This is a genomic window from Wenyingzhuangia aestuarii (genome assembly GCF_011927765.1).
Lineage (GTDB): Bacteria > Bacteroidota > Bacteroidia > Flavobacteriales > Flavobacteriaceae > Wenyingzhuangia > Wenyingzhuangia aestuarii.
The window spans coordinates 115343-173013 of sequence record NZ_JAATJG010000006.1 but is presented as its reverse complement, the minus strand read 5'-3'; the positions used below and the strand labels follow the sequence as shown (position 1 = coordinate 173013).

The following is a 57671-nucleotide window of genomic DNA, read 5'->3' as shown; positions in this document are numbered from 1 at the left end:
AACAAAAAGAATAATAAAGTAATAGAGCTTTGTAAATGTCATTATTTGGTAATTCCTAAATGTAATTTGATAGCTGAATTTTGTTTTTCAAATTCTTTCACATCTTCGTTTGTTACGTTTGTTTTCCAAACATAAACGTTTTGCAAATTCTTAAAATTAACTAAAGAAGCAAAAGATTCCTTACTAACCTCTGTACCATAAAGGTTTAAACTTTTTAATGTTTCAATTGCTTTTAACTCAGCAATCCCTTTGTCTGTAATTGCATTTTTGTTTAAATACAACTGTTTTAAGTTTTTAAACTGTGCGATGGTTTTTAAATGCGTATCGGTTACTTGATTGTCTTGTAGAGACAACCATAAAACATTGTTTTTTATCGCTGCTAATTGTTCTAGTAACTTTGTGGTTTCTTCAGAACTTTTAGCTGTTTTGCTAGGTAATACAACATCATAAATACCAGAATTGTAAACGAGCTCTCTTAGTGTAAAACCAGCATTTGCTAACTTAGCTACAGCAATACTATCTGCAGGCTGCACCTCTGGAAGTGTTTCTTTAGCATGTTCTCCCATGTTTAAATAAGCCAAGGCTGTTTTTAGAATTTCTTCTTTTTCTTCTGCAGCAACTAATTTAATGCTAAAATCTGCTTTGGCACTTTTGATCCAGAAACTTAGCAAGCTAATTTCTTCTTCTGTTAAAGGAGTTTTACCATCTGGTGGCATAAATTCTTTATCGTCGTGATTTAAAGTAACTCTATGAAATACTCCTGATTTTTCTATATCTCCAGGAACAATAGCCAAGCCTTTTTTACCTCCTTTTAAAATATTCTCAGCGTTGTCTAATGCCAAACCACCTTTCTTTTTGGATGGATTGTGACAGCTCATACATTTTTCCTCTAAAATAGGGTAGATAACGTGGTCAAACAAAACCACATCATTCACATCTTTAGGAGGTGCAATTTTTTGAGGCTTTTCTCCAAAAGGAGCATATTTGGTTAAGTAATCAGCACCATGAGTTAGATTTCCTCCATAGTGACCTGTAATACTAATTAACACTACTAAAAAAGTAAGTGTTGCAATGTTAGCTTTAAAACTAGCCAATTTAATGAACTTAATTTTATCGATACTAATTAGCCAAGCAAGTAGGGTAAACGCAGTGGTAGCAATTCCAAACCAAAAGTGACCATCTAACATAGGACCGTCATATTCTCCGCTAGAGGCTAACATGTATCCTAGTAAGCAGGCTTTGGCAGCTGTAATAGCTCCAAATAATAAAGCATAAGGAATGGCCGCTCTTAGTTCTTTTAGATTTTTCCATTTGCTTAGAATTTCTAGTAGAAAAGCAAACATGATAAATCCGATAGGTAAGTGGACGATTAAGGGGTGAAATCTCCCCAAAAAGATTACGATATCTGAAACTTCGTTCATTGTTTTAGTTCTTTAGTTTTAGTAGGTGTTTAGATTCTTTCTAGTTTTAATGGAGGTGTTTGATTTGCTTTCCATTGACAGATGTATAAATTTTTATCATTATCTACACATACATCATGACCATGGGAAATAGGTCTATCTGCCAATTGATACGCTTTTTGTAGTTCACCACCCACATAAAGTGGAGCAGTTGCTCCTGGGTTAGAAACTACGGTATCTCCTTCTAGAATAGTTACAAATCCTGTTGGGTCTAGCCAGTTTGTTTTTCCAACTTCGGGTTGAGACCAACAAACTCCTGCATATAGATTTTGATCATCAAAAACAGGTCTACACACTTGCATATTAGGTAGGTGTAAAGTTTTAATATAGGTACCGTCTAAAGTAAACCACTTAAAAGAAGCTTGGTTTCTAGAAGTAACAACTACCATTGGATTGTTTTTATTTCTATAATCGATAGCAATTCCGTGGGCACTTTTAATTTGATAGTTTTTATCAGGATTGTCACTACCTCCCCAATGTCTAATATACCTTCCGTTGTAATCGTACTGAATAATTCTACTCATTCCGTATCCATCGGCTACATAAATATCTCCGTTAGGACCTACAGCAGTTTCTGTAGGACAAAAAGATTCTCCAGGTTTGTAAACTCCAATGGTTTGTGGGTGTCCTATATCAAAAATCACACGACCATCCATGGTTGTTTTGGTAATTCTACCATTGTGTTTGATCCATTTTCCTACTTTGTTTAAAAACCAACCTGAATCTGCTAAGAATAAAAATTCCTCTCCACCTTCGTCAGAAATTGTTAAACCGTGACCTCCAGGGTAGGCAGTACCCCAGCTATCTAATACATTACCAGATTTATCAAAAATAATAATGTTGTTTTGTGGATGATCACCAATCATAATTAATCTCCCTTTGCTGTCCATTTGCATTTCGTGACAGTTTAGTAAAGGGGTTTCTATAGAACTCATTTTAGCCCAATCTCTCACTAATTTGTATTGATAATCTCCATGACCTAAAATGATATCATTTTTAGTGGATTTTTTCATCATATGAAATCCAAAGTTTGGAGTAACTGCTAATGCTGCACCTGCTAAGGTTGTTTTTTTGATAAAGCTTCTACGTGATTCTGACATTGTATTCTTTTTAGGTTAAAATATCTTTGACAACATGACCGTGTACATCGGTTAATCGATATCGTCTTCCTTGATGTTTAAAAGTTAATTTTTCGTGATCTACACCAAATAAATGGAGTAGGGTAGCGTGAAAATCGTGTACATGTACAGGATCTTTTACTACGTTGTAACTAAAGTCATCTGTTTCTCCGTAGCTAAATCCAGGTTTTACACCCGCACCTGCCATCCACATGGTAAATGCTTTTGGGTGATGATCTCTACCATAGTTAGTTTCTGTTAATTGTCCTTGAGAATAGATGGTTCTACCAAACTCTCCACCCCAAACTACTAAAGTATCTTCTAACATACCACGTTGCTTTAAATCTTTAATTAAAGCAGCTGTTGCTTGATCTGTTTTTTTAGATTGATTTTTTACACCTCCAGGACAATGAGTGTGTTGATCCCAACCTTGGTGATACAATTGTACAAATTTTACTCCTTTTTCTAATAGCTTTCTTGCCATTAAACAGTTAGCTGCATAAGTTCCAGGATCTCTACTGTCTTTACCATACATATCAAAAATATGTTCTGGTTCGTCACTAATATCTGTTACTTCGGGTACAGAAGTTTGCATTTTAAAGGCCATTTCGTACTGAGCCATTCTTGCTTGAATTTCTGGATCTCCGTAAGAATCGGTTTGTAAATCATTTAAATGACTTAAATAATCTAGCATATGTCTTCTGTCGTGTCCATCATAATTTTCAGGATCACTTAAGTACAATACAGGATCTTTTCCAGATCTAAATTGAACTCCTTGGTGTTCTGTAGGTAAAAATCCATTCCCCCATAAACTTGCTTTTAAAGGCTGACCTTTTCCGTTTTTAGAAACTAAAGTAATAAAGGTGGGTAGATTTTCATTGTCAGATCCTAATCCATAGCTTAACCAAGAACCAATAGAAGGTCTACCCGGTAATTGATTTCCTGTTTGCATAAATGTAATGGCAGGAGTGTGGTTAATTTGATCTGTTTGCATTCCTTTGATAAAACACAACTCATCTACAACTTCCGATAAATAAGGCATAGCATCACTAACCCAAGCTCTAGATTCTCCGTACTGTTGAAATTTAAAGGTAGAAGGAGCAATCGGTAGTGTACTTTGCGCACCACTCATTCCTGTTAATTTTTGACCTCCAATTACAGACTCTGGTAATTCTTTTCCAAACATGTCTGTTAATTTAGGCTTGTAATCAAACAAGTCCATTTGCGAAGGACCTCCACTTTGGAACAAGTAGATAATTCTTTTTGCTTTAGGTAAATGATGTGGTAAACCTAATCTATTTTTATTGTAAGCGTTTAATATTTCTTCGGGACTACTTTCTGCATTAATGTTTGCCCATAGTTTTTCGGTACCCAAAAGACTACTAAAAGCCAAGGCACCTAAACCTAAAGAGGTTTTTTTCAAAAAGTGTCTTCTATCAATTTGTTTTTCAATTTCTTGTAAATCTCTATTGTTAGACCTTAATTTTTTATGTTCATGATTATCACACATACTGATTTTTATTTTGAGGTTTTACAATTATCTTTTGGTAATAGTAGCATCAGAATTCATAATGGTACTTGCAACTACCGCATTTGATGCTACCAATGCTTTGTCTTTAATATCTTTAATTTTAAACTCCCCTGTGTTTAGCCAACCTTTCGCTTTTTCAGGATTTTTTTGGAATTTTGCATACTCTGATTCTTGTAACTTACTTAGTAAGGTTAACTCTTGTTGGGTAATGGTTCTACCTGTTAACTTTCTAAATGCTTTGCTAATTCCTTCGGTTGCATTAGATGCATCACTCATTTGTTTACCAATTAATCTAGAAGCTTCTACATAAGTAGGATCGTTTAGCATGACTAAAGCTTGTAAAGGTGTGTTGGTTTTTTGTCTTCTAGAAGAACATAAATCTCTAGTTGGAGCATCAAAAGTAGCAATGGTAGGGTTAGGAACACTACGTTTCCAAATGGTATACATACTTCTTCTGAATAAACCTTCCATACCATCTTGTACATAAGTATCTCCGTTTACTTTCCATAAACCAGCAGGTTGATAAGGTCTTACACTTTCTCCACCAATTTTTTTGTTTAACAAACCAGCAGCAAATAAAGCGTTGTCTCTTAACATTTCTCCAGACAATCTTACCGATGGTCCTCTTGCAATCCATTTGTTTTCCATATCTACAGCTGCTAATTCTTTTGTAATGGCAGAGCTTTGCTGATATGTGCGAGACATCATAATGGTTTTGTGTAAAGCTTTTACATCCCAGTTAGATTCCATAAAAGTAGTTGCCAACCAGTCTAATAATTTTGGATGTGTAGGAATGTCTCCTTGGTTTCCAAAATCTTCAGAAGAAACAACAATACCTCTACCAAATAGGTTTTGCCAATATCTGTTAACAGCTACTCTGGCTGTTAAAGGATTCTTTTTATCTGTAATCCATTGCGCTAAACCTAATCTGTTTTTAGGCAGGCTTTCATCCATTGGGAAAATTAAATCAGGAACTCCTGGATATACTTTTTCTTTGTATTGATCGTAAACTCCTCTGTCAAAAATATAAGCTTGTCTTGGTGTTTTACGTTCTTTCATCACCATAATTTGTTTGACCTTTTCTACACTATCTACCAATACTTTTCTTTTGTTTTCTAATTCTTTGTTAACAGTTTTGTATTTAGAAGAATTTGCAGATAAATAATAATTGGTAAATAATTGTTTTTCTGAATCGTTTAGAGCAGTATATGCTTTTGTTTTTAATTGCTCTACCAGTTTTGGATTGGCAATTTGCATTACTTCAATTTCACTTAATTCTTTGTTAAAGACTAATAAATCATCTACAACAGAACCTCCAATACCTTTACCTCTCCAAACAGCACCAATACGTAAACCTGGTTCTAAACGTTTGCTTTTAGGTCCGTATAATCTTAAGCCATTAAAAACAATGTCTTTGTATAGGTTGTCAAAAACAGTTTGAGTTGCTAGTTTTTCTCCATCCATATAGATAGAAACTCCATTTGCTTTACTAGAACCGTTATAGGTCATGGTTAAATGTACCCATTTGTTCTTTGGCATGTCTTTTACAGACTGAACCACAATAGCGTTGTCTGGGTATACGTGAGCTAATAAAGCTTCAATTTTATTGTCTTTTACTTTTAAATGATATCCTCTAAAACTATGTAGCTCTGGACTGTTCATTTTATGGAAAATAACACCATCGGTTAATTCTTCTGGAATAAACACGCTAATTCCAATACTAAAAGGTTGATTACGTTTAAAAATTCCAATATGATCTAGGTCTAACCAAGTATCTCCATTCATAGCCAATCCGTGTCCGTTGGCTCCTTTTTTATAGATAGCAGGCTCGTTTTGTACAAACTGCTGTCTCATTTGAATTTTGTTTTTACCGTTTCCACCAACAGCATTTACTAGCTTCTTTTGGTCAAAATTAAATTCAGCGACTAAGCCTTTTGGTTTGGTTTTGCTAGGAATACTTTTGTATCCTTTAGCACTAATCCATTGTTCTACCTTAAGGCTTTCTTCGTTGATTGTTTTTTCAAGTTTTTCTTCAGTATCGTTTACAATTCCTTTTAAGTAAGCCAATACATCTTCTTGTTGTTTGGTAGGTAGTAACATGGCAGGTACAGGGGTTGCTAAATCCCAGGGAATTAAACCTGTTTCATCAATATTATTAAAGAAACTGTACATTTCGTAATAATCTTTTTGAGAAATAGGGTCGTATTTATGATCGTGACACTTTGCACAAGCATAAGACAAACCTAATATTCCCTGACTTACGGTAGCTGTTCTATCGGCCACATATTCAGTTCTAAATTCTTCATCAATAATTCCACCTTCTAAGTTTTGAGGGTGTAATCTATTAAATGTAGTTGCTAATTTTTGCTCACGAGTTGCGTTAGGAAGCATGTCTCCTGCAATTTGCCAAGTTAAAAACTGATTGTAAGGAATGTTGTTGTTAAAAGATTTAATCACCCAGTCTCTCCATGGAGATGTGTCTCTATATCTATCGTTACTATATCCGTGCGTATCTGCATAACGTGCTACATCCATCCAATCCAAGGTCATACGCTCTCCATAATGAGGAGAAGCCAATAATCTATCAATTTGTTTTTCAAAAGCATTTTCAGAAGTATCTTTTACAAAAGCATCTAACTCTTCTTCGGTAGGAGGTAGTCCTGTTAAATCTAAAGAAGCTCTTCTTAATAAAACTTCTTTATCAGCAATTTTAGAAGGAGTTAACTTTTTTTGTTCCAATTTGGCTAATACAAAATTGTCGATGTCATTATGAACCAACTCTTTGTTTTTAACTTTAGGAATTTCTGGTTTTGTTGGAGCCTCAAAAGCCCAATGTTCTTTGTATTCAGCCCCTTGCTCAATCCACTTTACCAATACGGCTTTTTCGTAGTTGGTTAAGTTTAAGTGAGATTCTGGAGTAGGCATGATTATTTTTTTATCCTCAGATAAAATTCTGTAAACCAACTCTGAATCACCAATATCTCCTGGCTTGATAGCTACTTTTCCAGGATTCTTTTCCAATTCTGCATAGGCAGTTTCGGCGGTGTGTAATTGCAAACCACCGTAAATTTTAGCTTTATCAGGACCGTGACATAAAAAACACTTGTCTGATAAAATAGGTTTTACATCCTGATTAAAATCTAATTTTTCAGGTAAATTCTGATAAGCCATTTCCACTTCTTTGGGGATAGAAGGTCCACAGGAGATGACTAAAAACGTACTAATAGCGTATAGTATATGTTTCATTTGTAATTTGTTGTTTCAGTATTTACAAAAATAACAGATACAACAAGTAGGAATATTACACATAGAAGACTATAAATAGTACAAATCCGATTTTTAGTTTTAGTTTTGTATGAATTAAATAGAATTGTATGTATAAGATTGTAGAAAATTTATCATTATCGCTTTTAAACACAGGATATGTTAATTTAGATAAGAGGTGGAATTACGAAAATGTAATGAGTCCGTTTTTTAGAATGTATTATGTAACCGATGGAGAAGCCAAGGTGTTTCATCAGAATAAAGAATATGTTTTAAAACAAGGGTATATGTATTTAATTCCCAGTTTTACATATAGTCATTACAAATGTGATGAACATATGACTCAATATTACATTAGTGCGATTGAGATTTCTGAAACAGGACATTCTGTGTTTTCATCGTTAAACTTTATTTATGAGGTAAAAGCCGATCATATTAGTTTAGTGTATTTTAAAAGGTTGCTAGAATTAAACCCTAATAGAAGTATTGTTAGAGATGATCCTAAGGTATATGATAATGAAGAAGGATTAACTTCTTTTAAAACAGAAAACAAAAAACTATCAGAAGGTGCTTACTTAGAAACATCGGGCTTGTTAAAAAGTATACTATCCAAGTTTGTCGTTACCTATAAAAAGGAAAATACACTTAAAGATGACAAGTCTAAGCTAAGAGATGTGGTAAATTTCATCGAAATAAACCTACATACAAACATTACAGTTAAACAGTTAGCCGATACTCAAAATTTAAATGTAGATTATTTTTCAAGACTTTTTAAGAGTATTTATCACATAAGACCTAATGAATATATACAGAAAAAAAGGGTAGAAAGAGCTCAGTTATTGTTAATAGCCTCTTCTAATTCTTTACAGCAAGTGTCTGATACTGTAGGGTTTTCTAATGTTTCTTACTTTTCTAGAGTGTTTAAGAAGTATACAAACAGTAGTCCTTTACAGTATAGAAAAGAAGGATGGAAGATGTAAACTGCGTTAAGAAACTCAAAACTGTGTCTTAACGCAGTTTTTGAATATTTATCGGTGAAATGTTTTTTAGTATCGATGAAATGTCGTTAATTTGAGGTAAGAGAACAAGATGTTATTAACCCTGTTGTTTTTATAAGGTCTCTTTTTAAAATTTAGATGTTGTGGTTTAAAGTTTAAAAATAAAGAGATTGTTACCTTAAAAATGACAAAAATACCCTTAATGCTATGAAAAATTTAAAAACATTAATAATTACTGGAATGGTTGTGGTTCTAGGATTATGCAGTACAGCAGTTGCTCAAAACGGAATTATCCAATTTTCTTTAGACCCTACAATGTTAGCAAACGGACCCTATGCCGATAGCGAACACGGAGAATTAGACTTTATGATTAAAGGAGCTAAGATATTTAACGAAAAAAATGAAATAGGAGTATTTGTTGAACAGTTTTCAGCAATGAATTATACAAGTGCAGGTTTCTTATACAATAGAAAAGCAAACATTTTTCCAGAATCATCAGCTATGTGTGAAAGCGTTGAGACCCTATTTGGATTTGATGCAGGAGCTATTAAAAGAAAGGCAGATGGAGAAGAAGGAACTTATTTAACAGCAGGATTAAATGCAGAATTTAGATTTTTATTATCTGACAAGTTTGGATTTAACCTTACCTCTAACTATAGATATAGAGGAGATTTAGCAAAAATTTACAATGATAATTCACCATTTGTTTTCAGCGGATACGTTGGGGTGTTTTATAAGCTATAACTCATAGCGTTAATTAATTATTAGGGTTAATTAGTTAATTTAGTTCCCGTTTAGGTAAAGGGTTACCTAGGCGGGACTTGCTATTTTAAAATATACACTTTTATATATCTATATATTTATTGGGTAAGATTATCTTTGTAGCTTAAACATACTTTATGTCTGTAAACACCCTATTAATTACTCCTCCTTTTACCCAATTAAACACGGCTTATCCGGCTACAGCTTACCTTAAAGGTTTTTTAGAATCTAAAGACCTATCTGTATCTCAAATGGATTTAAGTATTGAGTTGTTTACTGCTATTTTTACCAAAGAATTTATTGATGCTATTTTTAAGCAAGCAGAAATGCTTGAGAATAATGACTATCCCTTGGTATGGAAACAAAAGGAAGCGTACATTGATAAAGTAGATACGGTTATGAATTATTTAAGACAGCAAGAAGTAACGGCTGCTTACCAAATAGTTCATAAAGATTTTTTACCCCATGGACATAGAAGAGTCAAACTTCAAAAAGACTTAAGTACAGAGTTTGGAAAGCTTGGAATTTTAGACAAAGCCAAGCATATAGCCACCTTGTTTGTAGAAGAGTTAGGAGATTTTATCAATGCAAATGTAGATGAATTCTTTTCTTTTACTAGGTATGCAGAACATATAGCCCGAGCAGCTTCTAGCTTTGATACCATTGATGAGTTTTTACAATACGAAACAACTTTGATAGAAGATGAAATGTTGTATTTGTTAAATGAAAAATTACAAGAACAAGAATTTCACTTGATCTGTTTAACCGTACCGTTTCCAGGGAATTTATTTTCTGCCTTGCGATGTGCTCAGTTTATCAAGACAGAATATCCACACATACAAATTGCTATGGGAGGTGGATATTGCAATACAGAACTAAGACGTTTGTCTGATCCTAGAATTTTTGAATTTGTTGATTTTATTACTCTAGACGATGGGGAAGGCCCTTTGTTAAAAGTGATAGAATTCATTGATGGATTGATTACATCAGATCAGTTGGAAAGAACCTATGTATTAGATAATCATAAAGTTGTTTATTTAAACAAAACCCCCAATACTATATTTCATCATAAAAACTTACCGGCACCTAGTTATGTGGGTTTGCCTAATGCTAAATATTTGTCTTTTTTAGATGTAATGAATCCAATGCACCGAATGTGGTCGGATGGAAAATGGAATAAATTAACCATTTCTCATGGTTGCTATTGGAAACAATGTTCTTTTTGTGATGTTACTTTAGACTATATAGGAAATTACGAAAACACCACAGCTGATGATTTGGTGAATAAAATTGAAAAAATTATTTCGGAAACAGGAGTTACCGGTTTTCATTTTGTTGATGAAGCAGCTCCTCCAAAAATGTTAAGAGCTTTGGCAAACAAATTGTTAGAGCGTAAAGTATACATTACTTGGTGGACCAATATTCGATTTGAAAAAACTTTTACGGCTGAATTATGTTCTTTACTATCTAAATCGGGTTGTATAGCTGTTACAGGAGGTTTGGAAGTAGCATCGGATAGATTGTTGGCTAAAATGAAAAAAGGAGTAGATATCAAACAAGTAGCAAGAGTAACCAAAGCTTTTTCTAACGAAAACATCATGGTACATGCTTATTTAATGTTTGGTTTTCCTACAGAAACGGCTCAAGAAACTATAGATTCTTTAGAAGTTGTTCGTCAGTTGTTTTACCACAATTGTATTCAATCTGCTTTTTGGCATCAGTTTGCTTGTACGGCTCATAGTCCTGTAGGTAAAAATCCAGATGCGTTTGAAATTAAGATTATAGGCCCTAAGTTTGAAGGTTTTGCAGAAAATGATTTGTACCACGAAGATCCAAGTGGTGCAGAACATCATTTGTTTAGTGAAGGATTGAACCGAGGTTTGAATAATTATTTGAATCACAAAGGTTTTGAGATTCCATTACACAAATACTTTGATTTTAAAGTGCCTAAAACCACCTTGCCTAAAAATATGATAGAAGATTATTTAGCCGAGTAATATTTTAAGATAGGTAAGGAGCAAAACATTTTAAGGCCTCTTGGTAACCTTTGTAAATTAAACGTTCTGTTTGTGAGGTATTAATTCTGTCAAAAGCAGATAAGTCAGGTGTAATTAAGATATCCGCTCTTTGTGTTTGAGCTTTGGCTGCTGCTTCTAAAGTAAAATGAAAACTGTTTTGTAAGACCTCAATCATGTTTTGAGGTTTGCCATACATGTGTTTAGCATTTAAATCTATGGCTACAATTTTAGTGGCTTTCATTTCTTCTAAAGCAGAAATGGGTACGTTTTCAGAAACAGCACCATCTACCAACATTACATCATCAATAGTAACGGGTTTAAAAATTCCAGGAATGCAAGAACTTGCCATAACTGCTTTAGCCACGCTTCCTTTTCTTAAAGTAACACGGTTTCCGTTAGCAATGTCTGTGGCATTGATAGCTAAAGGAATTCTAGCATCTTCTATGTTTACTTTTCCAATATTACTTTCTATAAATTCTGCAATTTTGGTATTGCTAAGTAATCCGTACTTAGAAATAGATAAAGCTGTAATGTCTCTCCAGCTTATTTCCAAAGCAATATCTTTTACTCTATCACAATTATTGTCAAAAGCATACAAACCTGCAACCATGGCTCCAATACTGGTTCCAGCTATGCATTGAATGTCTAAACCAATTTCTTCAATGGCTTTTAAAACACCAACATGGGCAGCACCTAAAACAGCACCCCCACCTAAAGCCAAACCTATTTTATCGCCTTTTTTTAGTGTCATCATTGTTTTTATAAAGTTTATTTTTCGAAAAAACTAAACATACAGCCACCGTATCTTTTGGCTTGTGTAAAATATTTAGAACTACTTAAGTCTGTTTGTTGAGAATGCTCTATAACTAAAGTTCCACGTTCACTAAGTAAGTCATTTTCATAAACTAAATCTGCTATTTTAAAAAATTGTTCCTCACTAAAATCATAAGGAGGATCTGCAAAAATAACATCATAAGTCCCTTTGTGTTTTTCTAAGAAAGTAAACACATCGGCTTTAATGGTGTTAAGGTTTAATTCTAATTCCTTTGATATTTTATTGATGTAGTGAATACATCCGCTGTGTTGATCTACAGATAAAATAGAGGTTGTACCTCTAGAAGCAAACTCAAAACTAATATTTCCGGTACCCGAAAATAGGTCAAGTACTTCAATATCATCAAAGTCGTACCAATTGTTAATCATGTTAAACAGCCCTTCTTTGGCCATATCGGTAGTAGGTCTAACAGGTAAGTTGTTAGGAGCTGTTAATCTTCTAGATTTATATTTTCCTGAGATAATTCTCATAAGTGTAGTAGGTTGAAGTGTTCTTGTGGTAAAGCCTTTATTTGTGGGCTAAGGTTTGTGTTTAACGTAGCGTAAACGGATAGATTACGGACGTAATTATATAGGAGTTTAAAAACTTCTGTTTGTTCGTTAATAGCTCCAAAAAGGGTGATTTCAAATTGATTGCTGTCCATTTTTAATTGTTCTGCCACAAATAGAACGTAATAAGCAAAATCTTCTTTGGTGGTGTAGTTAAAATGATTGGCTAATACTAGTTGATTATTTTCTACAACTAGTATTTGAAAATCGTTTTTAAATACGTTTACAAACATTTGTTTTTGAGCAACCTTAAAATTCTTTAAAATGTTCGTTAAAAATACGGTGGAGGAGTGTAGGTAAATAAATTCTCCAAAAGAATCAAAAATAAAGTTGTTAATGTTTACATAAGGAATGTATACATTGTTTGTTTTAAGAGTATCTAATTCATCAAAACTCACAAAGTCGTTTTCAAAAGTTTTAACGGTGTTTTCTAAATAATTGTGTAACAAAGATTCGTCAAAATATACTTGAGGAACAAAGGTGTTTAAATTATTATGGTGTATTAAGGTTACTTCTTTGTAGGAGTGATGTAGTATTTCTTCTTTTTCAAAAATGGCTTTTACCTCTTGTAAAAGCGCGTTAGGTGTATTTGTTAAACCAGAAAAATCAATATGTTTAAATAGCTCATATTGATTGTTTTCTAAGTTATAAGTACAAAAAGAAAATCCATCCGAACTTAATTGGATGGATAATCTTTTGTTATTCTGTAAATAGGTATCCTTATTCATTTCTTACCAATGCATCATATAATGGAGGCCAGTTACCACTAATACTAACTTCGTTTAAAGAACCAATGCTAATGTATCCACCAGGAATATCATCACCACCTAAAGCTTCTTTTTCTTGTTTGATTAAAGAAGTACTCATTCCTTTTAATACATCTGCTTTGTCAATTTTTACTTCAAATACAGAAGCTAAAATTTTATTAGCTCTTAAGATCGCTGAAGTTTCAATTTTAAATTCTTGATCAGTACCAGGAATTTTTAACATGTTTTTATAATCACGACCTTCAAAAATTTTGTCTTTTACAGGTTCGTATCCTATTGTATCAGTTACTTTCTTTTCTACTTCTACCCATAATGGAGACCAAGAAGTACCTCTGTTTTCTTTTACAATTTCTGTATGTGTGTCTGTTACAGGAAATTTAGCTGAATCAATAAACTTAATTAAACCTTCACCACTACTTGTAAATTTTCCTAAAATAGTGTTGTGAGCATCTTGTGCATCAGCAATTAATTTTAGTTGCTTAATAACCGCTGTATAACGTACTTTCTTTTCTTCATGGAACTTAATGGGTTCCATAATTCCGTCATAAATTAAGTAAGACAGGTAACCTGCAGCTCCTAATAATACAATTGATATAATTGGAGTTAATTTAATAGGTAAATACTTTACTATAAGTAATGCTAAAGCAAAAGCCACTACTACACCTAAAAGAATAAATAAAATCATTGTTTTTTGTTAATTTTATAATGAACGAAGACAAATCTACAATTTTTTTTTATTCATAAAAATTTTTAAGAGGTTTTCAATCTTTATATTTGTGTAAACTTTTTTCATGATAAAATCAGCACCAGAATTTTATAAAAGATTACATCAAAAATTTCCCTTTGATCCTACCAAAATTCAAGAGGAATTATTAAACCAATTAGCCGAGTTTTCTTTTGACACAGATGATGATGCTATCTTTATTTTAAAAGGATATGCAGGTACAGGTAAAACTACCTCTATAAGTACGTTTGTAAACCATTTATGGGAAGTAGGTAAAAAAGCCGTTTTGCTAGCACCTACTGGTAGAGCCGCCAAAGTAATTTCTAATTACTCTAAGAAAAAAGCTTACACAATTCACAAAAAAATATACCATCCTAAAAAGCAATCTAACGGAAATGTTGCCTTTGTAAAACAGCCTAATAAGCATACCAATACGTTTTTTATTGTAGATGAATCTTCTATGATTGCCGACAGTTCTGGAGAGGTAAGTTTGTTTGATAACAACTCTTTGTTAGATGATTTGATGGATTATGTGTACAATGGTTTTAACTGTAAATTGATTTTTATTGGAGATACTGCACAGTTACCACCCGTAAAATCGGAGTTAAGTCCTGCATTATCGGAAGATACATTGGCAATAAATTACCATAAAAACCCTTATTTGTTAGAATTAGATCAAGTGATGAGACAAAATGAAGGGTCTGGAATTCTAACCAATGCAACCACTTTAAGAGGTCAGTTAGAAAGAGATGGTTTTTATGATTTTCAGTTTGATTTAGGTTTTCCAGACATTGTTCGTTTAGAAGATGGTTATGATATAGAAGAAGCCATTACCAATGCTTATGACAAGGCAGGAGTAGAAGATACGGCCTTTATTGTACGTTCTAACAAGCGTGCCAATCAATACAATCAGCAAATAAGAACCAAAATACGTGGTCAAGAAAGCGAAATTTCTGCGGGTGACTATGTAATGATTGTCAAGAATAATTATTTCTGGTTAAAAGATACCACAGAGGCTGATTTTATTGCCAATGGTGATATTGCCGAAGTACAACAAATCTATAATATTAAAGAATTGTACGGTTTTAGATTTGCCGAAGTTAAATTAAGGTTAATTGATTATGCGGATTTACAACCTATAGACACCGTTTTGTTGCTAGACACGGTTACTTCGGAAAGTCCATCGCTAACCTATGAGCAATCTAATAGGTTGTATCAGGAAGTTTTGCAAGATTATGCCGATGAAAAATCCAAATACAAACAAATGTTAGCGGTTAAAAACAATCATTATTTTAACGCTTTACAGATTAAGTTTGCTTATGCCATGACTTGTCACAAATCTCAAGGGGGGCAATGGAACACTATTTTTATAGAACAACCTTATTTGCCCGATGGATTAACCAAAGATAGTATGCGTTGGTTGTATACAGCCATTACCAGAGCCAAAGAAAAAGTCTATTTAATAGGTTTTGGCAAGGAGTTTTTTGAAGATCAGCCTTAAAAAATAAACCAATTGTTACAGCATCAGGAACATACGTAGTGTATTATTAGGTTTTAAACATATACTTTGTGCAGGTAAATACTAATCAAATAATTATGTGTAAAAAACTTACTTTTCTTTTTTTAGCAGTGCTATCTATGGTTTCCTGTAAAAAGGACAAAGAGCCAAATTTAAGCAGTCTTAAAGAGACCAAAGAAATTTATACTCCAGATTGGGAGTCTCTAGCCAAACATAAAACAGCACCAGATTGGTTGAGTGATGCTAAATTTGGAATTTATTTTCATTGGGGAGTTTATACCGTACCTGCTTATGAAAACGAATGGTATCCTAGTAAAATGTATATTAAGGATCATCCTGTTTATAAGCATCATTTAAAAACCTATGGTTCTCAAAAAGAATTTGGGTATCATCATTTTGTGCCCGATTTTAAGGCAGAGCATTTTGATGCCGAAGAATGGGTTTCTTTGTTTAAAAAAGCGGGAGCTAAGTTTGCTGGACCTGTAGCGCAACATCACGATGGTTTTGCTATGTGGAAGAGTGAGGTCAATCCTTGGAATTCTTTTGACAAAGGCCCTAAAAAAGATATTACAGGAGAGATAGCCAAAGCGATTCGTAAAAACGACATGAAGTTGATTACCACCTTTCATCATGCAAGAAATTTACAGAGAAATACCCATCAACCTGAAAATTGGGGAGACTTTAACAGTCATTACACCTACAATCCAGACTGGCATACATCATCTAAAGATCCAGAGTTAAGTATTTTATATGGAAACATACCTAAAGAAAAATTTCATCAAAATTGGGCTCGTCAAATTAACGAAGTTGTAGATCAATACCATCCAGATGCAATATGGTTTGACTCTTGGTTGGATTTTATTCCTGAAAAGATAAGACAACAAATGTGTGCCGATTACTTTAATGAAGCTGCTAAAAATGATCAAGAGGTTTTTATAGGTTACAAACAACGAGATTTACCTAAAGAAATTGGAGTATTGGATATAGAGCAAGGAGGTAAAAAAGATATTACAGAAAAGTTATGGATGACAGATATTACCTTGAGTTACAAATCTTGGAGTTATGTTGAGGGACAAACCTACAAGGATACACACATGGTAATGAGTAATTTGATTGATGTGGTGAGTAAAAATGGAGTTGTTTTATTAAATGTATCTCCTAAGGCTGACGGAACCATTCCACAAGAACAACGCAAGATTTTATTAGAAATGGGAGATTGGTTTTCTAAGTATGGAGAGGCTATTTACAATACCAAGCCGTGGGATGTATTTGGTTTTGGAAATGCTCAAAGTGAAGAGGGAGTTCACGGAGGTCAGTCGGCTACAATTAAATACACCGCAGACGATATTCGTATTACCCAATCTAAGGATGAAAAAAGTATGTATTTAATTTTCTTAGGAAAACCCAAAGTAGGCAAAGAGGTTTCTCTTCGTTTATTGGCAAAGCATAGATTGCCTCCGCGTTCTAACATAAAACGTATTGTGGTTTTAGGTTCTGAAACTGAAGTAGCTTATGATTGGGGACATTCAGGTTTTAAACTAACCATTCCCGATGCTCCTATGAGTGATATTGCCACGGTATTAAAATTTGAATTGGAATAGTACAAAAAACCACTTACTAAATAAGTGGTTTTTTTATGCGTTATACCTTTTCAATTCTTTCAAAATATTTAACAGTATATAGTTCTCTTTTGTTTTTTATTATTTCTAAATTCACTTTTAATAATCAACAAAATAAGAAATGGATATTAATGCAGATTTAGGAGAAGGTTTTTTGTTTGATGAGGAGTTAATGCAAAAAATTTCTTCTTGTAATATTGCTTGTGGAGGCCATGCAGGTACAGAGAACTCTATGAGAGCTACTATACGTTTGGCTAAAAAATATGGAGTAACTATTGGAGCGCATCCTTCGTATCCAGATCCAGAGCATTTTGGACGTAAAGAAATGGAGATTGCCCCAGAATTGCTGAAAAATAATATCCAACATCAAATATTAACACTAATTAACATTGCCAGAGAAGAAGGGGCTGTAGTTCGGTATGTAAAACCTCATGGAGCTTTATATAACAAAGCCGCTGTAGATGAATTTACAGCAAATTTATTGGTAGATGTAGTTAAAAATATAGAGCCTAGTGTAGCTTTAATGGGGTTGTCGGGTTCTGTGTTAGAGCCTATCGCTAAAAAGAATTACGTATTGTTTTTAAAAGAAAGTTTTGCAGACAGACGTTATAATAGTGATGGTAGTTTGGTAAACAGATCCGAAGAATTAGCGGTAATTCACGATAAAAAAGAAGTTTGGCAACAAATAGAAAAACTTTTAACCACTAAAGAAATAATAAGTGTGCAAGGGGAACCGTTAGTAGTAAATGTAGACAGTATTTGTTTTCATGGAGACACTCCTGAGGCAGTAGACTTAGTATCATACGTTTGTCAGCAGTTAAAGGAAAATAATATAGAGATTAAAAATGCAATATGACGTAATTACATACGGTGAAAAAGCCTTGTTGTTAAGGTTTAAAAATGAAATTTCATTAGAAGTTCATCACCAAGTAAAATCATGTTATCACTATTTAAAAAACAATCACATTAAGGGAGTAGTGTCTTTAATTCCCGCATACAACTCCCTTACAGTACTTTTTGATCCTGATAAAATAGAAGGTAAAACTTTAAAAGTTTTCTTAGAGAACACCCCTTTTCAAGTATCTGATGAAGTTGTTCAAGCTCAAAAAACGGTAGAGATTCCAGTTTGTTATGAGGAAGCATTTGCTTTAGATTTACAAGAGGTGTCAGAAAAACTGAATGTATCAATTCAAGAAATTATAGACATTCATACCGCACAACCTTATCTAGTTTATATGTTGGGTTTTGCTCCAGGTTTTATGTATTTAGGCGGTTTGGATCAGCGTTTGCACATGCCTAGAAAAGCCACTCCAAGATTAAGGATTCCTGCAGGAGCTGTAGGTTTGGCCGACCAGCAAACGGGAGTTTATCCTTTAGAAACTCCAGGGGGATGGCAAATTATTGGGCAAACTCCTTTAGAACTATTTTCTAAAGAACAACCTGCGTTGGTCGCTATGGGAGATTTAGTGCAATTTGTTCCTATTACAGAAAAAGAATTTTATAAAATAAAAAAGTCATGAACATAGAAATTATTTCTTCAGGACTTTCTGCTACGCTTCAAGACGATGGCCGAATGGCTTTTTTGGACAAAGGAATTCCTGCCTGTGGTTTTATGGATGCAAATGCAGCTCATTTGGCTAATGGTTTGTTAAATAATGCTCCTAATACAGTGTTGATTGAAATGATGCTATTAGGAATTAAATTTAGAACAAACGATGCCATAGCAATTGCCATTACCGGTGCAAATATGCACCCTAAAGTAAATGGAAAAGAAGTGGCTATGAATAAGGTGCTTCAAATTCCTAAAGATGGAATTGTTTCTTTGTCCGGAGCCAGTACTGGAATGTATGGCTATATTGCTTTTGCGGGTGAAATAGAGGTAGCTCCTGTTTTTGGAAGTAAATCTACTTATGTGCCTGCGGCTATTGGTGGTGTTAATGGTAAGGCTTTAGAAAAAGGAATGGTACTTTCTATATCTAATCCTAAACCAATAAATGTACATGCCAAGGTTAAAACAAATACCTATTTAAATAGTATTGAGGTAGCTTGTTTAAAAGGACCGGAATGGGAATTGTTTTCTTTGGAAAGTCAAACCCAATTTTTAAACTCTACCTATACCGTTAGTAAAAATAGCAACAGAATAGGAATTCGTTTAGAGGGAACTCTCATAAGCATGCCTGTAGTTGATGAAATTATTTCATCGGGAATAGTAAAAGGGACAGTGCAAATTACCAAAGCAGGAAATCCTATTGTAATGATGGCAGATGCACCTACTACTGGTGGTTATTTACGAATGGTAAATTTAACCGAAAAAGCCATCAATCAATTGGCACAGCTCCCCATAGGAGGAACGGTTACTTTTAAAATAAGAACATAACAAGCTTAGCATTTTAAAACACTAAGCTTGTTAGTTAAGTTTAGAAAGCCATTTGTACATAATTGTTTGTGGTTTGTAGGGTTGAAAAATAACACTCAAATTGAGTTTCTTTTTCTTCTAATTTTTCATTTTCAGAAATCCACAAACGCATCAATTCATCAAATTCTTGCTCAGGTAATTCTCTCTGATTAATGATGTTGTCGTAAATGCTGTTTAATTTTTTTCTTTGTTGATGTAAGGATAGTTGAGTATACATAATTTATCTTTTTTTATTTATGACAAATATGAGTGTTATGTGTGCTTTCTTTGTGCACAATTGATTATTTTCGTTTTTAGAGAGCAGTAAAACTTTAATAGAGCAACTCATCAACTTGAAAACTTTAGAAAATGGCAACTAATAAAAATGCAATTATCCGTTACCAAGCATTAGACAAATGTTTTAGAAACACAGGAAAAAGTTATTCCATACTAGATTTAATTGAAGCCTGTAATCAGGCTTTGTACGATTTTAATGGGAGTAGTACCGGTATTAAACGTAGGCAGGTGTATGAGGATATTAACTTTATGAAAAGTGAACAAGGTTATGGAGTAGATTTGGAAGTAACCAAGCAGGGGAGAACGGCTTATTACAGATATGCAGATCCAAATTTTTCTATCAACAATCAACCCATGAATGAGACAGAGGCTCAACAATTAAAAGAGGCTTTGTTAACGTTAAACAGAATTAAAGGAATGCCTCAATTTGGATGGGTAGAAGAATTGACTTTAAAGCTAGAAAAAGATTTAGATATCCACGAAACTCCCAGAGAAATTCTAGGTTTTGAAAGCAATCCTTATTTAAAAGGATTGGAGCATTTAAATACGTTGTTTCATGCCATTTTGTACGAAAAAGTATTGATTGTAGGGTATCAAACATTTCAGAAAAACGAAGTCGAAGAAATTTCTATGCATCCACAGTATTTAAAACAATACAATAATAGATGGTTTTTGTTGGGAACAAACTCTAAATATAAGCCTGTAACCACTTTGGCTATTGATAGAATTGCTTTTATAAAAGAAACCAAAGATGTGTACGAAGTCTCTGATATAGATTTTACCGAACGATACGAAGATATTATAGGAGTTACCAGAGGTTTAGATACCGAAATTACAAAGGTTACTTTGCACGCAAATCCAGGTTTATCTGCCTATATGGTGACTAAGCCTTTACATGGGAGTCAGAAAAAAGTAAGTTTAGATGATCATGGATTTACGTTTACCATAGAAGTAATTCCAAATTACGAATTGGAACAACAAATTCTGTCTTACGGAGAAGCTATTAAAGTGCTTTCGCCTTCTTGGTTTGTAGATAAAATAAAAGGAAGAATAAAAACCAGTTTGGCTAATTATTAAAAAAAATCCCGAGCATTAGTGCTCGGGATTTTTAGTTCTTATTTTTTATTTTTTTTTGCCCAAGCAGTTCTTAAGGCTTTGTTTTGTTCAGTAGATAAAATTTCTTTTATCTTTTGATTTTTTACTTTTAATTCTGGACTAAGAGATTTCCATAATTCATTTTTGTTTTTAATAGTTTTTGCTTTTTCATCTCTAAGTAGAAAAAACTCTCTGTTAAGTGTTCTTAACGTTTTTTCTTGTTCTTCTGTAAGTACCAAAGCTTTGTCTGTTTCTGCTAACATATTATTTGTTTTCTCTACTTCTTTGTTAACTTGGTTGTCAATCCATTTTTGAGAAAATACGCTAGTTGATACAATTAAAGAGATTCCTAGTAAAATACTTTTTAAATTCATTTGTTAATATGTTATTGGTTAATAACACCAAAACTAACTTAGTAAGCGTAAATTTTTAGTTCTAAGCGTACATAAAAAGTGTTTCTCTATGAATTTAAGATAGAATTTTGAAAAGTATCTTTATAAGCTCTACCAATAGGTATTATTTGTTCTAAATGCAGATGAATTTGCGTTCTAGTTACTTTTTCAATTTTGGTGGTATTGATTAAATAAGATTTGTGAACCCTAATAAAATTGTGTTTGTTTAAATAGGTTTCCCAGTAACGTAAAGGTTCTGTAGATAGAATTTTACGATTGGCTAATATTAGTTCTGTATAATCGGTATCTGATTTTATGTAAAGAATTTCATCAATTTTTACCTTAATGTGTTCGTAACCCGATTTGATGAAGAGCTCTTTAACTAGAGTAGTGCTTGTATCAGTATGGGGATTTGTTTTTACTTTGTGCACTGCTTGTACAAAACGCTGAAACGAAAAAGGTTTTAATAAATAATCAACCACATTTAAATCATAACTTTCCAAAGCGTAATCAGAAAAAGCAGTTGTTAAAATAACTTGTGGCGGATTTTTATAGGTTTTTAAAAAATCTATTCCAGATAATTTAGGCAAGTGAATGTCTAAAAAAATGAATTCTATTTCTTCTGTTTGTAAAAACTGTATCGCTTCCAAAGCATTGGTAAAGGTGGCTTTTAAAGTAAGCGTACCTATGTCTTGAATGTATTTTTTTAGAATACGTTGTGCGGGTAATTGATCTTCAATAATAATACAGTTCATACAATACGTATTAGTTTAAATGCAGTTCTAAATATACGTTATACAAGTTGTCTTTGGTATTAATTTCTAAGGTATGTGCGTTGGGATACAACATTTCTAATCGTTTTTTTACGTTTTCCAGACCAATTCCCTTAGATAAGTTTTGGGTGTTAGACTGCTGTAAATAATTGTTGCTACAACTAAATTGCAACACACCATTTTCTAAGACTTTTAAATCTATGGTAATTTTAATCTGATGGGTTAAACTAGAGCTACTGTGTTTAAAAGCATTTTCTATAAATACCATAAAAATAAGTGGAGCAATGTTAAAATGCGTTTTTTGAATGTGGCTATTAAAGGTAACCAAACCACGTCCGTCAATTTGCAATTCGTTTAGTTTGATAAAGTTTTCTAATTGTTCAATTTCTTTAGATAATTGTACAAACTGAGATTTACATTCGTACAACATATAGCGCAACATGGCAGAAAGCTCCAAAATAAAATCGGGAGTTTTAGGAGATTGTTCTATAGCTAAAGCGTACAAATTGTTTAGGTTGTTAAATAAAAAGTGGGGATTGATTTGTGTTTTTAAAAACTGCAATTCACTTTCTTTGGCCAATAATTCTAATTGTTTGGCACGTTTGCGTTCTGTAATTGCATCCCAAGCAAATTTGGCACCTAGTAAAATTAAAATAGTAGGAAGTACATCTAATAAATCAAAAATTTGAGCTGCCAAGTTTCTACCTCGGGTGTACGGAAAATAAATACGTTCTAAAACTCCTTCTTCGGTAAAAATAACGACTGTAATTACCACAATGGAATAAATAGCAAAATGCCAATATTTGCTTTTGTAAAAGAAACGAGGGAGTAGAAAATACCCAATAATATAAGCTCCTAAAGATTGATTGCTAAAGAATAAAAGTTCTTGAAAAGTAATAATTCTATCACGTCTTCCGTATGAGTACATAATAAAAACCAATCCAGCCAATAGTAGCTGAAACATTAGTTCTTTAAAAATTAAGTAATAGTTTGGTTTTGTACGCATACAAACAAAACTATAAAATAGGAATGTTTTAGAAGCTAAAAAATCTGTAAACATCAAAAAAGGAAGGGTTAACAACAAAATCAACTATAAAATGTTGTTGGCAAGGTGTTTTTTGTTGTTTACAGAATAGATTTTTTAAAAGGGGGAATTCTTAATTTCTTTGTTTTAAAAGATAAAGACCCACATAAATGAGAAATGTATTTGTAAAAATAAGTTTGGGAATTCTACTAGTTTTAGGAAGTCATTCAATGATAGCCCAGCAAAAGAATTCACATATTATTATAGGAGAAATTAAAGATGCAGCCACAAAAACAGCTGTTCCCTATGCAACTATTGTTGTAACAGATTCCCATACTAAAAAAGTATTGTTAGGAACCACTTCTAATGATAACGGAACTTTTAGCGTAAAAACCAATGCAACGGATTTTTATGTAGAGATTAGTTTTATGGGGTTTAAAACCAAAACAATTAAAGATTTAAATGTAGCCAATAGCCGTATTAACTTAGGTACTATTTTATTGGAAGAAGACAGTCAAATGTTGAATGCTGTAGAGGTAAGAGCAGAAATTTCTAAAACACAATTTAAGTTAGATAGAAAAGTGTTTAATGTAGGAAAAGACATTGCAAGTACAGGAGTTAGTGCTTTGGAAGTTTTAAATAATGTTCCCTCTGTAAACGTTAATATAGAAGGAGAAGTAAGTTTAAGAGGAAGTTCTGGTGTACAAATTTTAATAGATGGAAAACCTTCTGTTTTGGCAGAATCTGGAAGTAATGCTTTAGGTACAATTACTGCTGATATGATAGAAAGTATTGAGGTAATTACTAATCCTTCTGCTAAATACGATGCTGAAGGAACGGCTGGTGTTTTAAATATTATTCTTAAAAAAGAAGAGAAAAGAGGCTTAAACGGGTCTATTTCTTTAAATACCGGAATTCCAGATAATCATAGTGTTGGAGTAAGTTTAAATAGAAGAACAGAAAAATTTAACTTGTTTACACAATTAGGAGCAGGGTATAGATCTATGCCTAGAGATAATGAAAACATCAACACCAATAAAAACAACAATACTACGGTAAACAGTGAAGGAACAGAATATAGGAATGAAACGTTTTTTAACCTGATATTGGGAACGGATTATCATATAGATGATTACAATGTACTAACGCTTTCTGGTAATTTTGCTTACGAACTAGAAGATCAACCGTCTAGAACCAATTATAGTTTGTTTGAAAACAATGTGTTGCAAAGTGAATGGTATAGAACTGAAACTACAGAAGCAACCAATCCTAAGTGGCAATATGAATTGAATTATAAAAAAGAATTTAAAAATAACAAAGAACATATTTTGTTATTCAGTGCTTTGGGACGTTTTTTTGGAAAAGATCTTTCATCAGCTTTTGCAAATACTCCAACTTTTGGAACCACAAGTCAAGTCAATCAACAAACAGATACCGATTTTCAACAAGCAGATTATACGTTTAAGTTAGATTATACCAACCCATTAACAGAGCAAGTAACGATAGAAACTGGGGCCCAATATTTAATTAACGATGTGGCAAATGATTACGAAGTCAGAAACTTACAAGGGGCAGATTATGTTGCAGATCCTAATTTGACCAACAATTTTGAATACAATCAAAAAGTATTGGGAGTATACGGAACCAGTTCTTACGAAAGTGATGATTGGGGGGTAAAAATAGGCTTGCGTGTAGAAAATACAGATTTAGCTACCGTATTAACCAATACAAATCAAACAAACCATCAAAAATATACCAATTGGTTTCCAAGCATGCATACTTCTTATAAGTTTACAGAAGATTTTTCTGTACAAGCAGGATACTCTAAACGTATTTACAGACCGCGTTTGTGGGATTTAAATCCATTTTTTAGCATTAGCGATAATTTTAACATTCGTGCAGGAAATCCTAATTTGTTACCAGAATTTACAGATTCATATGAACTTACGGGGATTTATAAGCTAGGAAAAGCAAGTTTAAACACTTCTGTTTATCATCGTTTTACAACAGAGGTAATGGAGCGTATTTCTATTTTTGAAGACAATGTAGCTACTGTTACCCCTTTTAATATTGGAAACAGAAGAACTACAGGGCTAGAGGTAAACGGAAAATACACTCCTTTAAAGTGGTTAACCTTAAATGGTGATTTTAACTGGAATTATTTTGAAAGAAATGGAACGTACAATACTCAGGTGTTTGATTTTACAGGAGACAATTGGAGCACACGTTTGTCTTCTAAAATAGGATTGCCACAAGATATTGATATTGAGCTGACAGGAAACTACAGATCTTCTTATCAAACCGTACAAAGTGAAGTATCTGGTTATGCTTTTGCAGATTTTGGTGTCCGTAAAAAAATATTTAAAGGAAAAGCTGTGGTTAATATTGCAGTAAGAGATATTTTTGCTTCAAGAATAAGTGAAAGTGTAATTGATAATGACGATGTGTATAAATATAGTTTTGGACAAAGAGGACGTTTTTTTACCTTAGGATTTAGTTATGGATTTGGTAAAGGAGAAGCAATGACTTATTCAGGTAAAAGAAGATAATTTAAATAAAAAACAGAATGAAAAAACTAGTATTAGGGAATAAATCGTTAGGAGTTAATTTTGCTATTTTAGTATTGCGTGTCACATTTGGTATTACCATGTTGTATGGTCACGGATTGGGAAAATGGAATACCTTATTTGGTGGTGGAGAAATTAAATTTTTAGACCCTATTGGAATAGGAGCAACAGCTTCTTTAGGCTTGGCTGTTTTTGCAGAAGTAATATGTTCTGTATTGTTAATTTTTGGACTGTTAACCCGTTTGGCTTTAATACCTCTATTAATAACTATGATGGTAGCTTTAAACCTTCACATGGCAGATAGTTTTGGTACACAAGAAAAAGCCATTTTGTATTTAGCTGTTTATGCTGTATTGTTTATAAACGGTTCTGGTAAATATTCTTTAGATGCTTTGTTAAAAAGATAACTATCACTGTTTAAACCATAAAAAAAAGGGGGCTAAAATTTAGCTCCCTTTTTCTTTACAAATTCTTTTTCTTATTTCTGTAAACTAGCGTTAAATGCTTGTTTTTGTGCTACAGATAAAATTTCTCTAATTTTTTGGTTTGCAGCTTTTTGTTGTGGGAAGGTAGCTTTCCAAAAAGCTTGTTTGTTAAATGTCCCTTCTTTTTTCATTTGTACATTTACTTTAGATTTTTCTACCATCAAGTTTGTGTAAACATCTTTAATTTTAGAAGCTTGTTCTATTGTCAGTTTTAAATCATCATTAGTAGAAACCAATGTTGTATTTAATTTATCTGTTAATTTCTGACCTTGATCTTCTGCCCATTTTTGAGAAAATGCAGTTGTAGAAATAATAAAAGCGAATACGAATAAGATTTTTTTGAAATTCATGGTATAGTTTGTTTTTTAAATAATTGAATCAAATATATCTTTTTTAGGATTTTGATAATAGTTTGTGTCAAAATAGGACTGTAGTAAGTCAAAAAGAACAATTCTGTGTTGATGGTTCTATGAAATGGTTGTCTTTTTATTAAAAAAAACGATAGTGTTCTTTTAATAAACCATTTGTTTTCTCCATTTATAGGAATCCTAGGTAGTTTTAGAGTTCTTAAACCAATTAAAAATGAAAAAACTAATAGTTGCCCTTTTGGTTGTAGCTCAGTCTACAACCTTTGCGCAAAACACTGCGTATTTTAAAAAGCTTCAAACAGAAAAAGTGAGTAGCGATGAGCGTTTAAAATGGACACTTATAGGACCCGGAAATTCTGGATACAGCGAAGATTTGTTCATTCATCCTACAGATCCAGATGTGATGTTTTTAAATTATGACATGGGAAATGCTTATAGAACAGAAAATAAAAGTAAGTCTTGGGTAACCCTAAATGATTTTGATGGAAGAGGCAGTGATGTTCGTCCTAATTGGATCGCTTTTTCTGTACAAGATGCTGATTATGGTATTATGTTAGAAAAAAGCGAAGTAAAAATAACTAAAGATAGGGGAGTGTCTTGGACTCCCGTTCCTAATTTTCCTGGAGAAAAAAAGTTTTCTGTAGCCACTATAGATCCCAACAATAAAAAAACTTGGTATGTAGGTGGTGGACAATATTGGAAAGTAAAAAATGTACACCGAAGTTTAAAAAATCCACACGGAACCAAAGTAAATTATACAGAATATGGTTATATTTTAAAAACAACTAACGAAGGGAGAACTTGGCAAAAAATAATGACCAATGTATCTAAAGATTTAGATGTAGGTAGAATTGTTATAGACCCTAATAACTCTAAAAATATTTATGTATTGTCTAATGTAGGTTTGTATAAATCTAGCAATGCAGGTAAGTCTTGGCAAGAAATCAAAACAGGTTTACCTTATAATGATGTTAGAGATTTAACGTCTTACTACAATAAAAGAACAAAGGAGTTTAGTTTGTATTGTGTGCTACAAACACGTTATGAGCTTAAAAACAACACAACCGTTGCTACTGGAGGTGTTTATAAAAGTACCGATGGGGGTGCTCAGTGGACAAATATTACAGGAAATTTAAGTGAGAATTACAACTTGCAAAAAATAAATATCAAAACTAAAAACTGGACATATTACAAAGCAATTAGTTACTGGTTTGGAAAATCTTTAGGAGATATGCGCAAAGCAGCTCCAGAATATCCTGCAAAAACATTACCTGTGTTTAATAGAATTGCCATCAACCCTAAAAACCCTAATGAAATTTATGTATCTAATAACTTAAAACACGATTTTAGTTTTGGACCTGGTGAATTGATGAGAACTTTAGATGGTGGAAAAACGTGGACCGTAGCTTTAAGAGCTGGTAAATATTGGGCAGACAAACAAGATAAAGCATATTGGGAGTCTTTAAACAATCCGTTAGGTTTAAACGCAACATTTGCCCATTTAAGTGAAGTAAATGAGAATGATGGAACTATTGGAGTGCGATTGATGCAGACTAATGCCGATGGTGAAGTGATTATTTGTTACGAGCAACAACATTTAATTTCTAAAGATCATGGAGAAACTTGGAATCAAATAGATGATGATGAAACAAGTCCTGGAAGCGGGAATTGGGTAGGACGTGGAGCCAGTAATTTGCCAGGTTTTGGATTGAATTTAGATACCAAAGAAAAAGGACAATACTTGTTTTATACAGAAGAACATGGAATTTGGAAAAGTACTTTGGACGGAGATAAAGTATACAAAGGTGCTACGGCTTTAAAGCAAATAGAAGGACAATCAGTAGACTATTCCAAAAACTCAGTAAGTATTACGGCTTTAACGGTAGATCCTAACGATTCTCAAACCTATTATACTTTAACCAACAGACAAAGAAATGCAGGAACGTTTAGAAAATCTGTAGATGGAGGTAAGACATGGAAAACACTGTCTAAGCCTATTAAAGATATGAAATCTAATAATTTGTTGTATTTGTTTAGCATTGCGGTAGATAAAGATACTCCAAACAATATTTTGTTTTGTGTTCCTTCTCAAACAGAAAGAGGATGGCATCCATCTATGTGGGTAAAAAACAATAGAAAATATGATGCGTTTGATGCACATGGAGTTTATCAAAGTAAAGATGGAGGTAAAACATGGGAAAATAACAATAACGGTTTGCCAAACAATCCTAATGTAACCAACTTATCTTATGATGAAGATTATAAGAATGTTTATGCGGCTTTGGCTACATCAACTAACAATACTCCTGGAGGTTTGTTTAAAAGTGCTAATAACGGTGATTCTTGGGAGCAAGTAAAACTACCTAAAGGAGCAACGAGTGTAAAATTTGTAAAGTTTGATAAAAAAGGAACGCTTTACATTGCCACTGGAGATGGGAATACAAAACCAGGTGATGGTGGAGTGTTTAGAAGTTATAATAAAGGAAAATCTTGGGAGAAAATTTTTGACATGCCTAACACCAATAGAATCGCCGTTTCAGATTTAGATACAGATTATATTGGAGTAGTAGTAGCTCCTAATAAAAAGACAAAGTATTTAAATGCGGGGATTTATATTTCTAGAGACAATGGTAAAACTTGGAACAAAAGCAATTACGGTTTAGGTCAAGCAGATAAAATAGAAGGTTTAGGTTTTGATCCTTTTGATAAAGATATTTTATGGTCTGCAAGTCACGGTAGTGGTTTTGCTAAAGGAGTGTTTAAAAAATAACTAAGTACGCTATAGAAATAAAAAAGCGATGAATGTAAAATTCATCGCTTTTTTTATATAGATATCTAATCTGTCATAAAAGTAAAATCTAAATACTCCAAAAATTATAAGACTGATTTGGTGTTCTATTTCTAAACATCTTCTTGTTGATAGGGGACTAATGTGGAGTTTCTTGTACTTAATGGTCTATGTATGGTATAAGAAACGGTTCTAAAATCTTCTAGAAGGTTTAGTTTTATTTCTGAAGTTGTTTCTTGGCGGTTTGTTAATTAGTTATTATAAAAAAACCAGAACAATAATTGTTCTGGTTTTTGATTAAATAATGATTATTGATTTACAAGTTCATATTGTGTTTCTAATGGAACTCCATACAAACCTTCTATTTCTTCTTTGTTTTTTAAGTAAAACTTAGTGTCTGGTGGCATGTTTAAAGATTTCCAAAATTCAGGATGATAAGGTAAATCTAGAGATCCCATATCTTTATCGATACCATATTCTTGAATACGAGTTTTCTTTTTATCGGTTACTACATTTAGAACAAAAGCTTCCATTCTATAATTTAAAGTTTCTGCAGGTGTTCCTATTAATTCTCTTGGAACCATGTGTTTTGGAAAACTCCACTCATTTTTAAAGTAACTTAAATGTACTTTTCCGCTTTTATGTTTTTTATATATATACAATGTTTTACCTCGTTCTATTTTGTAAACTTTGTAGCTGTCAATACCTATGTACAAAGTTAATTTTTCCCATTTTTTATCTGGGTTTGTTCCTTCTAAAATTAAGACATCTTCTCCTTCGTAAGATGAATTTCCTGTTTTTTTCCAAGTAAACTTTTTTAAGTTTCTAGAGTGTTCAGAGTCACTTGGCGTAAAAGGGTTTACTTCGTGCATACTTGCAATAGAGTGTCTCCATTGGGTACGCTTCCAATATCTGTAGTCTGCAGATTTTCTTGCTTCGGTTACTTGAATAGTTCCCATCCAATTAGCAGGACCTCTGTCTTTTAAAAGAATGTAATTTTCTACCCAAAATTTTGCTTTTCCATCTTCCGAAGCCGCTCTTCTATATAAAATTTCTTTTACGTGAGTTTTGCTAAGTGTGTTCTTTTTAAGAAATTTTATTGCATTTACAACATACTCTTTTGGAGTTAATAATTTTAGAGTAGTAAGGTTCACTACATTGTCTATTAAAACAATATATTTGTCTTTTTTAGCTAAAAATTCATCTACTTTAATTTTATATGTATCAAATCCTAAAGAAGAAACATATAAGGTATCTTGTAATTCATTGTTAGAGACTAATAATGAGAATTCACCATCCTCGGTACTTGCCGTACCAATACTTTTGTTTACAATTCCAACAGTAACAAAAGGAACTGTTTCATTTGTTTGATCCAAAATAAGTCCGGTAATTTTTATTTTTTTGTCTTGAGCATTACTAAATAGTACCATCAACAGTGATAGTATAAATAAATATTTGCTCTTTTTTTGTAAAAAGTATAGCATAAATGTTGTTTTTAGTTTGTACACAAAACTATTAATTAAAGGTGTAAACAAGGATGTCTAATGTTGAATTCAATAGAATATAAGTTTTTTTTAGTGAATTTGTTAATATAACAATGATATATGTTTGTTTTATTAAGGTGTGTGCGCTAACGAAAAATGATAACGGAAAAATAGAAAAGTTAGTAATTCCTATCTTTGAAATGAAATTTCATCTTTTCCTTTCTGAATCAATTCATCTACATGTTCTTTGGTTTCTAAAGAAATTTTAGACGATGTTGTCGTTTTAGGATTAGACTTTAAAGAACATTCTATATATAGTGGAAAATGATCTGAATCTATAGATGCTAGTGTTGTTAAGGTGTGAGTTTTAAAGTGAGCAGTGTGAAATAATAGATCTATAGGAACTCTAAACAACGGATATTTTACAGGAAAAGTAGCAATAAATCCTTTTCCTTTTCGGGCATCTTTAAGACCAGAAACTTTGGTGAATATTTTAGTAATTCTAGACCAAGCTACACTGTTAAAATCTCCTGTAATAAGCACTGGTAATGTTTCTTGTTTTATTCTTTTAGCTAAAGCAGCAAGTTCTCCATCTTTTTCTTTGGAGTTAGGTTCTTCTGTGGGCGATGCTGGTGGAGGATGCACTCCATAAAACACAAAAAGAGTTCCGTTTTTATCTTTTAAATGAACCTCTATAGAGGGAATATCATCAGCAACAAAATAATGGGTTTCTATTTTTTCTACCTCTAAATCTGTATAGAAATGCATTCCATAAGTATTTTCTAAGGCTATTTTATGCTGATAAGGATAGTCTGTATCTAAAATAGTTAAAGCATCTTCCCATTTCTGATTACTTTCTAAGGTTAAAAGAATATTGGGTTTTTGTGCACGGACAAGGTTAATTAATTTATCATAATTCTGATTGTATTGATAAACGTTTGCCGATATAATTGAAATAGTATTGTTTTGTTGGGTTTCTTTTTTGGGAGAAGAAAAATTAATATAAGGGGCTAAAATAATTAACTGATGCAACAAAGAAACACCTAAAAGTAGTTGAATACAAGAAACAAGATACCAAGGTGTTGTATGTATGTAAAAACCTAAGCCCAAAATAGGCACCAATAAAATAGCTATTTGGATTCTAGCAAAACTGGCAATTCTAAAGATCCAGTATTGATGTTTTACCAAAGGTAAAAATGTACATAGCATTAAAATAAAAGATAAGGTGTAATACAGAATATGCATAGTGTTTTCTTTTAATTCTAACGTGTAACTATTAATACCAACGTTTCTTTTTGGCTTTTGAGCCTACAGATTTACGTCCTTTTTTGTATTTACTTCCTTGTTTTTTATGTACTTCTGGTTTGGCAGCAGGATCTAAAGGATAAGGATGATTTTCTTCTATAGGAATTAATTTTCCTAACAATTGCTGAATTTCTTTTACATATGTTTTTTCATCTGCAGAACAGAAAGACAAAGCTCTACCTTCTTTACCCGCTCTACCTGTACGACCAATTCTGTGTACATAAGCTTCTGGAATGTTTGGCAAATCAAAGTTGATCACAATGTCTAAATCTGGAATGTCAATACCACGAGCAGCCACATCGGTGGCAATTAAAATATTTACATCGTTGTTTTTAAACTTGTTTAGGGCTTTGGTTCTAGCTACCTGAGTTTTATCACCGTGAATGGTGTCTACTTTGTATTTGTTCTTTAGTAAAGTTTCTTCTAGTTTGTCTACACCAAATTTAGTACGTCTAAAAATAATCATGTTTCCACGTAAATCGTTACGTAATAAATGCAAACACAATTCTATTTTTTGAGGTTTTGGCACCATATACAGTTCCTGACTAATCGTTTTTGCTGCTGATGACAGAACAGATACGGATACCTTTTCAGGTTCTGTTAACAATTCGTTTGCCAAAGCATCAATTTTAGGAGGCATGGTTGCAGAAAACAATAAAGTTTGTTTTTTAGGAGGACACAAACGTGCTATTTTTTTAACATCATCAATAAATCCCATATCCAACATCATGTCTGCTTCATCTAACACCAATGTTTGTATGTAATCTAAATTTAAAATGTCTCTCTTGTGTAAATCTAGCAAACGACCTGGAGTAGCAATTAAAATATCAACTCCTTTTTTTAGCAACTCTATTTGAGGCTCTATAGAAATTCCTCCATAAACAGAAGCGGTTCTAAGGTTGGTATAAGTACTATACATTTTAAAGTTCTCCTCTATTTGAATGGTTAATTCGCGAGTTGGAGTTACAATTAAAGCTTTAATTTGTTTTTCTCCTTTTTTAGCATCGGCAAGATTGAATAATCTTTCTAAAATAGGTAAGGCAAAAGCAGCCGTTTTTCCTGTTCCTGTTTGTGCACAACCTATTACGTCTATTCCATCTAAAACCAAAGGAATGGTTTTTTCTTGAATAGGAGTAGGAGTAGAGTAGTTTTGTTCAGAAACTGCTTTTAAAATTTTAGCGTTAAGCTGTAGGTCTTTAAATGTCATATATAGATGTTACTAGTGCTGCAAAGATACGCAAAGTTGTGAGGAATGTGTGCATAAGTATTTATATATGATGATGTGTAAAAACAGAACATCTATTATCTTTAGGTATTGACAAAATTGCATAAATGAAAAACATATTTATTATAGGGAACGGATTTGATTTAGCTCACGGATATAATACAGATTATACATCTTTTGTAGAATGGTTGATTGAAAGTAGTAGTAAATTGATAACAGTTGTTAATATTAGAGATGCTAAAGGAAAAATTCTTTGGATGAATAGTTCTGTAGAGGTTACTGCTAAAGGAAATAATACTTCTTATCAAATGACTAAAAATAAGGTGCTTTTAAAATATGATATTTTTGTTGAAAATAAATTTTTAAAAGAAATTATATCTCAAACGAATATTAATAAATGGTGTGATATAGAAGTATTGTACTTTGAATTGCTAAATAAAACGCTAGACCCTACGCTTAGAGAAAGTCCAATAAAATTGAATACAGAATTAACTCAAGTTAAAAAAGAGTTAGAAACATATTTAGGTCTCTTTAATAAAGAAGATAATGCCATTTCCGAATTCTCTTCTTTCTTTGAAAGAGTAGGGAAGGATAGAGATAATTTAATACTCAACTTTAATTATACCAATACGTTTGAACGTTTGTATAAAGATAAAATAGAGCATGTAGAGGTCTTAAATTTCCATGGACAATTAAGTTGTACAGTGAATCCTATTATTTTCGGTTATGCACCTACAGAAGAGGAAACCAAACTTTTAATTGATAGAAATAATAATGAATTTTTGAAAAACATCAAACGATATTATTATAAGCAAACCAATTGTGAGAATAAGTTGTTTGAGTTTATGGAGGCTTTAAGAGGAAGAAGTGATTTAGTAAATAAAATTAATGTATTTGTAATAGGTCATTCTTGTGGAGTATCGGATAGAAAAATATTAAATGAAGTGTTTACAAACAAAAATGTGGTAAATATAAATATTATGTACTATAAAGATTATCAAGGTTATTTTGATACGTTGGTAAATATAGATAGGGTCATAGGAAAAGAAAGTCATTATGGAGTAATAAGGAATTACAAACTATCGTTAAAATGTCCTCAAGTTAATGAAGAAGGTGATTATATTTTTAATGATTATCTTTCATTATTAGTTGATGATATAATAAAGACCAAGAGTGATAAAGAACATAATTTTAGATAAAAAAGGAGCAGTAATTTCTTACTGCTCCTTTTACATACTCTCTCTTTTTCTTAAAACTTAAATGCCTAATATTTTTCTAAGAGCAGCAGGATCTTCTGCACCTCCAGCAAAATCATCAAAGCCTTTTTCGGTAGCATCTATTAAATGCTGGCTTATAAATGGAGCTCCTTCTTTAGCACCTTGTTCAGGAGATTTTAAACAACATTCCCATTCCATTACTGCCCATACATTACAGTTGTATTGAGTAAGTTTAGAAAAAATGCTTTTAAAATCTACTTGTCCATCACCTAAAGATCTAAATCTACCGGCACGGTCTTTCCAATCTTGATAACCTCCATACACTCCTGTTTTTCCAGAAGCATTAAATTCAGCATCTTTTACATGGAACATTTTAATGTATTCGTGGTAATAATCTATGTATTTTAAATAATCTAATTGTTGCAAAACAAAGTGACTAGGATCGTACAAAATATTTACTCTTTGGTGGTTGTTTGTTGCTTTTAAAAAGCGTTCAAAAGTAACACCATCATGTAAATCTTCTCCGGGGTGAATTTCATAACAAACATCTACACCATTTTCATCAAAAGTATTTAAAATAGGCATCCATCTGTCTGCTAGTTCTTTAAATCCCATTTCTACCAATCCTTTTGGAGCTTGTGGCCAAGGATACATAGTGTGCCACATGAGCGAACCTGAAAAAGTTGCATGAGCGGTTATTCCTAAGTTTTTACTAGCAATGGCAGCCTTTTTTAATTGGTCTACCGCCCAAGCAGTTCTAGCTTTAGGATTGTTTTTATAGGCATCGGGAGCAAAATTATCGAACATACTATCGTATGCAGGATTTACGGCAACTAATTGTCCTTGTAAATGCGTAGATAATTCTGTGATTTCTAGTCCGTAAGAAGCTACTTTACCTTTTAATTCATCACAATAAGTTTGACTACTAGCGGCTAAATCTAAATCTATCAAACCTGTTTCCCATGTAGGGATTTGTATTCCTTTATAGCCGAGTTTAGATACCCAACCACACATACCGTCTAAGGTGTTGTATGGAGCTTCTGTACCAGCAAACTGAGCTAAAAATATAGCGGGTCCTTTTATAATATTCATACGTTTTTTTTGGGTTAGCTTATTTTTTAGATTTTTTTAACTCTTTTAGGGTCCAATAATCTGTTCTATCTTTATTTCTTTCTCTTACTTTGGAAATACGCCATTTTTGTACAGCTTCTTCATTATTCATAGCTCTTACGTAGCTTAATACATTTGCAATCCATGCATCGTCATTACTTTTTAAAGACATCATAACTCCGTAATCTTTCCCATCAACTTCACCAATTAGACCATGTAATAAAATTTTGGCCAATTGATCAATATCTCCTTTTACTCTAGGACTTCCCAACAAAGGTGGTGCTACACGTGAACCATCTTCATTTTCTGCACCTTTTAAATCAGGACCGTGACAAGTAGTACATAGTTGATTGTATATGTCGTATCCTCTTAAAATATTAGCTATATGATTGTTGGTTCTATCTTTAATACGTTCTTTTAAAGCTACTAGTCGTTCATCATCTTTTTTCAAACTTTCTGTTGCAGAATGAGAGATTACTTTGTTATCTGTGTTTTTTCTTTGAATTTGTTTTAACAAGCTAGTTGCTTTTTTAGAATCGCTAAAGCGTAAACTTAGAGCTACTTGATTGACAACTTCTATGGAAGAATCTGTAGCTAATGTTTCGTAAGCTTCAAAAAAAGTATCGTCATTTTCTTTTAAGAAATTTTCAGAAATTCTAATAGCTGTTAAACGAACGCGTTCATCTTTGTCGGTGAATTTTTCTTTAAGTAATGCTTTGTCAATCGCTTCTAGTCCTTCTAAAGTCCATAGCGCATGAATTCTTTCTAATCCGTAATCTTTGTTGGCTCCAAACCAACGACTCCATAAACTTTCGTTATCTAAAGCAATTTCTTTTAATTTAGGAATAACTTTTTTGTCTTGTCTTAAAATAATTAGTTTTTGAGCAGTATTTCTATACCATCCGTTTCTGTGACCTAAATAATCTACCAATTCTAACGAGGTTTTATCTAATAATTTAGGTTGTTTGTCTGGCTCAATTTCTTCGTGTACAATTCTATAAATTCTACCTCTACCAATATTTTTATCTAATTTTTTACGTTTTATTACAGGTCTAATTTTACTTCCTTTACGAGTCCAATTGCTTTCTTGAATAATTCCTCTGTACATATCTACTACGTATAAAGCTCCGTCAGGACCTGTTTCGGACCATACAGGTCTAAAATTTAAATCTGTTGAAGCTAAAAATTCTGTTTGATAATAGGCGTTTGATAATACTTTTAACCCATCTACATTTTTAACTTTGGCTCTTCTAATAAACCTTCCTACAGGTTCTGGTATAAATAAATCTCCATACATATTGGCTGGTAATGTATGGCCTCTGTAAATTGTTTGGCCTGCAACTCCTGTAAAATGATTTAAGGTTCCATCTTTTTTTAATCTAAAAGGACCTCCTTGTACGTCAGGTGTTCCTACAATTGGCCACGTTTCCATAAAGCCTGGTTCTAATCTTTCTTTGGGACTATAATCTCCATAAATAGGAGGTTGTTGAAATCCATAAGCAGGGTTTTCTCCTCCAGCAGTTGAATAGAATAAATTTCCTAAGTCATCTTGTGTTAATCCCCATTGACCGCTAGGCATGTTGGCTACAGTGTCTGCTATAACCCTGTCTTTTGTGAATTTAAAACGCAATGGATTGTAGGTCGTATATACCCAGTTGTCTAAACTCCAAAGTAATCCACTTTGCTGGTGTTCTAAATTACCTCCTCTACGTCTAGGATTGTAATATACTCTTTCTTTTTTATCAGCTACACCATCATGGTTGGTGTCTGTGTATTTCCATAAATCGTAAGAATAAGTTTCGTTTACAATTAATTCTCCGTTGTCTAAAGGCAGAATCATACGAGGTAATAGCAAACTATCTATAAAAACAGTGCTTTTGTCCATTTTACCATCACCATCAGTATCTATTAATTGTTTAATTTTACTAATAGATCTATTGGTTCCAGAGCCATCAACATCTTGCATATAGGTGTTCATTTCTGCCACATACATTTTACCGTTTCCGTCCCAAGCAATGGTTACAGGTTCATCTATCATAGGTTCGCTAGCAACCAATTCTATTTTATAACCTTTAGGAAGGTAGAATTTTTTTAAACTTTCTTCTGGTGACGAAACTGCAGAAGAGGCTTCTTTTACAATTTCGGGTTTTACATATTTGGTGTCAAAATATTGTTTGTTTCTGTCTTTACAGCTAATTGCTAGTACAGAGGTAGCAAGAAGTAATAAAGGAATTTTATAGTTGATAGTTTGTTTCATGATTGTTTTTATAAGCTTATATTTTTGTCCAGATAGAGTTGTTTTTATCACTTTCTACGGCTGCATAAATAAATTTCATTCCTCTAAGCCCATCTTTGGCTGTTGGATAATCGGGTTGATCTATGGTTTCTCCTTTTAATTTGGCAATTAGGTGGGTTGCAAAGTTTTTGTACACAGTAGCAAAAGCTTCTAAATATCCTTCGGGATGTCCTGCCGGAATTCTAGATATTTGAGCAGATGGATATAGTTTATTTCCGTTAGGAGTGTATATTTTTAAAGGTTCATCTAACCAACGAGTTACCAATTCATTTGGGTTTTCTTGATGCCATTCTATACTTCCTTTGGTTCCATACACTTTAATGGCTAAATTATTTTCTTCACCCAAAGCTATTTGAGAGATAGACATAGTTCCTTTGGCTCCGTTTTCTAATCGTAGTAATAAATTTCCATCATCATCTAAAACTCTTCCTTTTCCAAAACGACCTAAATCCGCAGCAATTTCTGTGATTTTTAACCCAGTAATATACTCAACCAAGTTTTCGGCATGTGTACCAATATCTCCTAAAGCACCACCAATTCCAGATTTACTAGGATCTACACGCCAAGCCGCTTGTTTTTGTCCTGTAGTTTCTAAATCTGTAGATAACCAGCCTTGTAGGTACTGTACTTGCACTTTTCTAATGGTTCCTAAATCTCCATGATCCACCAAAGCTTTTGCTTGTTTTACCATGGGATTTGCAGGATAATTATGGGTTAAGGCAAATAGTTTTCCTGATTTTTCAATAATGGCTTCTAATTCAATAGCTTCTTCTAGTGTTAAAGTCATAGGTTTGTCGCAAACCACATGAAATCCGTTTTCCAAAGCCATTTTAGCAGGAGGAAAGTGCATGTGGTTAGGAGTTACAATGGCTACAAAATCCATACGTTCTTCTTTGGGAAGTTCTTTTTCCTTTAGAATCATTTCTTCATAACTTCCATAACATCTGTTTTCTGCTAAAAACAAATCTTTTCCAGATTGTATTGATTTTTCTGCAGTGCTGCTAAAAGCCCCACAAACCAATTCAATCATTCCATCAATAGAGGAAGCTTTTCTGTGTACGTCTCCAATAAAGGATCCGGTTCCTCCACCAATCATTCCCATTCTTAATTTTCTATTCATGCTTATGCTTTATTTCTTTTTTTCATATAAATATTTAATCCTATAAAGGCTACAATTAAAATTGCAGGTAAAATAGACATGGTTCTTAGAGCTTCTGTAGCATTGGCATTGTCCATTAGTTTTCCCATAATAGGTAGTACTAAAGATACAGAAAACATTCCTGCACCTCCCATAATAGACAAGCCTAAAGCTCCTGTTTCTGGTAAATATTCAGCAACAAAACCTAACATGGTTGGCCAAAAGAAGGTAACACCAACAGCAAATACAGCTGCAGCTACAAAGGTCATTCCACCACTTGTAATGGTTAATAACCAAAGACCTGCTAAGGTAAATATGGCAGAATACAACAACATTCCAGCAGGTTTTAATTTGTGTACTACTTGTCCTGCAGACAGTCTACCCAATGCCATAATTCCATTAATAAAGGCCAAAACTAAAAGTGGAGAAGCCACAGATGTTTTTAATAAAGATTCAATTCTTTGTGTAGTACCTAGTTCTGATGCAGCGGTTAAAAACATACATAGCACCATAAATATAAAAAGTGGTTGGGTAACACTCCCCATCATTTGTTTGTTACTAATTCCTAGCTTTACACGTTCTGTAACAGGAAATTCTTGTCCAAAAAATAGGATTCCATACATCACTAAAGGAATAAATAAAGTAGCTACCATAATTTGCCAATCTAAGCCAAGAACATCCATAATAAACCAACCTGCAATAGACCCAATTACAATTCCACCAGGAAACCATACGTGAAACCTGTTTAACATTTTTGTTTTTTGATCAGAATACATAGAAGCTATTAAAGGGTTTAAGGCAGCTTCTACCAAACCATTTCCAATTCCAATAAATAGTGTAGCTAGAAATAATGAAGTCATAGAACTTGCAAAAAGAGTCCACACAATTCCAATGGCATGCGTTGCAAATGCCATCCATGTAATTTTTTTAATTCCTAACAAATCAACTAAAGGTCCTCCAAAAATCATGGCCAATGTAAATCCAAAAAAAGCAGGAGTAAAGGCATATCCAATTTGTTCCAAAGTAAGACCTATACCTTCAGGTCCAAACACCGTTTCTAGTCTTGCTCTAATAGCAAAGGTCATTGCTGTAGTAATTAATGCCAAGGCACTTGCTAAAAACAACCTACTTTTGTTAATGTTTTCCATTACGCGTAATTATTAAATTAGTAGTTAAAAATCAGAGGATTTTCTATAGAACAACGGTTAAATTTGTTATTCTTTTATAAAAAATGGTTTCTGATTGATAAATATATATAATTACAAGGGGATGTTTGTATATAATCTTTCACTGAAAAAAAATATACTTATGCTTCAGAGTTTAAACGATATTCGTTTGGAGTACAGTTTTCGTGTTTTTTAAAAACGGTAGCAAAATATTGACTTGTTGTAAATCCACACATGTAAGCAATTTCGCTTACAGATAAATTCATGTTTTGTAACAATAACTCCTTAGATTTTTCTATGCGTTTGTAAGCTAAATATTGCATAGGGGTTAAGTTGGTAATTTGTTTGCAATGATGGGTGAATCTAGTCAATCCAACACCGGCTGAATCTGCCATAGATTGAATGGTCCAATTCTCAGAAATATTATTGTCTAATTCTTTTAGAAAAAACTTAACACTTCTAGAACTGTCTGTTAAAGCCTCATTTAAAACAATTTTTTCTTCGCGCAAACTATCTAAAAGAAGTAATAAAAGTTGATTGATTAAAACTCTTATTTTAGAAGCATTGTTGTTATGAACATCTTCATGAATAGCTTTACCAATTTGCTGAAAACAGTCTTTATAATGATGATTGGTTTTGATAATAGATTTTTCATTATGCCTAAGCATAGTGGTTAATTTTTCTAAATCCTGTGGAGTTATGTTAATCCAATCTGGCCAAATCCAAGGTTGATGGGGTCTTCTAACTCCTAAATCTATAATAATCCAATAAAACTTACCAATTCCAATATTTGGATTTCCAACTTTATGAGCTTCCCAAGGTCTGGTAATGGTTAAGTGGTTAGGTTCTAAAATTACTTCTTTATTTTCTTGGGCATAGGGCATAGAACCCGATTCTAAAAAATGAAATTCAATACCTTCATTTCTATGCCAATCTAAGCCCCAATCTTGTGGAGTGTTGGCATCCCAATAACCAATACTGTTTAAGCCAATGGTGTTTTCGTCCAATCGCTCTCCAGGATAGGAGTGTCTAGCTAAAGATTTAAGTTTTACTTTTTTTCGTTGATAGGCATCTGTTAATGGCAAACAAGTATCTGCATGATATACAATACCCTCTGCAGCTTGAAAAGGTTCTATGTGTTGTATGTCTTTCATAACAGTTGTTTTCATTCAATAGAATTATTTTTTGTTTGTGGTTGCAGTAAACAGTAAACCTGCAATTCCCATAGCCAATCCAATAAATTCTCTAGAGCCTTCAAGATACGGTTTTTCGTAAACCATTTTACCAAAAATTTCATCCTTTTGACTTGTTTCTAACCAATCTAAAAGGTAGCTAAAGTGAGTACTTGCATAAAGAACTAAAAGAAAGGTATACCCTAAAATTAATTTGTTACTAATATGTATAAAATTCACCAACAAGCAAATAAGACTAATTATTAGATATATAGTAAACCAAATAAGAGGATCGGGGTCGTTTAATTGCAATACAGCAAATGCAATAAAAATTAAAAACAGGAAACTGTTGATAAAAGTATTTTTCTTAGAAGTCTTTAATTTCATTTCTATTGATTGTTTCGATAGTTTTGTTTATTATTTTTCAATGGTGAATAATAAACAGATTCATTGTGTATTATTGATATTTTTATCCATTCAATTTAATAATTAGCAAATATATAACTCAATATTTAAATATTTATGAATAAAACTATAATTAATAGAACCCCGTTATTGTTATTGTTTTTAATAGTCAATTCTGCTTTTTCTCAAAGTATCATCAAAGGAAAAGTGATGGATAAAAATAACCAACCCATAGCCTCGGCAATTGTAGAGGTAAAGGGTTTGAATACAAGTGTTTTAACTAGTGATGATGGAGCTTATCTACTTGAAAATGTAGAACATCAAACCTATTCAGTTTCTGTTTCTTCTTTAGGATATCAATCTCAAACCAAACAAATTAAAATTCTTAAGAATCTAAATGTTTTAAATTTTAGATTGATGGAAACCTACGAGAATTTAAACACCGTGGTGGTAACAGGTACGTTTGATTCTAGAAAACAAATAGAATCTTCAACATCGGTAAGTGTATTAAATAACAATCAACTTTCTAAATTGCTGCCTAGAGGTACAGCAGATTTGTTACGAAATGTGCCAGGAACTTTTACCGATGCTTCGGCAGGTGAAGTATTTACCAAAGTATATTCTAGAGGAGTATCTGCTTCTGCAGAAGACGATTTAGGTTGGTATTACACTTCTTTACAAGAAGATGGATTGCCAGTAAGTTTAATGCAACACTCTTATTTTAGTCCTGATTTATTTTATAGAAATGATATTTCTACAGAAAGAGTAGAAGCAATTAGAGGAGGATCTGCAGCTATTACAGCAATGAATGCTCCAGGAGGTATTTACAATTTTATCTCTCTAAACAAAACGGAATCTTTTGGCGGTCAAGCACAAGTAACGAGTGGAGTACAGGGTGATCATAATGCTTACAACAAAGTAGAATTAGCATTAAATGGAGATTTAGGAAACAATTGGTTTTACAATATTGGAGGTCATTTTAGGCAAGATGACGGTGCTAGAAATGTTGACTTTACTTTTAGTAAAGGAGGTCAAGTAAAAATGAATGTAATTAATAAGAATGATAGAGGTTATTTTAAGTTCTATGCTAAATATTTAAATGATAAAACCAATAGATGGAATGGAGTTACAGCTAAAAACTGGGACAATCCTACAGCGGTTTACGGACAAGATTTTAATACAACCTCGCAATTATTGCCTTCTTTTAATGCAAGTATTCCGGATGGTAGCAATGCTACAGGAACAAATTATAATTCGTTCAATCCATCGCAAGGAGTGTTGGCTAAAGATATTGTAGGAGGTTTTGACTTTTCTCAAAACATAGGGGATGATTGGACCGTAAAAAACAACATTAAACTTTCTCATAAAAGTGCCAATTGGCAAACCGCTATTAGCAATGCCTTTGTAAGCATAAACAATCCTTTGGCTTATTTTATTACGGGTGCTGGTTTTCCTGTAGGAAAAGTAGTTTTTAAAGATGCCAAAACAGGAAATCAATTAGCTCAGGTTGATAATAGCGCAATCTTAGCAGGAGGGAACAGTACTTATATTAGTGGTAGTTTACCTAACGATGCTATTTTGGGTACTGCAGGATGGTATAAAGACACCAAAGCTACGGAAGTAATGGATAAATTTGTGGTCAATAAAAAATGGGAAAACCATAATTTTAATACGGGATTAGATTTTGGATATGCTAACACCAATCACTACACCCAAAGTAGTTTTGTGTTTGCTACTTACGAGAACAACCCTAGAAATATGGTAGTGACTTTAGAAAATCCAGGGAGTCCTGTAGTAGCTTTATCCGATGAAAATGGAATGAGTAATTATGGAGGTTTGTTTTTTGAAAAAGCCAATGCAACTTTATTACAAACAGCATGGTTTGTAAACGATTTATGGGAGATTAATGAGCAGTTTCAGTTAGATGCAGGACTTAGGTTTGAAAACATATATCACAAAGGAGATAAATTTAGATCGGAACCTTTTTCACAAACTGGAGGGTTTGATGGTAACACACAAACGGATTATGACAATGGTTTGTCAAGACCTAATGGAACTGTAGATGCATTTGACTTTAACTACAATTATCTGTCTTATTCTGTAGGATTAAATTACAAAATAAAGAGCAATTTAGTATTGTTTGGTCGTTACTCTAAAGGAAACAAAGCCCCAGAGTTTGATTATTATTTTAACAATTTTACCAATGTGCCAATTCCTAAAAAAGGAGAGGTTCAAAATATTCACCAATACGAATTGGGAGTAAAATATAGCAAAGAGAATTTCTATATTTCTGCCACTAACTTTATTAGTGTTTTAAGCAATATAGGAACAACTAATTTTGAGTTTGATGACGCTACCAATACTATTTTTTACACTCCTACACAGTACAACAATTCTCGTACCTTAGGAATGGAGGTAGAAAGTATGTATCAACCTTTTGATTTTTTAAGATTTAATTTAAATGGAGTGCTTCAGAAAGCAAGATCTAAAGATTGGACCGTATATGATGCTGCTGGAACCGTAGATGATTCTGATGATAGTATTGTAAGTTTTAACAATCAAAAATTACCGTTCAATCCTAACTTGATGTTTAACTTTAAAACCACCTATTTAAGAGAACGTTTTTATGCTTTTTTTGATACACAGTATATGGGAAAAAGATATGGAAACATAGCGAATGGTTTTGTATTACCAAGCTATGTTACTTTTGATGCAGGTGCAGGATACAGTTTTACTAAAAATTTAGAGTTGAGTGTAAACGTAACCAACTTATTTAATTCTGAAGGATTGGCTAATTTCTTTGGTCCAAATAGTTTTGGAGGAAATGCCAACCAAGCAACTCCAGATTATGTAGCAAATAACCCTGATCAAAATTTTATAGTAGTGCCAATTTTACCAAGAGGTATATTTGCCAAAGTGAATTATAAGTTTTAAATTATAATTAGTGTTTGTTAAAAGCTCTTTACTATAATGGTAAAGAGCTTTTTTATGTTTTTAAGTAGTTTTATTGTTGATTTATAAAGTACTCTAAACGTTTTTCTAATTCATTGTAGTTTGTATATCCGTTGCTTAAAACCCCTTTTTTATTTTTGTGTTCAATTAACAGAGTAGGCATACCTCCTAATTGTTTTTCTGCAAAAGAAGCAAAGTCTTTTAAAGCAGCATTTTTAGCAGCTTCTTGAGTAACTAATGTGTTGAATAAAGCAACATCAAAACCAATTTTGGCAACGTAAGGCTCATATTCTTTAAAATTAGTAAGATCAATACCCTCTTTAAATCCTGCAAGTAGAAGTAATTCTGCAAATTCAACGGACTTTTCAGGATGATGCTCTTTAATTACACTAAGAGCAATGGCAGGAGGTAAGGAGTCTAGTAATATATTTCCCTCACCTAATACCTTGTCTAAAAAAGGTTTTCCAAAAAGAACTCCTGTTGTTTGTTCTACACTTTTGTAAGCACCTTGCTTTATGTAGGGAGCTACATCATTAATTTTTCCTACACGTGCTCCTAAAAATAAACCACCACTTACTACTTCAAAATCAATATCTTCTTTATGGGCTTCTTTAAATTCTTTAAAAGCATCGGTAAATCCATAACACCATCCACATAAAGCATCGTAGTAATAAGTAATTTTTAGTTTCTGATGATTTTCTTTTTCTTGAATTTCTATGGCTGTTTGTTCAGATGTGTTTGGTGAACAAACTCCTGTTTCTATGTCACAATTATAATTGGTATTCTCCATGATTTTTATTTTACTACTGAGTCGTTAAAATTAGTAAAGTTTACATCTCAACGCTACTTTGATAGTAACTGAGTACTGCTGTTGGATGACCGTGATTCGAGTAATTTTTGTTGAGCGTAAATACAGAGTGTTCGAGCAGCCTGTACTGAGCTGAGCCGAAGTAGAGTCGAGAACTATAATACTTGTTTAAAGAAGAATGCTTTTACATTGTACTGTCTAAAAACAACAACTAGTTACTAAAATTAAACTTCTACATCTCGACTCTACTTCGATAGTAACTCAGTACAAGCTGCTCGATGACCGTGATTCGAGAACTTGTTGTATTTGTTTAAAGAGGAATATTTTTCATTACACTTAAACTTTACACATCTCGAATCTACTTCAATAGTAACACAGTACAAGTTGCTCAATGCCTGTTTTTAAAATGCACTCTATATAGAGTTCCTAAAAAAGGAATAGAGCTTTTTGTAAAGAGAACCGTTCCTTTTAAGTAAGAGCACAGCACCTTTTGGTAAAGAGAAATGTTGCTTTTCAGGATAAGCAACGTAGCTTTTTAAAATTGCACTAGCAGTTTTTTGGGAAAGTAACTTTTGTAATAGAAAAAGGAAATATGAGACACAATATTTAGGTCTATACACAAGAACGAATTCTAATCATGATGAATAGGAATTCCTTTATTTGTGTTGTCTTCTCAACAGATATATCCACATCTTTGTAAAAGCTAGGGGTACATGGTGTTCGAGCAGCCTGTACTGAGCTGAGCCGAAGTAGAGTCGAGAACTATAATACTTATTTAAATAGAAATGTTTTACTCCAGTAAACTTCTACATCTCGACTTCGCTCGATGACCGTGATTCGAGTAATTTTTGTTGAGCGTAAATGCAGGGTGTTCGAGTAGCCTGTACTGAGCAGAGTAACAGGGTGTTCGAGCGGAGTCGAGAACTAAACATCTTCTTTAAATAAGAATGCTTTTACATTGTACTGTCTAAAAACAACAACTAGTTATTAAAATTAAACTTCTACATCTCGACTCCGCTCGATGACCATGATTCGAGAACTTGTTTAAAGAGGAATTTTTTTCGTTAAACTTAAACCTTTACATCTCGACTCTACTTAGATAGTAACTCAGTACAGGTTGCTCGATGACCGTGATTTGAGTAATTTTTGTTGAGCGTAAATGCAGGCTACTCGAGGACCATAAAGAAGTGCGTATTGGTTAACTTTAGTAGTAATGAATATTTACAATCTATTAGGTTTTACTCCTTAAAAATTTCGTTGTACTAAGATTTTAACTCTTTTTCAATCGCTTTTTTATATAGTATGCGAATCTAAAGCGGTATAGTATAGAAGCTATTTTTATATCGTATATTTGCCCTTGATTTTTAAGAGATATATGTCAGAAGAAGCAAAACAAAACACCGTACAACCTCAAGAGGTAACGCAGTGTATACATACGCTAGAATCTTTATTAAAAGATACCAATCAACTTTTTGAAATGCCCGAGGAGCAACGTGTTGCTTTAATGAAGGTAGCAGGGTTGCTAAGTAGACCTACCAAAGACGAGCAAGATAAACGTAGAAAGAATGCTAAAAAAGCAGCCAAACGTAAGCAACGCGAACGTGAAAAACATGCTCGTAAAGAAACAGGAATACGTTCTGCTAGGGAAGCTGCTGTTTTTGAAGCTCCCAAAATGTTGACTTTTACAGAAGTGAAAAAGGATGACATTCCTGAACTAGAATCTCCTAGAAATTGTTACGTATGTAAAGCATTGTATACCAAATTGCATCATTTTTATGACAGTATGTGTACAGAATGTGGAGACTTTAATTATGCCAAACGTTTTCAGGAAGCAGATTTAACGGGACAGGTGGCTATTATGACAGGGTCTCGTTTAAAAATTGGATATCATATTACGTTAATGATGTTACGATCGGGAGCTACAGTAATTGCAACCACTCGTTTTCCAGCAGATTCAGCTCTTAGGTTTGCTAAAGAACCCGATTTTCAGGAATGGGGACATCGTTTAAAAATTCACGGATTAGATTTAAGACACATTCCAAGTGTTGAAATTTTCTGTAATTATATAGAACAAAAATACGATCGATTAGATATATTAATCAACAATGCTGCGCAAACGGTGCGTAGACCCGCTGGTTTTTACACGCATTTAATGGAGAATGAAGAAAAACCATTGTCTGCTTTGCCTGTAAATGCACAAGAATTGTTAAGTGATCATTACAGCTGTTTAGAAGAATTAAAACAGTTTAGTGGAAGTGTAGTGGCTACTAAAAATAATGCTCCTGTAACTTGGCATGGAGAACAACCTGGAGTTGGGTTAAGAGCTTCGGCTAAATTATCTCAAATTCCTTATAGTTTTGACAATTCTTTAACTACAAGCGAAGTTTTTCCAGAAGGAGAATTAGATGCAGATTTACAACAAGTAGATTTGCGTAAAACCAACAGTTGGAGATTAAAGATTGGGGAGATAGAAACTACCGAAATGGTAGAGGTACAGTTGGTAAACTCTGTAGCTCCTTTTGTATTGATCAACCGTTTGGCTGAATTGATGAAAAAAGAGAATACAGGAAAAAAGCATATTATCAACGTATCTGCCATGGAAGGAAAATTCTATCGCTTTAAAAAAGAAGATAGACATCCACATACCAACATGGCGAAAGCGGCTTTAAATATGTTAACTCATACATCGGCATCTACTTTGGCAAAACACGGTATTTATATGAATGCTGTAGATACAGGTTGGGTTACAGATGAAGATCCTGTTGAATTGTCTAAAAAGAAAGTAGAATTACACGATTTTCAACCTCCTTTAGATATTGTTGATGGTGCTGCTAGAGTTATAGATCCTTTGTTTGATGGTATTAAAACTGGAAAACATTGGTGTGGTAAATTCTTAAAAGATTACCGACCTATAGATTGGTAAGAGATATAAAAAAAGAGTAGCCCTGGCTACTCTTTTTTGTTTTTAGGTTTTTGTCTTCTAATGACCATATTTTGTATTTGAGCAATATTATGAGCTGCCATTTGTGCTCTAGTTGCTAAGTCTCCTTCAAACATACTATGGATTGTTTTTCCCCAAATAGCTAACCATTGATCAAAGTGAACTTGGTTGATTGCATGATCAAAAGCAGCATCGGTTTGTATGTGTTTTTGCGTAGGACTTCCTTTAAATTTTGGAATTCCAAACAAGTTGGTTTCCCAAAAATCTGTTAGTTTGTCTAAATGAACGGGCCATTCTTCATCTTTAATCATGTGATTAAAAATAGGTCCTAATAAATCATCTACTCTTATGTTGTCATAAAAAGTACAAACCAATTTATAAATATCTTCTCTGTTTTGAATATCTCTTTTCATACGGTAAAAATACAATCAATCTTATGGAAAGAATATGAAATTTGTCATTATTTAAAAACGGTAAAGTAAATAAACAAGCTGTAAGTTGTTAAAAGAAGTAATCCTTCTTTAAGTCCAAATTTAAGTTTAGTAGGTATAAAACACAATGGGAATATACTAAAAGAAATTCCCAACATCCAATAGATATCGTTGGTTACTATTTGTAAATCTCCCACTTTAATAGGAGTAATAATAGAGGTAATTCCTAAAACAGCTAAAATATTAAAGATGTTAGAACCAATTAAGTTCCCTAAAGAAATGGCTTTTTCTTTTTTAATAACCGCTATAATAGATGCTGCCAATTCTGGAACACTTGTTCCCATAGAAACAATGGTAACTCCAATAATTCGTTCACTAATTCCTATTTGTTCAGCCAATCCCACAGCTCCTTTTATCAAAAGTTCAGACCCTCCCCAAAGTCCAACACCTCCAAGAACTAAAAAGATTAGAGTTTTGTTTAGGGGGATTATTTCATCATCTAGATCTAAATCATCTAAGTTTTCTAGTTGATTGTTTTTGGAACGCAATAAGTAAACTAAGAAAAGAATTAATAACGATACTAAAATAATTCCTTCAACTCTTGTGATCACATAATCAAAACCTATAAAAGCATAGAGTAGAAGAGAAGCAAGCATCATTACAGGCCAATCTGTGGTATAAAAAGATTTACCAACAGCAATGGATCCAAAACAAACGGTAATCCCTAAAACAAAGGCTATATTAGCTATGTTGGAACCAATTACGTTTCCCAAAGCTAAATCTGGAAAACCATCTAAGGCAGATTTGATACTTACAATTAATTCTGGGGCAGATGTAGCAAAAGAAACCACAGTCATACCAATCACAATTCTAGAAATTTTTAACCTCATAGAAATGTTAACAGATGCTTTTAAAAGCCAGTCTCCACCAAAAATTAAGACCACTAAACCTGCGATTATATAGAATAAATTCATTTTTCTTAAATTTAATGCGAATATAGGCTTAATAATAGGATGATGAAAAAAAGAATTTTTAGAATTTTAGCTAAGATTAATAAAATAATCTTTCCATGTTTGTCGCGTAAAGAATTGGATTTGAGTAAGACAGGTAAGTTTAAAATGTTGCTGATTGGGTGGAGATATTATGTCACAAAAAATTCTCTTTAAAAAAGTGTAAAATATTTTGTGACATTGTAATAAAGCGCTATATTTGCACCCGAAATAGGCTCCGTAGCATAACTGAATAGTGCACTTGATTACGGCTCAAGAGGTTGGAGGTTTGAATCCTCCCGGAGTCACAACAAAAGCTCATAATATTAATTTATTATGAGCTTTTTTTATGCTTAAAATCTAATTATTTTTCTTGTTAATAAAGAAGTTCTAAATGAAAAAAAGAGGAGCTTAATTGGTTAAGTTCCTCTTTTTTAGCTGTTTTTATAAAAAACTCCCCTAATGGATAAACCTTTATAGGAGTTTTAGTAATAAATGAGATGCTTATCTAACAAAAGCATTTGCCATACCACCATCTACATTAATGATGTTTCCTGTAGACTTGTTTAGAATTCCTACAAAAGAGAAAACTCCATTAGCAATATCAGCAGGGGTAATAATTTCGTTTAATAAATTTCTTTTTGCGTAAAAAGCAGGCAATTCTTCAATAGTAATTCCGTTAGCTTTGGCTCTACCTTCAGCCCAAGCACCTTCCCAAATTTTACTACCCACAATAACTCCATCAGGATTTACGGTGTTAACACGTACTTTATCTTTAGCCAATTCAGCTGCTAATAAACGAGCCATGTGTTGTTGAGCAGCCTTAGCGGTACCATAAGCAACATTGTTAGGTCCTGCAACTAAACCATTTTTACTGGCAATAGCAATAAAGTCTCCTCCCAAACCTTGCTTACGAGTAATTGCAGAGAATTGTTTAGCTAAATCAAACTGACCTTTTACGAGAATGCTTTGTAAAATATTCCAATCTTTATCGGTAGTGTCTTCTAAAGCTTTAGAAATAGCCAATCCCGCACTATGTACAATAATATCAACCCCTCCAAACTCTACACAAGCTTTTTTGTAGGCAGAAGCGATAGAATCTGTATGGGTAACATCACAAATCGCATAGGTAGAAACATCTCTTTTATAAGTAGCATTGGCTTCAATTAAACTTTGTTCGTTGATGTCTGTTAGAACAATATTAGCTCCTTCAGCAGCTAATTTATCAGCAATGGCTTTCCCAATTCCACCACCAGCTCCAGTTACCAAAGCAACTTTACGAGATAAAGGTTGTTCTTTTGGCATACGTTGTAGTTTAGCTTCTTCTAACAACCAGTACTCAATATCAAAAGCTTCTTGTCTTGGTAAAGAGGTATACTCAGTAATAGCTTCGGCACCACGCATTACGTTAATAGCATTTACATAAAATTCATTAGCAACACGAGTGGTTTGTTTGTTTTTAGCAAAACTAAACATACCTACTCCAGGATAAATAATAATAACAGGGTTTGCATCACGAATAGCAGGGCTATTGTCTTTTTTACAAGTATTGTAATAAGCTGTATATTCTGCTCTATAAGCTTCAAACGCAGGTTCTAATTTCTTTAAAATAGCTTCGGTATCAGATAAATCTTCGTTTTTGTCTAAGGTTAAAACCAAAGGTTGAATTTTAGTTCTTAAGAAATGATCTGGACAAGAAGTTCCCATAGGAGCTAATCTTTCTAAATCATGACTATTGATAAACTCCATCACCACATCGCTATCCGAAAAGTGACCAATCATTCTGTTTTCAGAAGAACACAAACCTCTTAACAAAGGCATGATTTGAGCTGCTTTTTCTACACGCTCTTCTTTGGCTAAGCTTTCAATTTTTTGTCCTCCAAAAACGCTTCCATTTTCAGCTATTTTTTTCTCAATATATTCAGAAGCCATTTCAATTACTTCTAAACTATTTACATAACATTCGTAAGAAGTATCCCCCCAAGTAAATAATCCGTGAGAACCTAAAACAATTCCTCTAATACCAGGGTTGTCAGCCAAACATTGTTCTAATTGCAATCCTAAATCAAAACCAGGACGTTGCCAAGGCACCCATCCCATAGTGTCTCCCCAAATTTCTTTGGTTACTTGTTCACCGTCTTTAGCAGCAGCAACAGCAATTAAAGCATCAGGGTGTAAGTGATCTATATGAGCAAAAGGTAACAATCCGTGCAAAGGAGTATCAATAGATGGAGCTTTACTGTCTAAATCGTAAATACAGTGGTCAAACAAACCTACCATACGATCTTCATCGTCCATTCCACCATATACATTTTTTAAATCTCTTAATCTTTTAGTGTACAAACCAGCAATACCGGATCTGTTTAACGTTCCAATATCTCCTCCAGAACCTTTTACCCACATTACTTCAACTTCTTCGTTGGTTAAAGGATCTGTTTCAATGGTTTTACAGCTAGTGTTTCCACCACCGTAATTTGTAATTCTTAAGTCCGCACCTAAAATGTTAGATCGGTATAAGAATAATTCTACTTGATTATCCCCAAACGAAGATGCTTTTGCTTCGTCCCATAGGTAGTCAACGTGATTAAATTTTTTTGTCAATGTATTCATAAGAAAATTATAAAATGGTTTTTAACAAAAATAAAGTATCAATTATCTTTAAGTATCCTGTAGTGTTATGTACGTACTAGCTCAATAAATGTCTATGTTTTGTTAGAATCATAAGCTCTATTTTAACTTGCTTTTGATAAATTAAAAGTATATTGCGTTGTTATAATGATTTCACTTAGTTTTTTTAAACTAATTATGTTTAAGAGATGGATATATATAGTTTGATAAAAATTGATGAAGACTCTAGAATACCTAAATACAAACAGATTGTAGATTCTATTGTAGCCAATATAGCTTCGGGTAATTTAAAAGTAAATCAAAAAATTCCATCAATAAATAATTTTAGCGAAGAGTTTTATCTTTCAAGAGATACAGTAGGCAAGGCATATAATATTTTAAAAGAAAGAAAAATTATTACTTCTATAAGGGGTAAGGGGAATTATATTACAAGAACAGAACTAATTTCTAAACTAAATATTTTATTCTTAGTGAATAAAATGAGTTCTTATAAAATGAAAATTTATAAGAAATTTATAGAAACCATGGGACCAAATACACATGTAGATTTACATATCTATTATTGTGATGAGTATCTTTTTTCTAATTTATTGGACAAATATATAGGGGCTTATGATTACTATGTAATTATGCCACATTTTAAAACAGAAGATTTAAAACATATTAGTGCTCCTGATCGTGTTCTAAAGCAGATAAAAGAAATACCAGAAAATAAACTAGTTATTTTAGATAATCTTTTGGATTTAGGAATAAAGTATACATCGGTATATCAAGATTTTGAAAATGATATTTACCATGCTTTAGGGGATGCCTTTTCTGAAATAGAAAAATACAATAAGTTTATTCTGTTCTATCCTCAAACCTCTCAAAGCCCTTATCCTAGAAGGATTTTACATGGTTTTAAAAAGTTTTGTGTAGAAAAGAATCTAGATTTTGAAGTTCTAGACTATATGCTTGAGGATTTAATTATTAAGAAAGGAGATTTATTTTTAACTATTGAAGAAACAGATTTGGTCTCTTTAATTAATAGAATCAGAGCTAAGAAATTAGTTTTAGGTGAAAATGTAGGAGTCATATCTTATAACGATACTCCGTTAAAAGAATTATTAGGGATTTCTGTAGTTTCAACAGATTTTGATGTTTTAGGTAGGAGTGTTGCAGAGTTAATTCTAAATAAACAAGTAGAGAAAATTAAAAACCCCTTCCATTTTATCCAAAGAAAATCATTGTAATTTTCTTTAGGATTGCTCTGGTTATACTAAGTTAAACACTTTTCAAACTTATCAATACTAATTTAGTGTTTATCCTGTTTTCCATTATAGAATTGTAGCTACTTGTTTTCTGTAATTAAATATCAACTATTTTATTTTAAAAAATAGTAATAGTTTTTAAGCTATTATCAACCTAAACTACTATTTTTGTGTACGCACACGAATGTTGTGAAATAAAGTGTAACTATTTAAATATAATATAAATGAATTTATTTGATGTTGAAAATAAAGTAATATTAATCACAGGAGGTGGTGGTGTATTAGGAGGTCAAATGGCAGATTATTTATTAAGCAATGGAGCTGTAGTAGTAATTTTAGATTACAAGCAAGAAATTGTAGATGCTGCAATTACTAGACTTAAAAAAGTAAGCGCTAAAGTAGATGGTTTTGTTTGTAACGTAATGGAAGAAGAAAGCTTACAAGGTATTTCTGACCAAATTATAGCAAAATACGGAAAAATTGAGGTGCTAATTAATGCTGCTGGAGGTAACATGCCTGGAGCTACTATTGGACCAGATCAAACCATATTTGATGTAAATATTGATCACTTTAAAAAAGTAGTAGATTTAAATTTATTTGGAAGTGTTTTACCTTCAATTATATTTGGTAAAGCAATGGCCGATGCTAAAAAAGGAGCTATTATAAATATTTCTTCTATGACTGCACAAAGTGCAATTACTAGAGTTGTTGGGTATTCTGCATCTAAAGCTGCAATTGATAACTTTACTAAATGGATGTCTGTAGAATTGGCTACTAAATTTGGAGAAGGTTTAAGAGTAAATGCAATAGCACCAGGATTTTTTATCGGAAATCAAAACAGAGCTTTGTTAACCAATGAAGATGGTTCTTATACCGATAGAGGAAACACAATTATTGAAAATACACCAATGAAACGTTTTGGTGAAGCAGAGGAATTAAATGGAGCTATTCATTATTTGTGTTCTGATGCCTCAAAATTTGTAACAGGAATTGTTGTTCCTATTGATGGTGGATTTAGTGCATTTAGTGGAGTTTAATAAAGAGCAAGCTGAATAGTAACAATTTAGAATAGAATAAAATGGAGCAAACATGGAGATGGTATGGACCTAAGGATCCTGTACAATTATCAGATATAAAACAAGCAGGAGCAACAGGAATTGTTTCGGCTTTACATCATATTCCAAACGGTCAAGTGTGGACTGTAGAAGAAATCTTAAAAAGAAAAGAAATTATAGAAACTACGGGACTTACTTGGTCTGTAGTAGAAAGTATTCCTGTACACGAAAATATAAAAACACGTTCTGGAGATTTTAAAACTTATATAGAAAACTACAAACAGAGTATTCAAAATTTAGCTAGTTGTGGTATTAATATCGTGTGTTATAATTTTATGCCAGTGTTAGATTGGACACGTACCGATTTAGACTTTGAAGTTGCCGATGGTTCCAAAGCATTGCGTTTTGATGTAATTGCTTTTGCTGCTTTTGAACTGTTTTTATTAAAAAGACCCGGAGCAGAAAAAGACTATACACCAGAGCAACAAAAGAAAGCCAAAGTATATGTTGATGGATTAACAGAGGAACAAAAACAAAAGTTAATTAACAATATTATTGCAGGTTTGCCAGGTGCAGAAGAGGGGTATACCTTAAATCAATTTCAAACTATTTTAGATACTTATAAAGATATTGATGCACAACAGTTGAGAGAGAATTTAGTAGCTTTCTTAAAAGAAATTATTCCAATAGCCTCACAAAATCAAGTGATGATGTGTATTCATCCAGATGATCCTCCATACGCTATTTTAGGATTGCCAAGAGTGGTGAGTACCGAAGAGGATTACGCTTATTTGTTTGAACAAGTACCCAATATAGCTAACGGAATTACTTTTTGTACTGGATCTTTAGGGGTAAGAGATGATAATAATTTAACTCAAATATTTAAACGTTTTGCAGACAGAGTTCACTTTTTACATTTAAGAAGTACACAAAGAGATGCAGAAGGAAACTTTTACGAAGCCAATCATTTAGAAGGTGATGTAGATATGTTTGATGTAATTACTGCTGTTGTACATGAAGAAAAAAGAAGACTAGCAGAAGGTAGAAAAGATGCCCTTATTCCTGTACGTCCAGATCATGGTCACCAAATGTTAGATGATTTACATAAAAAAACAAACCCTGGATATTCTGGTATTGGTCGTTTAAGAGGACTAGCAGAGTTAAGAGGTTTGGAATATGGAATTACCAAAGCTTTAGCGTTAAAATAACTATAGATTATATCGTTAATTCATAAAAAAAGGAACTTAAATTTTTAAGTTCCTTTTTTTTATTAATTGTAATCTAAATATTGTTGAATCACTTTACGATGATCGTTGTTGTCCAATTTAAAATTTTCGATCAACGTATTTATAGCATCTGGCTTTTTAGTTCCTATATCTTGTCTAATAGGATAGCTTGCAAAGTGAACGTGATAGTTGTCTTCTTTTTTTTCTAGAATTATATATAAATCTTCCTTAATCCAAGAGTACGCTATTGTATCAAAAAAAGACGATTCATCTTTTATAAAATCACTAAAACTATAATAGTTTAAAAATTGTTCCATGTGGTTATTGAATTTCTGCAGATAAACCTAGTTCTAATAATTTTGAACAACGGGGTTTTAAATCATCGTAGCTACCTGTTTTAACAGCGCATTTACCTTTGTAATGAATTAGCATGGTGCATTGCTCTGCTTGTACGGGTTCGTGCTCACAAACGTCTATTAGGCTGTCTATAACAAAGTCAAATGTGTTTACATCATCATTGTAAACAATAATTTCGTAGTCCTTTAGTAATTTCTCAAGGACTTCAATACTTTCGGAAGTTTTTTCTATTGTACTCATAATCAATGCAAAAATAAGAATTATTTATCTAATTGTAAACCTACCCAGTTATTTCTAGTATAAGTTTTTTGAATTGTTAATCCTAAGTCTTTAGTTCGTTCTTCTAAAAAAGGAATGTCTTGTGTGTAAAACCCACTCAATAACAATTTACCACCTTTATTTAAACATTTGTTATAAATGTCCATATCGTTTAGTAAAATGTTTCTATTGATGTTAGCAATAATTACATCGTACTTTTGAGAAACCAACATAGATGCATCTCCCTGGTAAGCAGTAATGTGCTTGCAGTTGTTTTTTTCTATGTTTTCTTCGGTATTGATAAAACACCATTCGTCTATATCAATAGCATCAATAGGTTGCGCACCTTTCATTTCTGCAAAAATGGCTAAAATTCCAGTTCCAGTTCCCATATCTAACACACTCTTGTTTGTTAAATCTAATTCTAACAAGTGTTTAATCATTAAGTGAGTAGTTTCGTGGTGTCCTGTACCAAAACTCATTTTGGGTTCAATAATAATTTCGTACTCTAATCCAGATTTTTTGTGAAAAGGAGCAATTACACTTACTTTATCATCTACTTGTATGGGTTCAAAATTCTTTTCCCATTCTGCATTCCAGTTTACTTGTTCAATTTCTGAAAAAGTATAAGAAATAGTAAATTCCGGAGATGAAAGCGCAAAAACATCATCTAAAATATCTTCGTTCCAGTCTTGTGTCTGAATGTATGCTTCTAAACCTGTTTCTGTTTCTTGAAAACTTTCAAAACCTAATTCCCCTAATTCGGCAATTAAAATTTCGGTAGCGGGTTGTAATGGAGTAATGGTAAAAGTGTAACCTGTGTAATTCATTATATCTGATATTTCTGGATACAAAAATAGCTAAAAGCAAAAGCTTTTAGCTATTTTAAAAACATTTTGTTATTTTCTTAG

At 32.7% G+C, this 57671-nt stretch carries 49 protein-coding genes and 1 tRNA gene (2 of these 50 running past the window's edge); 19 read left to right on the top strand and 31 right to left on the bottom strand.

Annotated features, from left to right (window positions below; translation table 11 throughout):
• The 5 genes in view from GGR97_RS07755 to GGR97_RS07735 are tightly spaced (at most 29 nt apart) and all read right to left on the bottom strand, a layout consistent with a single transcriptional unit that may run on beyond the window.
• A protein-coding gene (locus tag GGR97_RS07755) for a cytochrome-c peroxidase (RefSeq protein ID WP_167897952.1) crosses the window boundary here: on the bottom strand, positions 1 to 42 show its 5' portion. It extends 1110 nt beyond the left edge of the window; 42 of the gene's 1152 nt are visible here — the first part of the coding sequence; the start codon lies at positions 40 to 42; its stop codon lies off the left edge, out of view.
• Complete coding sequence (locus tag GGR97_RS07750; protein ID WP_167897951.1) at positions 42 to 1421, bottom strand: c-type cytochrome domain-containing protein; 1380 nt, start codon at positions 1419 to 1421, stop codon at positions 42 to 44. The genes GGR97_RS07755 and GGR97_RS07750 overlap by 1 nt, the downstream gene beginning before the upstream one ends.
• Before the next feature lie 29 nt (positions 1422 to 1450).
• Complete coding sequence (locus GGR97_RS07745) at positions 1451 to 2560, bottom strand: twin-arginine translocation signal domain-containing protein (RefSeq protein ID WP_209272339.1); 1110 nt, start codon at positions 2558 to 2560, stop codon at positions 1451 to 1453.
• Between the two features lie 10 nt (positions 2561 to 2570).
• Entirely contained in the window at positions 2571 to 4088 is a 1518-nt protein-coding gene (locus GGR97_RS07740) for a DUF1501 domain-containing protein (RefSeq protein ID WP_167897950.1), read from the bottom strand.
• 27 nt (positions 4089 to 4115) lie between these two features.
• Positions 4116 to 7355: a DUF1553 domain-containing protein gene (locus tag GGR97_RS07735; protein WP_167897949.1), complete on the bottom strand. Its 3240-nt coding sequence runs from the start codon at positions 7353 to 7355 to the stop codon at positions 4116 to 4118.
• 128 nt (positions 7356 to 7483) lie between these two features.
• Here GGR97_RS07735 and GGR97_RS07730 point away from each other — a divergent pair, with 128 nt between their 5' ends.
• The 3 genes from GGR97_RS07730 (at position 7484) to GGR97_RS07720 (ending at position 11130) form a co-directional block, all read left to right on the top strand.
• Positions 7484 to 8353, top strand: coding sequence for an AraC family transcriptional regulator (locus tag GGR97_RS07730; protein ID WP_167897948.1), 870 nt, complete (start codon positions 7484 to 7486; stop codon positions 8351 to 8353).
• Between the two features lie 225 nt (positions 8354 to 8578).
• Positions 8579 to 9115, top strand: a complete 537-nt coding sequence (locus tag GGR97_RS07725) for a hypothetical protein (RefSeq protein WP_167897947.1) — start codon at positions 8579 to 8581, stop codon at positions 9113 to 9115.
• A 155-nt stretch (positions 9116 to 9270) separates the two neighbouring features.
• Positions 9271 to 11130: a B12-binding domain-containing radical SAM protein gene (locus GGR97_RS07720; protein ID WP_167897946.1), complete on the top strand. Its 1860-nt coding sequence runs from the start codon at positions 9271 to 9273 to the stop codon at positions 11128 to 11130.
• A gap of 4 nt (positions 11131 to 11134) precedes the next feature.
• Here GGR97_RS07720 and GGR97_RS07715 read toward each other — a convergent pair whose 3' ends face one another.
• From GGR97_RS07715 to GGR97_RS07700, 4 genes are read right to left on the bottom strand one after another with little or no spacing between them, the layout of a single operon-like run.
• Positions 11135 to 11905, bottom strand: coding sequence for a patatin-like phospholipase family protein (locus tag GGR97_RS07715; protein ID WP_167897945.1), 771 nt, complete (start codon positions 11903 to 11905; stop codon positions 11135 to 11137).
• A gap of 14 nt (positions 11906 to 11919) precedes the next feature.
• Positions 11920 to 12456 carry an RsmD family RNA methyltransferase gene (locus GGR97_RS07710; protein ID WP_167897944.1) on the bottom strand — a complete coding sequence of 179 codons (537 nt, stop codon included), beginning with the start codon at positions 12454 to 12456 and terminating at the stop codon, positions 11920 to 11922.
• A complete protein-coding gene (locus GGR97_RS07705) occupies positions 12453 to 13262 on the bottom strand; it encodes a DUF3822 family protein (RefSeq protein WP_167897943.1) in 810 nt (269 codons plus the stop codon). Before GGR97_RS07705 ends, GGR97_RS07710 begins: the two co-directional genes overlap by 4 nt.
• Positions 13255 to 13986: a hypothetical protein gene (locus GGR97_RS07700; protein WP_167897942.1), complete on the bottom strand. Its 732-nt coding sequence runs from the start codon at positions 13984 to 13986 to the stop codon at positions 13255 to 13257. The genes GGR97_RS07705 and GGR97_RS07700 overlap by 8 nt, the downstream gene beginning before the upstream one ends.
• A gap of 106 nt (positions 13987 to 14092) precedes the next feature.
• Here GGR97_RS07700 and GGR97_RS07695 point away from each other — a divergent pair, with 106 nt between their 5' ends.
• The 5 genes from GGR97_RS07695 (at position 14093) to GGR97_RS07675 (ending at position 19540) form a co-directional block, all read left to right on the top strand.
• Positions 14093 to 15526 (top strand): ATP-dependent DNA helicase, encoded by a 1434-nt coding sequence (locus tag GGR97_RS07695; RefSeq protein ID WP_167897941.1) that lies wholly within the window; start codon positions 14093 to 14095, stop codon positions 15524 to 15526.
• A gap of 95 nt (positions 15527 to 15621) precedes the next feature.
• Entirely contained in the window at positions 15622 to 17145 is a 1524-nt protein-coding gene (locus tag GGR97_RS07690) for an alpha-L-fucosidase (protein ID WP_167897940.1), read from the top strand.
• Between the two features lie 139 nt (positions 17146 to 17284).
• A complete protein-coding gene (gene pxpA / locus GGR97_RS07685; RefSeq protein ID WP_167897939.1) occupies positions 17285 to 18019 on the top strand; it encodes a 5-oxoprolinase subunit PxpA in 735 nt (244 codons plus the stop codon).
• Positions 18009 to 18683 (top strand): 5-oxoprolinase subunit PxpB, encoded by a 675-nt coding sequence (gene pxpB, locus GGR97_RS07680; RefSeq protein WP_167897938.1) that lies wholly within the window; start codon positions 18009 to 18011, stop codon positions 18681 to 18683. Before pxpA ends, pxpB begins: the two co-directional genes overlap by 11 nt.
• A complete protein-coding gene (locus tag GGR97_RS07675) occupies positions 18680 to 19540 on the top strand; it encodes a 5-oxoprolinase subunit C family protein (RefSeq protein WP_167897937.1) in 861 nt (286 codons plus the stop codon). The genes pxpB and GGR97_RS07675 overlap by 4 nt, the downstream gene beginning before the upstream one ends.
• 40 nt (positions 19541 to 19580) lie before the next feature.
• On the opposite strand, the gene GGR97_RS07670 is transcribed toward GGR97_RS07675, so the two are convergent.
• On the bottom strand, positions 19581 to 19796 hold the full coding sequence (locus tag GGR97_RS07670) for a hypothetical protein (RefSeq protein WP_167897936.1): 216 nt from the start codon (positions 19794 to 19796) through the stop codon (positions 19581 to 19583).
• Between the two features lie 131 nt (positions 19797 to 19927).
• Here GGR97_RS07670 and GGR97_RS07665 point away from each other — a divergent pair, with 131 nt between their 5' ends.
• Positions 19928 to 20932 carry a helix-turn-helix transcriptional regulator gene (locus GGR97_RS07665; RefSeq protein WP_167897935.1) on the top strand — a complete coding sequence of 335 codons (1005 nt, stop codon included), beginning with the start codon at positions 19928 to 19930 and terminating at the stop codon, positions 20930 to 20932.
• A gap of 38 nt (positions 20933 to 20970) precedes the next feature.
• Here the strand turns inward: GGR97_RS07665 and GGR97_RS07660 are convergent, their stop codons facing one another.
• From GGR97_RS07660 to GGR97_RS07650, 3 genes are all read right to left on the bottom strand, one after another.
• Complete coding sequence (locus tag GGR97_RS07660; protein ID WP_167897934.1) at positions 20971 to 21324, bottom strand: hypothetical protein; 354 nt, start codon at positions 21322 to 21324, stop codon at positions 20971 to 20973.
• An 86-nt stretch (positions 21325 to 21410) separates the two neighbouring features.
• Positions 21411 to 22097 carry a LytR/AlgR family response regulator transcription factor gene (locus GGR97_RS07655; RefSeq protein ID WP_167897933.1) on the bottom strand — a complete coding sequence of 229 codons (687 nt, stop codon included), beginning with the start codon at positions 22095 to 22097 and terminating at the stop codon, positions 21411 to 21413.
• A gap of 10 nt (positions 22098 to 22107) precedes the next feature.
• Complete coding sequence (locus tag GGR97_RS07650) at positions 22108 to 23121, bottom strand: sensor histidine kinase (RefSeq protein WP_245229476.1); 1014 nt, start codon at positions 23119 to 23121, stop codon at positions 22108 to 22110.
• A gap of 188 nt (positions 23122 to 23309) precedes the next feature.
• Between GGR97_RS07650 and GGR97_RS07645 the strand changes: the two genes are divergently transcribed.
• The gene (locus GGR97_RS07645; protein ID WP_167897931.1) at positions 23310 to 25688 is read left to right on the top strand and encodes an outer membrane beta-barrel family protein; all 2379 of its coding nucleotides are present in this window, start codon (positions 23310 to 23312) and stop codon (positions 25686 to 25688) included.
• A 17-nt stretch (positions 25689 to 25705) separates the two neighbouring features.
• On the top strand, positions 25706 to 26113 hold the full coding sequence (locus tag GGR97_RS07640; RefSeq protein ID WP_167897930.1) for a DoxX family protein: 408 nt from the start codon (positions 25706 to 25708) through the stop codon (positions 26111 to 26113).
• A gap of 71 nt (positions 26114 to 26184) precedes the next feature.
• On the opposite strand, the gene GGR97_RS07635 is transcribed toward GGR97_RS07640, so the two are convergent.
• Complete coding sequence (locus GGR97_RS07635; RefSeq protein WP_167897929.1) at positions 26185 to 26541, bottom strand: hypothetical protein; 357 nt, start codon at positions 26539 to 26541, stop codon at positions 26185 to 26187.
• A 232-nt stretch (positions 26542 to 26773) separates the two neighbouring features.
• Between GGR97_RS07635 and GGR97_RS07630 the strand changes: the two genes are divergently transcribed.
• The gene (locus GGR97_RS07630; protein WP_167897928.1) at positions 26774 to 29329 is read left to right on the top strand and encodes a VPS10 domain-containing protein; all 2556 of its coding nucleotides are present in this window, start codon (positions 26774 to 26776) and stop codon (positions 29327 to 29329) included.
• 326 nt (positions 29330 to 29655) lie between these two features.
• Here GGR97_RS07630 and GGR97_RS07625 read toward each other — a convergent pair whose 3' ends face one another.
• The 3 genes from GGR97_RS07625 to GGR97_RS07615 form a co-directional block, all read right to left on the bottom strand.
• A complete protein-coding gene (locus GGR97_RS07625) occupies positions 29656 to 30831 on the bottom strand; it encodes a carboxypeptidase-like regulatory domain-containing protein (protein WP_167897927.1) in 1176 nt (391 codons plus the stop codon).
• A gap of 189 nt (positions 30832 to 31020) precedes the next feature.
• Positions 31021 to 32076, bottom strand: a complete 1056-nt coding sequence (locus tag GGR97_RS07620; protein ID WP_167897926.1) for an endonuclease/exonuclease/phosphatase family protein — start codon at positions 32074 to 32076, stop codon at positions 31021 to 31023.
• Positions 32077 to 32107: 31 nt separating this feature from the next.
• A complete protein-coding gene (locus GGR97_RS07615; RefSeq protein ID WP_167897925.1) occupies positions 32108 to 33343 on the bottom strand; it encodes a DEAD/DEAH box helicase in 1236 nt (411 codons plus the stop codon).
• Positions 33344 to 33468: 125 nt separating this feature from the next.
• Between GGR97_RS07615 and GGR97_RS07610 the strand changes: the two genes are divergently transcribed.
• Positions 33469 to 34560, top strand: a complete 1092-nt coding sequence (locus GGR97_RS07610) for an AbiH family protein (protein WP_167897924.1) — start codon at positions 33469 to 33471, stop codon at positions 34558 to 34560.
• A gap of 57 nt (positions 34561 to 34617) precedes the next feature.
• Here GGR97_RS07610 and GGR97_RS07605 read toward each other — a convergent pair whose 3' ends face one another.
• From GGR97_RS07605 to GGR97_RS07580, 6 genes are all read right to left on the bottom strand, one after another.
• On the bottom strand, positions 34618 to 35670 hold the full coding sequence (locus GGR97_RS07605; RefSeq protein ID WP_167897923.1) for a sugar phosphate isomerase/epimerase family protein: 1053 nt from the start codon (positions 35668 to 35670) through the stop codon (positions 34618 to 34620).
• Between the two features lie 19 nt (positions 35671 to 35689).
• On the bottom strand, positions 35690 to 37945 hold the full coding sequence (locus tag GGR97_RS07600; RefSeq protein WP_167897922.1) for a DUF7133 domain-containing protein: 2256 nt from the start codon (positions 37943 to 37945) through the stop codon (positions 35690 to 35692).
• A gap of 16 nt (positions 37946 to 37961) precedes the next feature.
• Positions 37962 to 39104, bottom strand: coding sequence for a Gfo/Idh/MocA family protein (locus tag GGR97_RS07595; protein WP_167897921.1), 1143 nt, complete (start codon positions 39102 to 39104; stop codon positions 37962 to 37964).
• Positions 39105 to 39106: 2 nt separating this feature from the next.
• Positions 39107 to 40270 (bottom strand): MFS transporter, encoded by a 1164-nt coding sequence (locus GGR97_RS07590; protein WP_167897920.1) that lies wholly within the window; start codon positions 40268 to 40270, stop codon positions 39107 to 39109.
• Positions 40271 to 40428: 158 nt separating this feature from the next.
• Positions 40429 to 41457 carry a helix-turn-helix transcriptional regulator gene (locus tag GGR97_RS07585; RefSeq protein WP_245229475.1) on the bottom strand — a complete coding sequence of 343 codons (1029 nt, stop codon included), beginning with the start codon at positions 41455 to 41457 and terminating at the stop codon, positions 40429 to 40431.
• A gap of 9 nt (positions 41458 to 41466) precedes the next feature.
• Positions 41467 to 41847: a transmembrane 220 family protein gene (locus tag GGR97_RS07580; RefSeq protein WP_167897919.1), complete on the bottom strand. Its 381-nt coding sequence runs from the start codon at positions 41845 to 41847 to the stop codon at positions 41467 to 41469.
• Between the two features lie 135 nt (positions 41848 to 41982).
• On the opposite strand from GGR97_RS07580, the gene GGR97_RS07575 reads away from it, so the two are divergent.
• A complete protein-coding gene (locus GGR97_RS07575) occupies positions 41983 to 44799 on the top strand; it encodes a TonB-dependent receptor (RefSeq protein ID WP_167897918.1) in 2817 nt (938 codons plus the stop codon).
• A gap of 70 nt (positions 44800 to 44869) precedes the next feature.
• On the opposite strand, the gene GGR97_RS07570 is transcribed toward GGR97_RS07575, so the two are convergent.
• Positions 44870 to 45607 carry a DsbA family protein gene (locus GGR97_RS07570; RefSeq protein ID WP_167897917.1) on the bottom strand — a complete coding sequence of 246 codons (738 nt, stop codon included), beginning with the start codon at positions 45605 to 45607 and terminating at the stop codon, positions 44870 to 44872.
• 1393 nt (positions 45608 to 47000) lie between these two features.
• On the opposite strand from GGR97_RS07570, the gene GGR97_RS07565 reads away from it, so the two are divergent.
• Positions 47001 to 48548, top strand: coding sequence for an SDR family NAD(P)-dependent oxidoreductase (locus GGR97_RS07565; protein ID WP_167897916.1), 1548 nt, complete (start codon positions 47001 to 47003; stop codon positions 48546 to 48548).
• 26 nt (positions 48549 to 48574) lie between these two features.
• On the opposite strand, the gene GGR97_RS07560 is transcribed toward GGR97_RS07565, so the two are convergent.
• Positions 48575 to 48979 (bottom strand): group III truncated hemoglobin, encoded by a 405-nt coding sequence (locus GGR97_RS07560; RefSeq protein WP_167897915.1) that lies wholly within the window; start codon positions 48977 to 48979, stop codon positions 48575 to 48577.
• Between the two features lie 47 nt (positions 48980 to 49026).
• Complete coding sequence (locus GGR97_RS07555; RefSeq protein WP_167897914.1) at positions 49027 to 49971, bottom strand: calcium/sodium antiporter; 945 nt, start codon at positions 49969 to 49971, stop codon at positions 49027 to 49029.
• A 249-nt stretch (positions 49972 to 50220) separates the two neighbouring features.
• Here GGR97_RS07555 and GGR97_RS07550 point away from each other — a divergent pair.
• Positions 50221 to 50294, top strand: a tRNA-Arg gene (locus tag GGR97_RS07550).
• Positions 50295 to 50490: 196 nt separating this feature from the next.
• On the opposite strand, the gene GGR97_RS07545 is transcribed toward GGR97_RS07550, so the two are convergent.
• Positions 50491 to 52596 (bottom strand): bifunctional aldolase/short-chain dehydrogenase, encoded by a 2106-nt coding sequence (locus tag GGR97_RS07545; RefSeq protein WP_209272338.1) that lies wholly within the window; start codon positions 52594 to 52596, stop codon positions 50491 to 50493.
• 206 nt (positions 52597 to 52802) lie between these two features.
• Here GGR97_RS07545 and GGR97_RS07540 point away from each other — a divergent pair, with 206 nt between their 5' ends.
• The 3 genes from GGR97_RS07540 to uxuA all read left to right on the top strand — a co-directional run bounded on the left by GGR97_RS07540 (position 52803) and on the right by uxuA (position 56127).
• The gene (locus GGR97_RS07540) at positions 52803 to 53846 is read left to right on the top strand and encodes a GntR family transcriptional regulator (protein WP_167897913.1); all 1044 of its coding nucleotides are present in this window, start codon (positions 52803 to 52805) and stop codon (positions 53844 to 53846) included.
• Positions 53847 to 54088: 242 nt separating this feature from the next.
• Positions 54089 to 54901, top strand: coding sequence for an SDR family oxidoreductase (locus GGR97_RS07535; RefSeq protein ID WP_167897912.1), 813 nt, complete (start codon positions 54089 to 54091; stop codon positions 54899 to 54901).
• A gap of 41 nt (positions 54902 to 54942) precedes the next feature.
• Positions 54943 to 56127, top strand: a complete 1185-nt coding sequence (gene uxuA / locus GGR97_RS07530) for a mannonate dehydratase (protein ID WP_167897911.1) — start codon at positions 54943 to 54945, stop codon at positions 56125 to 56127.
• 62 nt (positions 56128 to 56189) lie between these two features.
• Here the strand turns inward: uxuA and GGR97_RS07525 are convergent, their stop codons facing one another.
• From GGR97_RS07525 to tpiA, 4 genes are all read right to left on the bottom strand, one after another.
• Entirely contained in the window at positions 56190 to 56462 is a 273-nt protein-coding gene (locus tag GGR97_RS07525; protein ID WP_167897910.1) for a hypothetical protein, read from the bottom strand.
• Positions 56463 to 56466: 4 nt separating this feature from the next.
• Positions 56467 to 56742, bottom strand: a complete 276-nt coding sequence (locus GGR97_RS07520) for an ATP-dependent Clp protease adaptor ClpS (protein ID WP_167897909.1) — start codon at positions 56740 to 56742, stop codon at positions 56467 to 56469.
• A 20-nt stretch (positions 56743 to 56762) separates the two neighbouring features.
• Complete coding sequence (prmA, locus tag GGR97_RS07515) at positions 56763 to 57590, bottom strand: 50S ribosomal protein L11 methyltransferase (protein WP_167897908.1); 828 nt, start codon at positions 57588 to 57590, stop codon at positions 56763 to 56765.
• 77 nt (positions 57591 to 57667) lie between these two features.
• Positions 57668 to 57671 carry the final stretch of a triose-phosphate isomerase gene (tpiA, locus tag GGR97_RS07510; protein ID WP_167897907.1) on the bottom strand. The gene runs 755 nt beyond the window's last position, so only the last 4 of its 759 coding nucleotides appear in the window; its start codon lies beyond the right edge, outside the window — the gene reads right to left on this strand; it ends in the stop codon at positions 57668 to 57670.

Excerpts from the sequence above, each read along its gene's own strand:
- GGR97_RS07750 (WP_167897951.1), bottom strand. The coding sequence starts at position 1,421 with ATGAACGAAGTTTCAGATATCGTAATCTTTTTGGGGAGATTTCACCCC.
- GGR97_RS07745 (WP_209272339.1), bottom strand. The coding sequence starts at position 2,560 with ATGTCAGAATCACGTAGAAGCTTTATCAAAAAAACAACCTTAGCAGGT.
- GGR97_RS07740 (WP_167897950.1), bottom strand. The coding sequence starts at position 4,088 with ATGTGTGATAATCATGAACATAAAAAATTAAGGTCTAACAATAGAGAT.
- GGR97_RS07735 (WP_167897949.1), bottom strand. The coding sequence starts at position 7,355 with ATGAAACATATACTATACGCTATTAGTACGTTTTTAGTCATCTCCTGT.
- GGR97_RS07730 (WP_167897948.1), top strand. The coding sequence starts at position 7,484 with ATGTATAAGATTGTAGAAAATTTATCATTATCGCTTTTAAACACAGGA.
- GGR97_RS07725 (WP_167897947.1), top strand. The coding sequence starts at position 8,579 with ATGAAAAATTTAAAAACATTAATAATTACTGGAATGGTTGTGGTTCTA.
- GGR97_RS07720 (WP_167897946.1), top strand. The coding sequence starts at position 9,271 with ATGTCTGTAAACACCCTATTAATTACTCCTCCTTTTACCCAATTAAAC.
- GGR97_RS07715 (WP_167897945.1), bottom strand. The coding sequence starts at position 11,905 with ATGATGACACTAAAAAAAGGCGATAAAATAGGTTTGGCTTTAGGTGGG.
- GGR97_RS07710 (WP_167897944.1), bottom strand. The coding sequence starts at position 12,456 with ATGAGAATTATCTCAGGAAAATATAAATCTAGAAGATTAACAGCTCCT.
- GGR97_RS07705 (WP_167897943.1), bottom strand. The coding sequence starts at position 13,262 with ATGAATAAGGATACCTATTTACAGAATAACAAAAGATTATCCATCCAA.
- GGR97_RS07700 (WP_167897942.1), bottom strand. The coding sequence starts at position 13,986 with ATGATTTTATTTATTCTTTTAGGTGTAGTAGTGGCTTTTGCTTTAGCA.
- GGR97_RS07695 (WP_167897941.1), top strand. The coding sequence starts at position 14,093 with ATGATAAAATCAGCACCAGAATTTTATAAAAGATTACATCAAAAATTT.
- GGR97_RS07690 (WP_167897940.1), top strand. The coding sequence starts at position 15,622 with ATGTGTAAAAAACTTACTTTTCTTTTTTTAGCAGTGCTATCTATGGTT.
- pxpA (WP_167897939.1), top strand. The coding sequence starts at position 17,285 with ATGGATATTAATGCAGATTTAGGAGAAGGTTTTTTGTTTGATGAGGAG.
- pxpB (WP_167897938.1), top strand. The coding sequence starts at position 18,009 with ATGCAATATGACGTAATTACATACGGTGAAAAAGCCTTGTTGTTAAGG.
- GGR97_RS07675 (WP_167897937.1), top strand. The coding sequence starts at position 18,680 with ATGAACATAGAAATTATTTCTTCAGGACTTTCTGCTACGCTTCAAGAC.
- GGR97_RS07670 (WP_167897936.1), bottom strand. The coding sequence starts at position 19,796 with ATGTATACTCAACTATCCTTACATCAACAAAGAAAAAAATTAAACAGC.
- GGR97_RS07665 (WP_167897935.1), top strand. The coding sequence starts at position 19,928 with ATGGCAACTAATAAAAATGCAATTATCCGTTACCAAGCATTAGACAAA.
- GGR97_RS07660 (WP_167897934.1), bottom strand. The coding sequence starts at position 21,324 with ATGAATTTAAAAAGTATTTTACTAGGAATCTCTTTAATTGTATCAACT.
- GGR97_RS07655 (WP_167897933.1), bottom strand. The coding sequence starts at position 22,097 with ATGAACTGTATTATTATTGAAGATCAATTACCCGCACAACGTATTCTA.
- GGR97_RS07650 (WP_245229476.1), bottom strand. The coding sequence starts at position 23,121 with ATGCGTACAAAACCAAACTATTACTTAATTTTTAAAGAACTAATGTTT.
- GGR97_RS07645 (WP_167897931.1), top strand. The coding sequence starts at position 23,310 with ATGAGAAATGTATTTGTAAAAATAAGTTTGGGAATTCTACTAGTTTTA.
- GGR97_RS07640 (WP_167897930.1), top strand. The coding sequence starts at position 25,706 with ATGAAAAAACTAGTATTAGGGAATAAATCGTTAGGAGTTAATTTTGCT.
- GGR97_RS07635 (WP_167897929.1), bottom strand. The coding sequence starts at position 26,541 with ATGAATTTCAAAAAAATCTTATTCGTATTCGCTTTTATTATTTCTACA.
- GGR97_RS07630 (WP_167897928.1), top strand. The coding sequence starts at position 26,774 with ATGAAAAAACTAATAGTTGCCCTTTTGGTTGTAGCTCAGTCTACAACC.
- GGR97_RS07625 (WP_167897927.1), bottom strand. The coding sequence starts at position 30,831 with ATGCTATACTTTTTACAAAAAAAGAGCAAATATTTATTTATACTATCA.
- GGR97_RS07620 (WP_167897926.1), bottom strand. The coding sequence starts at position 32,076 with ATGCATATTCTGTATTACACCTTATCTTTTATTTTAATGCTATGTACA.
- GGR97_RS07615 (WP_167897925.1), bottom strand. The coding sequence starts at position 33,343 with ATGACATTTAAAGACCTACAGCTTAACGCTAAAATTTTAAAAGCAGTT.
- GGR97_RS07610 (WP_167897924.1), top strand. The coding sequence starts at position 33,469 with ATGAAAAACATATTTATTATAGGGAACGGATTTGATTTAGCTCACGGA.
- GGR97_RS07605 (WP_167897923.1), bottom strand. The coding sequence starts at position 35,670 with ATGAATATTATAAAAGGACCCGCTATATTTTTAGCTCAGTTTGCTGGT.
- GGR97_RS07600 (WP_167897922.1), bottom strand. The coding sequence starts at position 37,945 with ATGAAACAAACTATCAACTATAAAATTCCTTTATTACTTCTTGCTACC.
- GGR97_RS07595 (WP_167897921.1), bottom strand. The coding sequence starts at position 39,104 with ATGAATAGAAAATTAAGAATGGGAATGATTGGTGGAGGAACCGGATCC.
- GGR97_RS07590 (WP_167897920.1), bottom strand. The coding sequence starts at position 40,270 with ATGGAAAACATTAACAAAAGTAGGTTGTTTTTAGCAAGTGCCTTGGCA.
- GGR97_RS07585 (WP_245229475.1), bottom strand. The coding sequence starts at position 41,457 with ATGAAAACAACTGTTATGAAAGACATACAACACATAGAACCTTTTCAA.
- GGR97_RS07580 (WP_167897919.1), bottom strand. The coding sequence starts at position 41,847 with ATGAAATTAAAGACTTCTAAGAAAAATACTTTTATCAACAGTTTCCTG.
- GGR97_RS07575 (WP_167897918.1), top strand. The coding sequence starts at position 41,983 with ATGAATAAAACTATAATTAATAGAACCCCGTTATTGTTATTGTTTTTA.
- GGR97_RS07570 (WP_167897917.1), bottom strand. The coding sequence starts at position 45,607 with ATGGAGAATACCAATTATAATTGTGACATAGAAACAGGAGTTTGTTCA.
- GGR97_RS07565 (WP_167897916.1), top strand. The coding sequence starts at position 47,001 with ATGTCAGAAGAAGCAAAACAAAACACCGTACAACCTCAAGAGGTAACG.
- GGR97_RS07560 (WP_167897915.1), bottom strand. The coding sequence starts at position 48,979 with ATGAAAAGAGATATTCAAAACAGAGAAGATATTTATAAATTGGTTTGT.
- GGR97_RS07555 (WP_167897914.1), bottom strand. The coding sequence starts at position 49,971 with ATGAATTTATTCTATATAATCGCAGGTTTAGTGGTCTTAATTTTTGGT.
- GGR97_RS07545 (WP_209272338.1), bottom strand. The coding sequence starts at position 52,596 with ATGAATACATTGACAAAAAAATTTAATCACGTTGACTACCTATGGGAC.
- GGR97_RS07540 (WP_167897913.1), top strand. The coding sequence starts at position 52,803 with ATGGATATATATAGTTTGATAAAAATTGATGAAGACTCTAGAATACCT.
- GGR97_RS07535 (WP_167897912.1), top strand. The coding sequence starts at position 54,089 with ATGAATTTATTTGATGTTGAAAATAAAGTAATATTAATCACAGGAGGT.
- uxuA (WP_167897911.1), top strand. The coding sequence starts at position 54,943 with ATGGAGCAAACATGGAGATGGTATGGACCTAAGGATCCTGTACAATTA.
- GGR97_RS07525 (WP_167897910.1), bottom strand. The coding sequence starts at position 56,462 with ATGGAACAATTTTTAAACTATTATAGTTTTAGTGATTTTATAAAAGAT.
- GGR97_RS07520 (WP_167897909.1), bottom strand. The coding sequence starts at position 56,742 with ATGAGTACAATAGAAAAAACTTCCGAAAGTATTGAAGTCCTTGAGAAA.
- prmA (WP_167897908.1), bottom strand. The coding sequence starts at position 57,590 with ATGAATTACACAGGTTACACTTTTACCATTACTCCATTACAACCCGCT.